The organism is Pantoea graminicola, assembly GCF_048452665.1.
Classification (GTDB): domain Bacteria; phylum Pseudomonadota; class Gammaproteobacteria; order Enterobacterales; family Enterobacteriaceae; genus Pantoea.
On the sequence record NZ_JBLWSJ010000010.1, the window covers coordinates 1 to 57671 of the forward strand.

General features: G+C 53.8%; 51 protein-coding genes (1 of these 51 running past the window's edge). 20 read left to right on the top strand and 31 right to left on the bottom strand.

All coding sequences use genetic code 11. The annotated features are described in order from the left end of the window. Entirely contained in the window at positions 1 to 1074 is a 1074-nt protein-coding gene (locus ACNY69_RS19155) for a RepB family plasmid replication initiator protein (RefSeq protein ID WP_111138340.1), read from the top strand. 1253 nt (positions 1075 to 2327) lie between these two features. Here ACNY69_RS19155 and ACNY69_RS19160 read toward each other — a convergent pair. The 3 genes from ACNY69_RS19160 to ACNY69_RS19170 all read right to left on the bottom strand — a co-directional run bounded on the left by ACNY69_RS19160 (position 2328) and on the right by ACNY69_RS19170 (position 6246). Further along, the gene (locus ACNY69_RS19160) at positions 2328 to 3515 is read right to left on the bottom strand and encodes a diguanylate phosphodiesterase (protein WP_111138339.1); all 1188 of its coding nucleotides are present in this window, start codon (positions 3513 to 3515) and stop codon (positions 2328 to 2330) included. 203 nt (positions 3516 to 3718) lie between these two features. Then, positions 3719 to 5503 carry an EAL domain-containing protein gene (locus ACNY69_RS19165; protein WP_418799590.1) on the bottom strand — a complete coding sequence of 595 codons (1785 nt, stop codon included), beginning with the start codon at positions 5501 to 5503 and terminating at the stop codon, positions 3719 to 3721. A gap of 518 nt (positions 5504 to 6021) precedes the next feature. Next, the gene (locus tag ACNY69_RS19170) at positions 6022 to 6246 is read right to left on the bottom strand and encodes a DUF3606 domain-containing protein (RefSeq protein WP_418799593.1); all 225 of its coding nucleotides are present in this window, start codon (positions 6244 to 6246) and stop codon (positions 6022 to 6024) included. 366 nt (positions 6247 to 6612) lie between these two features. Between ACNY69_RS19170 and ACNY69_RS19175 the strand changes: the two genes are divergently transcribed. Next, a complete protein-coding gene (locus ACNY69_RS19175) occupies positions 6613 to 6852 on the top strand; it encodes a transcriptional regulator (protein ID WP_111138336.1) in 240 nt (79 codons plus the stop codon). Between the two features lie 175 nt (positions 6853 to 7027). Next, positions 7028 to 7516, top strand: a complete 489-nt coding sequence (locus tag ACNY69_RS19180; RefSeq protein WP_111138335.1) for an Hsp20 family protein — start codon at positions 7028 to 7030, stop codon at positions 7514 to 7516. Between the two features lie 73 nt (positions 7517 to 7589). Here the strand turns inward: ACNY69_RS19180 and ACNY69_RS19185 are convergent, their stop codons facing one another. From ACNY69_RS19185 to ACNY69_RS19200, 4 genes are all read right to left on the bottom strand, one after another. Beyond that, positions 7590 to 8354, bottom strand: coding sequence for a MerR family transcriptional regulator (locus tag ACNY69_RS19185; RefSeq protein ID WP_111138334.1), 765 nt, complete (start codon positions 8352 to 8354; stop codon positions 7590 to 7592). A 207-nt stretch (positions 8355 to 8561) separates the two neighbouring features. After that, positions 8562 to 8771 carry a CsbD family protein gene (locus ACNY69_RS19190; RefSeq protein WP_111138333.1) on the bottom strand — a complete coding sequence of 70 codons (210 nt, stop codon included), beginning with the start codon at positions 8769 to 8771 and terminating at the stop codon, positions 8562 to 8564. Between the two features lie 171 nt (positions 8772 to 8942). Next, the gene (locus ACNY69_RS19195; RefSeq protein WP_418799597.1) at positions 8943 to 10160 is read right to left on the bottom strand and encodes a diguanylate phosphodiesterase; all 1218 of its coding nucleotides are present in this window, start codon (positions 10158 to 10160) and stop codon (positions 8943 to 8945) included. Positions 10161 to 11363: 1203 nt separating this feature from the next. Next, complete coding sequence (locus tag ACNY69_RS19200) at positions 11364 to 11648, bottom strand: hypothetical protein (protein ID WP_233498941.1); 285 nt, start codon at positions 11646 to 11648, stop codon at positions 11364 to 11366. A gap of 633 nt (positions 11649 to 12281) precedes the next feature. Here ACNY69_RS19200 and ACNY69_RS19205 point away from each other — a divergent pair. The 3 genes from ACNY69_RS19205 (at position 12282) to ACNY69_RS19215 (ending at position 16474) form a co-directional block, all read left to right on the top strand. Next, on the top strand, positions 12282 to 13940 hold the full coding sequence (locus tag ACNY69_RS19205) for a methyl-accepting chemotaxis protein (RefSeq protein WP_367396358.1): 1659 nt from the start codon (positions 12282 to 12284) through the stop codon (positions 13938 to 13940). 18 nt (positions 13941 to 13958) lie between these two features. Then, complete coding sequence (locus ACNY69_RS19210; RefSeq protein WP_367396357.1) at positions 13959 to 14129, top strand: hypothetical protein; 171 nt, start codon at positions 13959 to 13961, stop codon at positions 14127 to 14129. Between the two features lie 419 nt (positions 14130 to 14548). Further along, the gene (locus ACNY69_RS19215) at positions 14549 to 16474 is read left to right on the top strand and encodes a methyl-accepting chemotaxis protein (protein ID WP_418799601.1); all 1926 of its coding nucleotides are present in this window, start codon (positions 14549 to 14551) and stop codon (positions 16472 to 16474) included. A gap of 54 nt (positions 16475 to 16528) precedes the next feature. On the opposite strand, the gene ACNY69_RS19220 is transcribed toward ACNY69_RS19215, so the two are convergent. The 8 genes from ACNY69_RS19220 to ACNY69_RS19255 all read right to left on the bottom strand — a co-directional run bounded on the left by ACNY69_RS19220 (position 16529) and on the right by ACNY69_RS19255 (position 25393). Beyond that, positions 16529 to 17329: an MBL fold metallo-hydrolase gene (locus ACNY69_RS19220; protein WP_418799603.1), complete on the bottom strand. Its 801-nt coding sequence runs from the start codon at positions 17327 to 17329 to the stop codon at positions 16529 to 16531. Positions 17330 to 17400: 71 nt separating this feature from the next. Further along, positions 17401 to 18519 (bottom strand): metallophosphoesterase, encoded by a 1119-nt coding sequence (locus ACNY69_RS19225; RefSeq protein WP_418799606.1) that lies wholly within the window; start codon positions 18517 to 18519, stop codon positions 17401 to 17403. Between the two features lie 209 nt (positions 18520 to 18728). Next, positions 18729 to 21056 (bottom strand): FdhF/YdeP family oxidoreductase, encoded by a 2328-nt coding sequence (locus tag ACNY69_RS19230; RefSeq protein WP_418799609.1) that lies wholly within the window; start codon positions 21054 to 21056, stop codon positions 18729 to 18731. Between the two features lie 642 nt (positions 21057 to 21698). Continuing rightward, complete coding sequence (locus ACNY69_RS19235; protein ID WP_111138325.1) at positions 21699 to 22037, bottom strand: cupin domain-containing protein; 339 nt, start codon at positions 22035 to 22037, stop codon at positions 21699 to 21701. Positions 22038 to 22229: 192 nt separating this feature from the next. Next, on the bottom strand, positions 22230 to 22577 hold the full coding sequence (gene yajD / locus ACNY69_RS19240) for an HNH nuclease YajD (RefSeq protein ID WP_111138324.1): 348 nt from the start codon (positions 22575 to 22577) through the stop codon (positions 22230 to 22232). Between the two features lie 257 nt (positions 22578 to 22834). Continuing rightward, positions 22835 to 23005 (bottom strand): hypothetical protein, encoded by a 171-nt coding sequence (locus ACNY69_RS19245; protein ID WP_158527479.1) that lies wholly within the window; start codon positions 23003 to 23005, stop codon positions 22835 to 22837. Positions 23006 to 23176: 171 nt separating this feature from the next. Next, on the bottom strand, positions 23177 to 24202 hold the full coding sequence (locus tag ACNY69_RS19250) for an alpha/beta hydrolase (protein WP_418799613.1): 1026 nt from the start codon (positions 24200 to 24202) through the stop codon (positions 23177 to 23179). Positions 24203 to 24268: 66 nt separating this feature from the next. Beyond that, positions 24269 to 25393: an MFS transporter gene (locus ACNY69_RS19255; protein WP_418799727.1), complete on the bottom strand. Its 1125-nt coding sequence runs from the start codon at positions 25391 to 25393 to the stop codon at positions 24269 to 24271. A gap of 199 nt (positions 25394 to 25592) precedes the next feature. Between ACNY69_RS19255 and ACNY69_RS19260 the strand changes: the two genes are divergently transcribed. Next, entirely contained in the window at positions 25593 to 26489 is an 897-nt protein-coding gene (locus ACNY69_RS19260; protein ID WP_418799616.1) for a LysR family transcriptional regulator, read from the top strand. A gap of 54 nt (positions 26490 to 26543) precedes the next feature. Here ACNY69_RS19260 and ACNY69_RS19265 read toward each other — a convergent pair whose 3' ends face one another. After that, complete coding sequence (locus ACNY69_RS19265; RefSeq protein ID WP_111138321.1) at positions 26544 to 26720, bottom strand: con-10 family general stress protein; 177 nt, start codon at positions 26718 to 26720, stop codon at positions 26544 to 26546. Positions 26721 to 26921: 201 nt separating this feature from the next. On the opposite strand from ACNY69_RS19265, the gene ACNY69_RS19270 reads away from it, so the two are divergent. From ACNY69_RS19270 to ahr, 3 genes are all read left to right on the top strand, one after another. Then, on the top strand, positions 26922 to 27218 hold the full coding sequence (locus ACNY69_RS19270; protein ID WP_111138320.1) for a hypothetical protein: 297 nt from the start codon (positions 26922 to 26924) through the stop codon (positions 27216 to 27218). Between the two features lie 502 nt (positions 27219 to 27720). After that, entirely contained in the window at positions 27721 to 29694 is a 1974-nt protein-coding gene (locus ACNY69_RS19275; RefSeq protein WP_111138319.1) for a methyl-accepting chemotaxis protein, read from the top strand. 105 nt (positions 29695 to 29799) lie between these two features. Beyond that, a complete protein-coding gene (gene ahr / locus ACNY69_RS19280; protein WP_111138318.1) occupies positions 29800 to 30816 on the top strand; it encodes an NADPH-dependent aldehyde reductase Ahr in 1017 nt (338 codons plus the stop codon). Positions 30817 to 30930: 114 nt separating this feature from the next. On the opposite strand, the gene ACNY69_RS19285 is transcribed toward ahr, so the two are convergent. Further along, entirely contained in the window at positions 30931 to 31341 is a 411-nt protein-coding gene (locus ACNY69_RS19285; protein WP_111138317.1) for an H-NS family histone-like protein, read from the bottom strand. 273 nt (positions 31342 to 31614) lie between these two features. Here ACNY69_RS19285 and ACNY69_RS19290 point away from each other — a divergent pair, with 273 nt between their 5' ends. After that, entirely contained in the window at positions 31615 to 33177 is a 1563-nt protein-coding gene (locus ACNY69_RS19290) for a sensor domain-containing diguanylate cyclase (RefSeq protein WP_418799623.1), read from the top strand. Positions 33178 to 33302: 125 nt separating this feature from the next. Here ACNY69_RS19290 and ACNY69_RS19295 read toward each other — a convergent pair whose 3' ends face one another. Next, a complete protein-coding gene (locus ACNY69_RS19295; RefSeq protein ID WP_111138315.1) occupies positions 33303 to 33704 on the bottom strand; it encodes an H-NS family histone-like protein in 402 nt (133 codons plus the stop codon). A 1086-nt stretch (positions 33705 to 34790) separates the two neighbouring features. Here ACNY69_RS19295 and ACNY69_RS19300 point away from each other — a divergent pair. Next, a complete protein-coding gene (locus ACNY69_RS19300) occupies positions 34791 to 34979 on the top strand; it encodes a DUF2256 domain-containing protein (RefSeq protein WP_111138314.1) in 189 nt (62 codons plus the stop codon). Positions 34980 to 35024: 45 nt separating this feature from the next. Here ACNY69_RS19300 and ACNY69_RS19305 read toward each other — a convergent pair whose 3' ends face one another. The 3 genes from ACNY69_RS19305 to ACNY69_RS19315 form a co-directional block, all read right to left on the bottom strand. Further along, on the bottom strand, positions 35025 to 35327 hold the full coding sequence (locus tag ACNY69_RS19305) for a hypothetical protein (protein ID WP_111138313.1): 303 nt from the start codon (positions 35325 to 35327) through the stop codon (positions 35025 to 35027). A gap of 111 nt (positions 35328 to 35438) precedes the next feature. Beyond that, positions 35439 to 35981, bottom strand: coding sequence for a YfaZ family outer membrane protein (locus ACNY69_RS19310; protein ID WP_418799626.1), 543 nt, complete (start codon positions 35979 to 35981; stop codon positions 35439 to 35441). Positions 35982 to 36043: 62 nt separating this feature from the next. After that, positions 36044 to 36280: a YgdI/YgdR family lipoprotein gene (locus ACNY69_RS19315; RefSeq protein ID WP_418799629.1), complete on the bottom strand. Its 237-nt coding sequence runs from the start codon at positions 36278 to 36280 to the stop codon at positions 36044 to 36046. Positions 36281 to 36648: 368 nt separating this feature from the next. On the opposite strand from ACNY69_RS19315, the gene ACNY69_RS19320 reads away from it, so the two are divergent. Next, a complete protein-coding gene (locus tag ACNY69_RS19320) occupies positions 36649 to 37068 on the top strand; it encodes a DUF1090 family protein (protein ID WP_418799632.1) in 420 nt (139 codons plus the stop codon). Positions 37069 to 37524: 456 nt separating this feature from the next. Here ACNY69_RS19320 and ACNY69_RS19325 read toward each other — a convergent pair whose 3' ends face one another. The 3 genes from ACNY69_RS19325 to ACNY69_RS19335 all read right to left on the bottom strand — a co-directional run bounded on the left by ACNY69_RS19325 (position 37525) and on the right by ACNY69_RS19335 (position 43231). Then, positions 37525 to 40554, bottom strand: a complete 3030-nt coding sequence (locus tag ACNY69_RS19325; RefSeq protein ID WP_418799635.1) for a Tn3 family transposase — start codon at positions 40552 to 40554, stop codon at positions 37525 to 37527. A gap of 158 nt (positions 40555 to 40712) precedes the next feature. Further along, positions 40713 to 41369: a DUF2931 family protein gene (locus tag ACNY69_RS19330; RefSeq protein ID WP_418799637.1), complete on the bottom strand. Its 657-nt coding sequence runs from the start codon at positions 41367 to 41369 to the stop codon at positions 40713 to 40715. Beyond that, complete coding sequence (locus ACNY69_RS19335) at positions 41366 to 43231, bottom strand: PAAR domain-containing protein (protein ID WP_418799640.1); 1866 nt, start codon at positions 43229 to 43231, stop codon at positions 41366 to 41368. The genes ACNY69_RS19330 and ACNY69_RS19335 overlap by 4 nt, the downstream gene beginning before the upstream one ends. Positions 43232 to 43615: 384 nt before the next feature. Here ACNY69_RS19335 and ACNY69_RS19340 point away from each other — a divergent pair, with 384 nt between their 5' ends. The 5 genes from ACNY69_RS19340 to ACNY69_RS19360 all read left to right on the top strand — a co-directional run bounded on the left by ACNY69_RS19340 (position 43616) and on the right by ACNY69_RS19360 (position 48908). After that, positions 43616 to 44230, top strand: a complete 615-nt coding sequence (locus ACNY69_RS19340; protein ID WP_418799643.1) for a recombinase family protein — start codon at positions 43616 to 43618, stop codon at positions 44228 to 44230. 903 nt (positions 44231 to 45133) lie between these two features. After that, on the top strand, positions 45134 to 45358 hold the full coding sequence (locus ACNY69_RS19345; RefSeq protein ID WP_111138309.1) for a FeoA domain-containing protein: 225 nt from the start codon (positions 45134 to 45136) through the stop codon (positions 45356 to 45358). Next, entirely contained in the window at positions 45358 to 47682 is a 2325-nt protein-coding gene (gene feoB, locus ACNY69_RS19350; protein ID WP_111138308.1) for a Fe(2+) transporter permease subunit FeoB, read from the top strand. Before ACNY69_RS19345 ends, feoB begins: the two co-directional genes overlap by 1 nt. 368 nt (positions 47683 to 48050) lie before the next feature. Further along, positions 48051 to 48431, top strand: coding sequence for a hypothetical protein (locus ACNY69_RS19355; protein WP_146240814.1), 381 nt, complete (start codon positions 48051 to 48053; stop codon positions 48429 to 48431). Positions 48432 to 48602: 171 nt separating this feature from the next. Continuing rightward, positions 48603 to 48908, top strand: a complete 306-nt coding sequence (locus tag ACNY69_RS19360; protein WP_111138307.1) for a membrane lipoprotein lipid attachment site-containing protein — start codon at positions 48603 to 48605, stop codon at positions 48906 to 48908. A 61-nt stretch (positions 48909 to 48969) separates the two neighbouring features. On the opposite strand, the gene ACNY69_RS19365 is transcribed toward ACNY69_RS19360, so the two are convergent. Both ACNY69_RS19365 and ACNY69_RS19370 read right to left on the bottom strand, forming a co-directional pair. Next, positions 48970 to 49191 carry a YgdI/YgdR family lipoprotein gene (locus ACNY69_RS19365; protein WP_111138306.1) on the bottom strand — a complete coding sequence of 74 codons (222 nt, stop codon included), beginning with the start codon at positions 49189 to 49191 and terminating at the stop codon, positions 48970 to 48972. A gap of 565 nt (positions 49192 to 49756) precedes the next feature. Further along, positions 49757 to 50794, bottom strand: a complete 1038-nt coding sequence (locus ACNY69_RS19370) for a tyrosine-type recombinase/integrase (RefSeq protein WP_111138305.1) — start codon at positions 50792 to 50794, stop codon at positions 49757 to 49759. Positions 50795 to 51747: 953 nt separating this feature from the next. Between ACNY69_RS19370 and ACNY69_RS19375 the strand changes: the two genes are divergently transcribed. Beyond that, positions 51748 to 52206, top strand: a complete 459-nt coding sequence (locus ACNY69_RS19375) for an SgcJ/EcaC family oxidoreductase (protein WP_111138304.1) — start codon at positions 51748 to 51750, stop codon at positions 52204 to 52206. A 703-nt stretch (positions 52207 to 52909) separates the two neighbouring features. Here the strand turns inward: ACNY69_RS19375 and ACNY69_RS19380 are convergent. Next, positions 52910 to 53224, bottom strand: coding sequence for a colicin V synthesis protein (locus tag ACNY69_RS19380; RefSeq protein WP_418799650.1), 315 nt, complete (start codon positions 53222 to 53224; stop codon positions 52910 to 52912). A gap of 440 nt (positions 53225 to 53664) precedes the next feature. On the opposite strand from ACNY69_RS19380, the gene ACNY69_RS19385 reads away from it, so the two are divergent. Beyond that, positions 53665 to 54360, top strand: a complete 696-nt coding sequence (locus ACNY69_RS19385; protein ID WP_111138302.1) for a haloacid dehalogenase type II — start codon at positions 53665 to 53667, stop codon at positions 54358 to 54360. Between the two features lie 36 nt (positions 54361 to 54396). Here the strand turns inward: ACNY69_RS19385 and ACNY69_RS19390 are convergent, their stop codons facing one another. The 4 genes from ACNY69_RS19390 to arnT form a co-directional block, all read right to left on the bottom strand. Then, positions 54397 to 55923: a Fic family protein gene (locus ACNY69_RS19390; RefSeq protein WP_111138301.1), complete on the bottom strand. Its 1527-nt coding sequence runs from the start codon at positions 55921 to 55923 to the stop codon at positions 54397 to 54399. Positions 55924 to 56071: 148 nt separating this feature from the next. Continuing rightward, complete coding sequence (arnF, locus tag ACNY69_RS19395; protein WP_111138300.1) at positions 56072 to 56437, bottom strand: 4-amino-4-deoxy-L-arabinose-phosphoundecaprenol flippase subunit ArnF; 366 nt, start codon at positions 56435 to 56437, stop codon at positions 56072 to 56074. Continuing rightward, positions 56434 to 56754, bottom strand: a complete 321-nt coding sequence (arnE, locus tag ACNY69_RS19400; protein ID WP_367396402.1) for a 4-amino-4-deoxy-L-arabinose-phosphoundecaprenol flippase subunit ArnE — start codon at positions 56752 to 56754, stop codon at positions 56434 to 56436. Before arnE ends, arnF begins: the two co-directional genes overlap by 4 nt. Then, positions 56754 to 57671, bottom strand: the 3' portion of a protein-coding gene (arnT, locus tag ACNY69_RS19405) for a lipid IV(A) 4-amino-4-deoxy-L-arabinosyltransferase (protein ID WP_418799655.1). Its footprint extends 750 nt past the window's final position; the window shows 918 of its 1668 coding nt (coding positions 751-1668); its start codon lies beyond the right edge, outside the window; the stop codon is at positions 56754 to 56756. Before arnT ends, arnE begins: the two co-directional genes overlap by 1 nt.

A 57671-nucleotide genomic window follows, 5' to 3' on the forward strand; every position in this document is an offset into this window, starting at 1 on the left:
ATGCCAAGAAAAGAACCAGATATCCTGAACATAGCGGATGCGTTTAGCGAAACTGATAAACGCACGGGGGAGGTTGTTACGCTGACTCCCAACAGTAATAACACCGTGCAGCCGGTTGCATTGATGCGACTCGGCCTGTTTGTTCCTACGCTTAAATCCACCGCTCGCAGTCAGAAAAACCAGATGAACGCCATGGATGTGACCCAGGATCTGAAACAGTTATCCCTGGTCAGGTCTGAAGGCTATGACAACATCAAGATTCTGGGTGCGCGGCTGGATATGGATAACGACTTTAAAACCTGGGTGGGGATCATTCGGGCATTTGCCACGCATGAGTGTCTGGGAGACACGGTAACGCTCTCATTCGTTGAGTTTGCCAAACTCTGCGGTATACCCTCTGCGCGGCTCTCCTCGAAGCTCAGGAGCCGTCTGGATGCGTCGCTGACGCGCATCGCCTCCAATACCCTGACGTTTACCAGCAAAGGCGGCGAAAACTACACCACGCACCTGGTGCAGTCGGCCAAATACAGCATTAAAAAGGATACGGTCACGCTGCAGGCCGATCCCAAGATCTTTGAACTCTATCAGTTCGACAGAAAGGTTCTGCTGCAGCTGAAAGCCATCAATGAGCTGGCACGCAAAGAGTCTGCTCAGGCGCTCTACACCTTTATCGAAAGCCTGCCGCCAAAACCGGCACCGATCTCCATGGCGCGTCTGCGCGCCCGGCTTAATCTGACCTCGCGCGTGATCACCCAGAATGCCACCGTCAGAAAGGCCATGGAGCAGTTAAAAGAGATTGGTTATCTCGACTACACCGAAACGCGTCGCGGCTCGTCAGTTTACTTCTGGGTCCACTATCGCCATCCGAAGCTGCGCCCGGCCGAACTGCCGCTCAGCAAGTCGGGCCTGATCGATGATGAGATGGATGAGTTTGACGATCTGGATATCGATCCCGACGTGATTGACGTCAGCCTGCCTGAACCGCTGCTCGCAGAGGAGAGCAGTGAGCTGGTTATGGTTTCGCGCGAGGAAATAGAGTTACTGAACAAGATCCGTAAGCAAAAGAAGCTGTAATGGCTATGCCCGGCAGGCGGCAGATCTTCCGTTATCTTTCTGCAACCACTGTAGCGAGTCAGGTTACTCGCCACAGTGGTTACCTCTGAAGCGTTGTCTCCTGAGCTTACTGTCGTCGATCTCTGTATCCCCGTCACACTGCGGCTCATCCGTTATCCTGATCGACAGGATGGGGCGAGAATTTTACTCGCTACAGTGGTTACTCACGGCTATCTGCAGGGTTGACGGTCTGGAAACCTCTGCTGTTTACTCGCTACAGTGGTTATTTTCTCTTTTCATGGGATTGCGGCGAGGCTGATGCGGTGCGTTTTGCGGTCCACAGGGGCACAAAGGAGCCTGTGCTCGTCCGGATAAACTCGCTATAGTGGTTATCTGCTCTGTCAGAGCATCTGAAGCCCTCATTCCTGTCCCATGATTAACTCGCTATAGTGGTTACCCGCTCACTTTTCCGACCAATCGCCTGTTTACTGCACGGATTATCGTGCTGGCAGAGTAAACGTTCTCGCTACAGTGGTTATCAGATGAGAACAGAAAAGCGCAGTTTACTCACCATAGTGGTTGTTATCATGCGATCGCTGTGATTGCAGCAGCCTCTTACCTGTAAATGTAAGCACTTACTATCATTTCAGGGCCTGTGTCATCGTTTTTTCACAGACTGTCACCTTCTTTTGCTGATATAGCACTACTCGCTACAGTGGTTAACCGTAACGGGTCTGATGCCAGTCCGGATAATGCCGGACACCCGGAGTGGCTCCGTAATACACGCTTTAATCGCCCGCCGAGGGGACGATGTGCCCGTTACCGCCGCATGTGCCGGTCGTTTCCGGTGTTCTCGCTATAGTGGTTATCAAAACGAGAAGCTTAGCTGACGATCAGTCCTCAGGCTGCCAGAACCGATGCATAGAGGCTGACACGCTGTCGCTCGGTGCTGATATTACGCAATACCTTCCACATGCAGGCTCATATAAAAGGGCACTCGCTACAGTAAATATCTGGTGCATTATGATACCGGCGTCGATGAAAAGGCCCTCGGGGATCCCTTACGCCGCCGGACTGGACTACTCGCTACAGTGGTTATCTAAAGGCATTAAGCCGCAGGGTGGATCCAGCATCAACGGGATCTCGTGACATGGTCACGCAGGAAAAAAGAGGGTGACATCGCAGTGCAGGAGGTGGGCGTGATGCAGTCTCTGGCTGCGGCTAAAAAAAGCGGCACTCTGATGTGCCGCTTTTCATGATGCGCAGAGCGAAGGTTACATCGCTTCCCGGTATTCCGGCCAGGCGACAGACTGCGCCTCGTAGCGACCCGCAGCCGCAAACAGTGTGCCCTGGAAGTTGATAACCCCAGCCGCTTCCAGCCACATCCACTCTTCAGCCTGAACGATGCCCGCCGCGATAACGGTGATCTCCAGCGCTGAACAGCATTTGATAATGGCCTGTACCACTGCCTGTTTAGGTCCGCTGCGATGAACGTCGCGGGTGATCCCGGCATCGATACGGATGCGATCAGGCTGAATATGGGTGAGCAGGGATAATCCTGCTGAACCGTCACCGAAATTGTCGATCGACAGGCTGATGCCGACGGCTTTCAGGGCGCGGACGGCGTCAGAGAAGGCCTCCAGCTGCGAAATCACGGCGGTTTCACTGACGCCGATCACAACCTGTTCAGGCACAAGTCCTGCCTGCTCAATCGCAGCCAGGATCTGCGTGACGGCATCGGGGATAATTACCAGCGTCATCGGCAGCAGACTGACGTAGAGCGTCATATCATCAGGACAGACTCTGCCGGCATGGCTGAAGGTCTGTTTGAGGGTTTCCAGGTCTTCGGCGTAAAGCGCATCGCCAGCGATCTCCCCGGACGTTGCCGGACGAACCGTGGTTGCTTCAATCGCCGTCACCCGACGCGCCAGCGGATCGACGACCGGGCGGAAGGTGACGCCTTCTGTTTCCGGACTCGACGCGGGCGCCTCATCGTGTTCGGAAATAAATTCCCAGTAACCCGGCGGGAGAACCTCGTAATAGTTCTCTTTTTCGCGGGACTCGACGAAGGTACGCAGGAATTGCAGTGCCCGATCATCATAGGTCAGCTGATATTTTGACGTCCCCTTATCCAGAACCGCCTGAAGCAGAGATGAGCGATCATGTTCGCGCAGGTCGAACAGTGACATGCCTGCATTACCGAAGCGGCGGTATGGCGCATAGTCACGCATCAGTTCTACGACATTATGGTGCCGGCGGTCAGCACAGATTCGCTCATAAACTGCGAGAATGCCCGCTTCCGGGCCTTCAAGCAGCTGGAAGAAGTGCGTGCCGTTGAAAAGCAGAATGCCGGTCACGCCGTGAGACGTATTGATTTTACTGGCATTATCGACCATCTCTGGCAGGGTTCTGACCGGAAAATCATCTGAAATATGGCTGCGATAAATTATAGTAGTTAACATGTGCAGCTCCTGTTCATATGGTTGTTGCGCACACGCTAACATTGTTCAAAAAATGTTTCATCCTTCTTTGCCGGATCCCGCACAGTGTGCACCACATAAGGCGGCGGTAAGCAAAGCGGCAAAAAAGGCGAGCCGGAGGAGCAGCAGGCACTATCCGTAACGCTACAAAACGATGCAACCGCAATCCTACGCGCCGTGTTGCATTAAATACACTCCCCCCGCAGCTTCCAGTGAAGCCACTGATCCAGCGCCTCCTCGTCTAACGGTTTCGAATAGAAGAAGCCCTGAGCCTGATCGCAGCCATATTCGGTCAGGGAGGCCACCGTATCCGTACACTCAACCCCCTCTGCCACGACGGTATAGTCCAGCTCTTTCAGCATGGCGATGATGCTGCGGGCGATGATGCGTGAAGCCGTATCGGAGGAAAGCTCACTGATCAGGGAACGGTCCAGCTTGATCACATCCAGCGGCATACGACGCAGATAGCTGATGTTGCTATAGCCGGCACCAAAATCATCGAGTGAAATCGTGAATCCCCGCTCTCTGAGCATCTCCAGCCCGCGCAGGGCGGTCGGGCTTTCCAGAATACGCTCTGTCTCAAGGCATTCGATGCCCAGCAGAGAAGTCGGCAGCTTAGCCTTCTGCATTTTACTTTCCAGCCCGGCGGCAAACCCTTCGCGGGCAAAGTCGCGTACGCTGACGTTAATCGTCAGTGGCAACTGAATGCAGTGATTCCGCAGGCGGCTGAGACGTTCAATGGCTTTATCGATAATCCACTCGGTCAGCACAGAGAGCAGGTCTGTCTGCTCAGCCAGCGGGATAAATGCGCCGGGTGAAAGTTCGCCCCGGCAGGGGTGTTTCCAGCGGATTAACGCCTCCAGTCCGACCGGCTTACCCTTCAGCAAACAGATTTTCGGCTGATAGACCATATAAAGCCCGATATTCTGACGCAGCGCGGTTTTAAGATCGGTCATCAGCAGGAAATCTTCTGAGCGCTGCGTTTCCGCCTCTTCATCAAAGCGCTGAGAGGGTAGCCCGCGGCCTACCGCTTCATTCAGCGCTGTGCTGGCCCGGCGCAGCACGTCAGACGCTGACATGCTGCCTGCCACAAAGCCCGCTTCTCCGGTATGCGGCGTAAGAGCAACAGAGAGCCCCTCATCAATGTCTGCGCTGATCCCTTCCAGACGACCGGCGACCCAGGCTGCGCTGAGCCGGCTATCCGCTCGCGTCAGAATGGCAAACCGGCCCGTTGCCACGGTGTAAATCATCTCGCCCACTGCCGGCCGCAGGCGCAGCGGCAGCAGGGTCGCCATATCTTTCAGCAGGCTCTCAACCGGACTCATGCCCATGGTGCGGGCCATCTCATAAGCGCGCGACATATCAATACAGTCGATCAGAACCAGGCGGCGCGGCGTGATATCCCCGGCAACGGCCATATACTGCAAATCACGGATCAGGCGCTGACGGTTAGGCAATCCGGTGACCGGATCGGTAAACCCTGCCGAATGCCAGGCTTCCAGAAAGGACATCACCAGGGTTGAGAGCAGCGTCAGTGTGGTGACCTGATCGCAGGCAAAGGCATGCGGTTCGGTGTCGGTCACGCAGAGTGTGCCAAGAATCATACCGTCGCGGGTTTTCAGAGGCACACCCGCGTAAAAGCGTATAAAAGGCGCACCGGTGATCAGCGGATGGGTAACAAAACGCGCATCGTGATAGGTATCGGGGACAATCACCGCGCTGTCGCTGTCAACCACATGGCGGCAGAGAGAGTCCGCCCGCGTTGAACGCTGCAGATCAAAATTATGAGATGCGCGGATGGTCTGAAACTCATCATCCAGCACAGAGATAAAGCTGCCCTGGATCCCCAGGGCCTGACTGGCCAGCCTGACAAATTTGCGTAATACGTCATCGCGACTCTCGTCGGGATCACGCAGCGCCTGTAAGGCACGGCTTCGGCGCTCACTGTCGCCGTGTAAATGGTTGAGCATGTGTGTAAAACCCCCGCACCGTCTGATTACGGAGCGAAAAAGAAAACTGCCCGGAGCGAAATTTCATTCGGGCGGCAGGAAATAGTGCGTATTTTTTATTTTCATCAGGATGATAGGTGAGTGCGCGGCGGGTGTCTCTTATTATTTTCTTTAACGCAGAAAAGGGGGATTTACGATTCGAAAATTTAATCGAAGCAGGGTGATACGAATGACCGATGGTGATTTTATATTTGCAGGCTGAGTCTTCAGAAGTGTGAATATCTATTTCCTGTGTATGAACATTTCACATCCGGGCAGGTTAACAATAGCATTAACCCGGTTCCGACAGTAAAAATCCGGCCAGGTCAGACTGAGAATAGCAGGCCATAGGGGGCAGAAAAGGTAACCTGTTAAAACAGCAGGTAAAAGCCGGGAAAGCACTAAGGCCCGCTGAGCGTTTTGCTCCGCGTAAACCCGGCAGAGAGCGGGGCATCCACTCTGAGGCTGGCGTTAACACAGCGTGTCAGTCAGCAGACAGTTTAGCGTTTGATGCCATTCAGCGGCTGGGCCGGACGGCGACGTGGCGGATTCTGCGCCAGCCACGCACGTACCTGTTCTATCTGTGGCCCGTTTTCGCGGATTGCACGCGTCAGCCTCTCCTGTGTCGTGCCCAGTCCCTGTGTCCAGTAGGTGATTTGCCACTGTTCACGAATGTCGACCTGTGACAGATCGTCGGGTGAGCGACGCTGGATAGCGTGTTTCATTTATTTTCCTCCTCGGGTTGCAATGATTCGCCTGAAAAGAGGCTTCAGACGAAGCGCCCATCCTGATGAAGAAAGAAGCAGTGAGATAGCGGATTAATCCCTGAAAAGCGTTCCGGGCGAACAACAGGATAATTCCTGGCCCGCAAATTAAAACACTCAAACAAAATAGAAAAGTCCTCTTTAAGTCAAAATATACCGCTTCGCTTGTGACAGGATGTGGTGAAAATGGCTGACCTGAAATTTGACATTTATTTAAAATAGTCAATTATTCACTGGTCTTTTCTCTGACCGCTTTCGGATCGCTTCGCTTTACGTGATAACGCTGCTGTGATCGCTGGCGGTTCCACCCTATTGAAGGAGCGTTGTTTGGTTAATCGTCCCCCCCAGCCGCCTGTGGTTGTCCAGAGTAATGTGCGTGAACTTCGGCTGGCCGCCGGACTTTCCCAGCAGAGTGCGGCAGAACGTTTCGATCTCAGCCTGCGTGTCTGGCAAACCAAAGAAGCCGCAGTCAATCCGGCCTTGTTGAGTCAGGGCGAATATGAACTGTTGCTGTTGCTGGCCGGGCGTCATCCGCATTACGTTCTGGCACCGCAGAATAAAAAATAGGGGCTGCGTGAAGCTCTGATATTCACGCTCAGGATCAATCTCCGTCGGCAGGCGGAAAAAAAAGTGCGCTTTGCCGACTTGAAAGCTGACCGCTTATCCCTATTCAGGGAGATGACCGGGAGAGTTAAACCGGTCAGATGAACTTTTGGATGAACCTGTTCAGGAGATTATCACTATGTCATTACAACCCTTCTCAGCATTCCCTTCACTGGCGGATTCTGTGTTTTCAGATCGCTTCAACCGCATCGATAAATTATTCAGTCAGCTGACAGGCGACAGTCCCGTTTCTGCAGCGCCCGCTTATGACCTGCAGCGTTTTGAGCATCATCGTTATGCGCTGACCGTGAGCGTACCGGGCTGGAAAGAGCAGGAACTGGAGATCGAGCATCGTGGCGGACGGCTTTCCGTGGCGGGTCACAGAGAAAAAGACAGTCAGGAAACGTCCGGCGAACCCCGTCAGGAGGAGGGCGGCTGGATCCATCGCGGCATCGCCCGACACGATTTTCAGCTGAGCTTTTCGATTCCCGAGCACATGAAGGTCACGGGCGCCACGCTGGCGGAAGGCTTACTGAAGATCGACCTGTATCAGGAAATTCCGGAGAGCGAAAAACCGCGCCGCATCCCGATTGCGACCGACGGTCCGCGCACGCTTGAACATCAGTAATGCTATCCCGGGCGGAAACGGCTCAGGCTGTTCCGCCTTTTTTGATTTATGAGAAGAAAGAGGCGAGTCGTGGTCAGGTGCTGGTGGCTTTTGGCTTAACCGGCGACCGCAGCGCAGTATCGGTGCCCGTAAGCATGACGGGTTCACCTGCCTCAAGACTGGCGTGAAAAGCCGCTTTCATCTGGGCGCAGATACCATCGCCGCACCACATGAGGTGATGCTCAAAACGTTGTTGTGCCACGGCAGGAACGCCGGATGCTTCCGCAGCCACTTCCACCCGGAATCCCTGGCCGTTCAGCCGGATCGCTTCCATCCAGATTTCCGTTTCATCCGTGACGCTGACCGCCTCAAGAAACAGCGGCACGGTACTGCGTCGAAGAGCGCCCCGTGCCAGCTGTTCCCACTGCCTGAGCACCGCTGTATGAAAGCGCATCTGACGCTGCGCCGCACCTTCACTGAGATCACTGCGCAGCCAGAGATTGAGCGGCCGGAGATAGCGATTAACGTAGTCATCGCTACAGTAGTCTGTGCTCATCATCTGCAGTTCACGTTCAATATCGGCGTCCGGATAGGAGGCCAGCAGCTGCAGCATATCCTCTTCGCGGCAGGCCCAGCCGCCAGGCAGCGTCACGCCGGGCCAGTTAAGCGCAGCGTGGATATCAAAAAGCGTATGGCCGCCTGACGTCATTTCGCGAACGCATAGCGCGCGCGTAAGCTGCTGGTCGGAATAGCCCGTTGCTCCTGGTGGTGTTATCAGTCCGGCCCGGCGCCAGCGGCGCAGAGTTTCGGGCAGAACACCGACAAGGCCACAGACGGTGTCGGTAGAGTGATGGGGCATAGTGGATATCCGAAAACTTAACGATCCCCGATTCAGGGAAGATGAGCAGATTATGCGCGTCGGGATTGAATAAAGAAACCATCATTTCCAAATTATTTGTCTTATTTTAAGACAGGACACAACATGACATTCAGCAGGCAGACAGAGAGGGAGAGCGGCGGGCAGGACAGGTGCCGGGCATAGCAATGCCCGGCGGCAGGTAACGCGTTACCACTGGTACTTATTAGAATCTTCCCAGTCTTTGACTTCTTTTTCGGCACGATCTTTTTCGTAGCCGTAGCGTTCCTGAATTTTGCCGACCAGCTGGTCGCGCTTCCCTTCAACAACGGTCATGTCGTCATCCGTGAGATCGCCCCATTTTTCCTTCACCTTACCTTTGAACTGCTTCCAGTTACCGCCAATGCGATCTTCGTTCATGGTGATTCTCCTGATTACGGTTTTTGTCCAGGGACCTGGTGGATATCTGTATTGCCTGATGGCTGTCAGATGGATCAAGCATGGCACAGCTTTTGCTTTTTGCAGCGAAGCGGTGTGAGCGGCATCAAACTCTGAGTAAAAGGGCGACGGACGGGAGAGGCTCTGACGCGATCAGACAGGACGACGGGCTGGCCAGTGCACTTCGGGCAGGGCGTTCAGCGCCGGGCGGGCAAACAGAAAGCCCTGATAGTAGCGAACGCCGGCACTTTCGAGCCAGAGCCACTCTTCTATTTTTTCAACGCCTTCCGCGATGACGGTAATCTCCAGCGCCTGGCAGCATTTCAGGATCGCCAGCACAATGGCCTGACGCGGGCCGCTGCGATGGATATCGGTGATGAGCTTACGATCGATTTTTACTTTGTCAGGCTGAAAATCAGCTAACAGAGATAAACCGGCAAAACCCGCGCCAAAATCGTCGAGCGCCAGACTGATCCCGGCGGCTTTGAGTTGCTTAACCGCCAGATGAAAGGCATCGAAGCGGGAAATAATCTCATCTGCCGTCACTTCAACCACGATCTGCTCCGGCCGCAGGCCCTGCTGTCTGATCTGAGCGATCAGGTACGCTACGGCATCCTCGATCATCACCAGTGACATAGGCAGCAGATTGACGGACAGGGTCTGCTCCTGCAGTCCCAGATGCCGCGCCAGCTGGAAAGCGTAGGTTTTGGAGTCGAGATCGGCCTGATAACGCTCATCTTCAGGCAGCCGGGAAAAATAGTCGGCGGGCGAAGATCCGCGCTGACCGCGAATCAACGCCTCGCAGGAAACAATCTGGCGGTTTGCAGTATCCACGATGGGCTGTAGGGCAAATTCGCAGTGCTGATCCGCTGCCGGCTGAAAGGCGGGTTGTGCCGGGGTGAGAGAGGGCGCGATCAGCGTCCATTCGCTGGCAGGATCGATTTCGATAAACGTCTCTTTGTCCCGCCCTTCAACGAAAGACCGCAGGAACTTCACGACTCTGTCATGCCTGATCCGCTCATCACTCAGCGTGACCCGTTTTAGCAGGGCATCAACTTCGTCGTGTTTCGGATAATCGCGTAGATCGAACAGCGCCATTCCGGTATCACCAAAGCGACGGGCAGGCGCGTAGTCCCGCATCAGTTCAATCAGGTTAAAATGGCGATCGTCCGAACTGATGCGCTGGTAAACCCTGTTGACATTATCAACGCTGCCTTCCAGTACCTGAAAAAAATGCTGACCGTTATAGAGCAGGATCCCGGTGACATTCGCCTCGGCATTTTTAACGCTGGCGCGCTCTACCAGTGCTTTTAACCGCTCTGGCGAGACAGAACCCGCAAGCTGGCTACGGTAGATCAGGGTGGAGAGCATAAGCGGACTCACATGGCAGATAGCGACCGACTAAACATATCACAGAACTATCGCGTCTTAAGGGCAGAGCTGTGGCCATTGTGCGATTCTGCCTGCCGTATCAACAGAAGCGAACAGGCAGGTGATCTGTCAGTCCGGTGTAAAACAGCAGATAAAAAGGTCAGGCAGGGAGAAAAGCCCCTGCAAAAGCGGGGACAAACAGCGGTAAAATCACATTATTATTACGTCACGGCATCCCTGGTGAGGCGCCGGTCAATCGGGCAGGGCCTGATTATGACCCACTTTCTGTTCCCCGCACCATGCTGTTCTGGCTGGCTTTTACAGCCGGTAACGTTCAGTTTTCCGGCAGATTCGGGAAATTCATTGCAATTCAAATAATTACTGACCGGGCGGGACGACGCTGGTTCAGCCTGTGAATCATCAGGTTACAAATCAACCACTTTTCCAAATGGCAACTCTTTTCCAAATGGCAACTCAACCTAACCCACCGGGCAGGGATGGCGACCTGGCGCATTCAGGAGAATTCCTCACCGTAATCGGAAAAAGTGCCCCCTGTTCAGAGGGGGCAAGGGTAGGAGTCAGAACACGCTGTAAAAAATGTGGATTTCTTTACAGCGCCATTTAAAGATAGGGCAAAACCGCCTGAGATGCCGCTGCGGTTAGCCCTTTTTTTCATGAGCGTGCAAATAGTTCAAAATTTAACCATGGTTAAAGTATTTCAAAATCAGTAAGTTAATCTGTTCTGAAAACGATTTCTAAGATTTGGATTAAAGTCTGCCTGACACTGCCGCTTCGGCTATCGCTGGCCACAATCTGCCTTCATTTCCGCATCCATTACCGGTTAAGCGTACAGACCTGATCCCTTCCACTGTTTATCAGCACAGTGACTTCCTGCTTAGAGGATGCCCCTACCCAGGTGTAAGTTTCGGGATCATGAGATCCAGACCGCATTCAGGGAAGCGATACGGCGCGATGACGTGGGCGCGCTGTTCTGTCACTCCCCGCGACTTTGCGACAGCACAACGCGCGTGGCAAATCAGTGAACCCTGTCTCTGCTTTCCGTGACATCTCCGTTGAGGCGGGGAAGTGCCGTCTGTGTCAGGTTGCCGCGATGCGCCTTTCAACGCGCCGCAGCACCAGAACAAAGATAAAGGCAGGCATCCCAGGGCCGGCCGCCGCTGAAAACGCCGGCCTGTTCTCCAGTCAGGCTCTGGAGGCAGACTGACGCTGTGCAGCCCGATCCTGATAGTTTGCACTGGTAACAGCGCTTTTCTCACAGGCGATGCTGGCCCGCTTCATCGCGATTTTGCGTTTTTTGAGCTTTATCTTCGGTAACCCTTCTTTAAACTGCGCTGTCAGCGAGGCGGCCTGCTGCTCATTTGCAACGCGACAGATGAACAGCTTGCTTTTGGTCTGGCGGCTGACATCGATGGCGTAGATCTCCACGCCTCTGCTGCACACTTCATATTCAACGTCCGTAAATTGCATGTGTGGCCAAAGACCGGTTCTGGTTTCAAATTGAGCTAAATTCATGACAACGACCTTTTTTATTGTACGCGTTATTGATTCCTGACAGGCTTAAGCCTGGTCGGGCCAGTGAGCATAGACCAGAATCAGCATTCCGCCAGCCGATTCACTGATTTAATCTGGCCCTGCCACAAATGGCTAAAATCTCAGCCTGTCGCGGTCAGCAGGCTGACCCTGAGTTCGCTGTTAAGTTAAACAACCGCAGGGCAGCCTATTCGCGTCTCTTCTCTTTATGTCTGATCGGGCAGATTACCTGAACGTGCCTGAACCCGGAGGGCCATCTTATAGGTGACGATCCGATCGCCGGCAGCGTATCACTCCGGCAGGGAGACCAGAGCAGGGGCGAAAGGGTGTCGGATGCGCAGGGCTATACAGCAGAGAGAGGTAGCCCGGCATGGCCGGTGGCGTTGCCACCAATACCGCTAACAGTCGCACGCAGCCTGCAAGCGTCGGGCTCTTACTTAGTCCATTTTTTGACAGTCGCAAGATAAAAATAACGGCGCTGTGATCCGTTAAAGCCCCGCACTCGGCCGCCGATAAGAATGATCGGCATGTTGGCCATTTTTAGTTTTATCTTCTACCGGGGATCTCTTCATGACTATTACACAGCGTCTTATGCTAATCTTCTCACTGCTTGCAATGTCGCTGATTGCATTGGTGATTATTTCTTTATCTGTCATTTCGGGCTTTCAGTCGCGTTTCGAATATGTGCAGACAAATGCGGTGCCCAGCATTCGCGACCTGAACAAATCGATCAGCGTCACCAATCAGTTGGGCATCGCGCTTTATCGCCATCACAGCACCCGCGATGCGGAAAAGTTTCCGGCTGCGGAAGAGCGTATCGAGAATCTGCTGCAGCAGATTAAGGCGTTGAATGCCTATTACATGGCGAACGACATCTCGAATGAAGAAGACAGGGCATTAACTGAGCAGGCTGAAAAAGACCTGGATGCCGTGCGCAGCGCATTACCCGCCTTTCTGGCCGCATCGCGCGCCCATGATGACAACGTCACGTTGCCACTGCTACAGGGCGAGAATGGTATAGGTGCCGCAGCCCGCAAGCTGGAGTCCGATTACACCCGTCAGATTCAGTTGAATATCGACATTGGCGAACAGCTCCGCGCTGAGAACAAGCGCATCTACGCCCGGACCCTGTGGGGGATGTCGGGCGGCTCACTGCTGTTGATCCTGATACTGGCTGCCTTCTCCACCAGGGTTATCCTGGGCATCAGAAAAAGTCTGACTGGCATGGTCAATACCATGACGCAGGTGAGTCATACCCTTGACCTGACCCAGACGGCTGAGGTTCGCGGAAAGGATGAAATCAGCAAAACGGCGTCAGCCTTCAACCAGCTGCTGGCCCGGGTATCCGGCACGCTGCTCTCTGTCAGTCACGCAGCACAATCGGTCAGCACCGGTTCGACGCAGATCGCAGCGGGCAATGAAGATCTTTCGGCGCGTACCGAAGAGCAGGCGGCTTCGCTGGAGCAGACGTCCGCCAGTATGGCGACGCTGAGCGAAACGGTGCGGCAGAACGCAGAAGGCGCAAATCAGGCCAGCACACTGGCCAATAGCGCCAATCAGATGTCAATCCAGAATGGCACAGCCGTGAAGCAGATGCTGACAACGATGGATGATATCCGCGCCAGCTCGGCCAAAATCTCTGAAATCACCGGGCTGATCGAGGGTATCGCGTTTCAGACCAATATTCTGGCACTGAATGCGGCGGTTGAAGCGGCGCGTGCCGGTGAACATGGCCGCGGCTTTGCGGTGGTCGCCTCCGAAGTGCGTAACCTTGCACAGCGCTCCTCTTCTGCCGCACGCGAGATTAAGGATCTGATTTCAACGTCCGTTTCACAGGTTGAACAGGGCTTAGAGCAGGCAGGCGGAGTCGGTTCAAACAGTGAAAATGTCCGGCAGGCAATTCAGCAGGTCGCCGATCTGGTCAATGAGATTGCAGCGGCAACGTCTGAGCAGAGCAAAGGCATTGAGCAGGTTCATCAGGCGATTGGCCAGATGGATGAGGTGACACAGCAGAACGCCTCGCTGGTGGAAGAAGCGTCATCCGCCTCGAAATCGCTACAGGAGCAGGCGGAGACGCTGTCAGGCCTGGTCGCCAGCTTTACGCTGGAGAGTAACAGACGTGCCGCGCCGCAGCCGCAGGCGGCGTCTTTGCGTCGACCGGCTTTTCAGCCGCCCTGGCCTGAGCGCCAGCGCATCGATGTGGCGCAGGCAAACTGGGAAAGCTTCTGATTGCTGATGCGTCATATCATGGCCTCCACACTATGGGGGCTTTTTTTATTCCTGCGAAAAGTAAAACAGACGCCTGTGTTAAAAATGGATGAAAACGATTTCATAATAAAAAAGGAAAGAACAGATTACCTCTTCAGAGGTACAGGCGGTGGCGGCGCTATTTCAGTTGAAAGAGGGGATAGTGGTTAATAGCGGAATGATAATTGATAAGACAGACCGCGAAGCGCAGTTATCGGCGACGACCTGTTTATCTTGAATTTATTTTTTTTCATCGCACCCATGCTGAAGTCAGGCTAACGGCTAAAATGATTTAATGCAGTACTATTGATTTATCTCTCTGTTTTATATGTATATTATCGGGTTTGGCTTAAGCGAAAGTTGCAGTAAATATCGTCATTTTATCCACTGTAAAATAACAGAACGCAACCTATACTCCTTTCCGTTGTGATATGTATTTCTGAACGTTTAAAGGAATCCCCTTTGTTCATAGCATTATTTCGCCAGATAGGGCGCGTATGGCTATGGCACAAAAAAGGTAAAAATAAAATTACATCACACATTTTGTGCATGGCTACCCTGCACACCTCACACACATCAGAGCGGAAATAATGAAGAAAATACTCGACCGGATTAATTTACCTGCGAAGTTCCTGTTACTGGGTTCATTTGCGTTAATACTGTTTATTCTCCCTACCTTCCTGTTTATGCAGACGGGCAATGAACTTATTGAAACTAAAAATGTTGAGCTATCGGGTATACCGGTTGAGAAAAAAGTCCTGAAACTTCTCAACCTGTTGCAGCGCCATCGTGCAGAGAGCGCTATCGCCATCTCCCTGAATAAGGCAGATAACGCACCCCGTATGGAACTGGTAACACAAATCAACACGTTAATCCGGACGATTGAGGACGATCTGCGCAAGGATGATGAACAGGCGCCTCCGCTGAAGTTGCTGCAGCAGGTTAATCAGGAGTGGGATCAGTTGCAGAATGATATCAATGCGGGCCAGCTGACGCTGGCAACCAGCCTGACACGCCACGCGCATCTGATTCAGAGTCTGCTTGATACGAATCAGGATGTGCTGGATTTCTATCAGCTCTCGCTGGATGCAGATTTAAATACCTATCAGCTGATCGTCAGTATTTACAGCCGCCTGCCGCTGCTGACTGAAACCCTGGGTCAGATCCGCGCCAATGGCACCTCGCTGATTGCGTCCGGTAACATCTCAGATACCGATCGCAGTCGTCTGGCGTTTCAAATCGACAACGGCAGAACGGCGCTGACGCAGTTCAGCAAAAACATGGACAAAGTTTTTTCCATTGAACCGGCGCTGAAAAGTGCCTTTTCCGGGCTGGCTCAGGACGCCGGTCAGCAGGCACAGGATGCGCTGCAGCTGGCGGATAGCCTTTTTGTCAGCGGGCACGCCAGCGTGGCACCGGTTGAATATGTCCGGGTCTTCACGCAGGCGATCAACCGTTACGCCGAACTGGGCAACCAGAGCAGCATCCGGCTGGAGCAGATGATGGAGGTTCAGATCGAACAGAAACGCCAGTCACAGTATCTGCTGCTGGCAGGCCTGCTGACGGTGGCGCTGCTGGCCATTATTGTGGCTGTCATGATCACCCGCTCGGTAACGCGTCCGGTCAAAGAGGCGGTAGAAGTGGCCAGCCGTGTGGCAGCAGGCGACCTGACGGCACTGATGACCGTTTCCGGCAGCAACGAAATGGCGGAATTGCTGAATGCACTGCTGCGCATGCAGCAGCGTCTTTCCCAGCTGGTGTCCGATATCAAAACCAACGCTGCCACGATTGCAAATTCATCGGAAGAGATCGCGCGCGGCAATGGTGACCTGTCGTCACGCACCGAGGAGCAGGCGGCTTCACTGGCGGAAACGGCGGCCAGTATGGAGCAGCTGGCCGCCATCATTCAGCAGAATGCGGATAACACTCGCTTTGCCTCGGATCGCGCCGAGTCCGCGACCCAGGCGGCACTCTCCAGTGGGGCCGCCATGGATTCCGTGATGGAAACCATGCATAAAATCCGTGGCAGCTCGGGTAAAATTGAAGAGATTACCTCGGTCATCGACAGCATCGCCTTCCAGACCAATATTCTGGCGCTGAATGCGGCGGTGGAAGCGGCGCGTGCCGGTGAGCAGGGCAAAGGGTTTGCGGTGGTGGCCTCCGAAGTCCGGGCGCTGGCACAACGTTCGGCCAGTGCAGCAAAAGAGATCAAGGGCCTGATCGAGCAGTCAGTGGGTCATGCGCAGGAAGGCATTGCGATGGCGCAGAACGCCAGCGACAAGGTGAAGCAGAGCGTCAGCGCCATTGAACAGACCTCTCAGCTGATGCGTGATATCTCCTCCTCATCGGAAGAGCAGAGCAGCGGCATCCTGCAGGTCAATATTGCGGTGAACCAGATGGATCAGGTAACGCAGCAGAACGCCGTGCTGGTGGAAGAGTCAGCCTCGTCAGCCGATGAGCTGGCCGCGCGGGCAGGGCAGCTTCGCACGATGGTGGCCGTGTTCCAGACGGCATAACGGCGCCAGACAGCCACCTGCGGGTGGCTGTCTGCTTTCAGGCATTCCATCCCGCTATGCCTGATGATCCCGCAGACAGGCCAGATAGCGTTTTCCCGACCGCATCACCTTCTCTTTAGCCTGGTAAGGCATATCCTGACCGTCAAAAGCACCATAGAGCCGATCAAACGTCACGCCGGAAAGCCGGTGCAGAATATCGCCTGCCGTTGCGGCCGACAGTGGTAGCATATTGGGATAGCTCCACATAAAGGACGCGCCATGCGCACCCGGCGTAACCTGAATAATGTCACCCGCCAGCACGACGCCGCCATGCTCATCCCAGTGCAGCACGTTGCCGCCGGGAAAATGTCCGCCCAGTCGTATCAGCGTAACGGAGGGCATCAGCGTCAGTGATTCCCCCTCCCAAAAGCGGATATGCGGACTCTCCCGCACAATCCACTGCCGATCGCGGGCGTGCAGATGAATGGGCGCGTCAAAGGCTTCGGCCCACTCCTGCATGGTGGTGTAGTAATGCGGATGCGAAATCGCAATCGCATCAATGCCGCCCAGCGCCGTGATCAGAGTGCAGGTGGCGTCATCCAGATTGGCAATGCAGTCCCAGAGCACATTGCCGTGCGGGGTGCGCAGCAGAAAGGCGCGCTGATTAATGGCAAAGGCCGGCACGGTTTTGATACTCAGCAGCCTGTCGCTGTGCGCCTTCCACTGATTGGCATGGGTCGCGCGCAGCGCGTCCAGCGCGATCCAGTGCTGACCGTCGGCCGGAACAAACTGGCGCTCATCCTCACAGATTTTGCAGTGCGGATAGGTGGCCTGAAGAGGGTAACCGGTGCCGCAGGCGGTACATAACATCGTCATAGTGATCTCCTTTATCTCACTCAAGCTTATGCCGTCCGGCGAAATCCGCCCACTCATCGGCTGGCGAGAGGCTACTGCGGCTGACGACGCAGGGTGATCCGCGTCAGTTCCGAGGGGCGGCCCAGCCGGACCGCCATGCCCGGCCAGAGCGCCGTGCCGTTATTCACATAGAGCTGCATCCCATCGACCTGATAAAGCCCGGAGACGAAGCCAGCGTTGGGCTTCGCAAACAGCCGATCCAGCCCGATAATCAGGCCGCCATGCGTATGACCGGAGAGCTGCACATCCACGCCCCGTGCCGCGTTCTGACGGGCATTGCGGGGCTGATGATCCAGCAGGATCACAGGCGCGTCGTCTGGTGCCTGGTCCAGCGCGCGCGCCAGATCGGGTCCGGTCGCGTTTCTGCCGGGCGCGGAGGCATCCGGCAGACCGGCGATCACCAGCTTCGCGTTGCCGCGCCGGATGACGGTATGACTGTTAAGTAGCGGCTGCAGCCCGAGCGACGCCAGATGGGCTGTCCAGATCGCCTGATGAAAGAAATATTCGTGGTTGCCGGTAATTGCCCAGACGCCGTCAGGAGCGGCAAGCCCGCTCAGCGGCGCAACATCATGCCGCCGGTGCGCCAGGCTGCCATCAATGACATCGCCCGTCACTACGATCAGATCGGCGTTCAGGGACATCGCCCGTTCCACCATCGCGCGGGTCCAGGCGGCATTAAACAGCCGGGTGATGTGCAGGTCCGTCAGTTGCAGAAGCTGATAACCCTCGAACTCCGCGGGCAGGTTGGGTAACACCAGCGTCACCTCTTTCACCGGCGGAACCCGGATAGCCTGCTGCACCCCGACCACCGCCAGCCCCATCGCCAGGCAAACGGCCAGGTAGCGCACGCCGGGAACCAGCTCCAGCGGATGACGCAGCAGCAGGGCGAGCAGCATCACGGCATCCATCAGCATCTGTAACAGCGCCAGCAGCAGAACCGTGCTGTAAGCCCAGTTGAACAGAATGATGATGAGGCGGGGCATTTCAGCGGAGAAGAGGCCGCCCGACGTGAAGCGACTCACCAGCAGATACTGTGAGGCCAGCAGCACCAGAGAGGAGAGCAGGAGCTTCAGGGCCAGAGGCAGAGACAAAGGAATAATAACGCGCGCAATGACATACCAGCTGGGTAAGCTGAAAATCAGGTGAAACATGGCAATTTTCCGGTAGGGCGCTGACCGTCAGCGCAGGCAGTAAAGAGATGGTCGTTCATGAAAGCGGTATACCGCTTTGTAGTGTATACGATGCCGCAACAGATGATGCTTCACGCGCTGTGCTTAACGGGGAAAACCGGCAAGGAAGAGGGGAGAAGCTGAGGAAAACAGCGTGACCAGGCGTCCGGTCACGCTGACAGAACAGGAGGTTAACGTAACATGCCCGAGGTGGTTTCGGTTTCGTCAGTGACACGCGTCATGGCGATGGGGATGCTCTTGTACGCCGGAATGCCGCTTTTGGTATCGTGACTGTCGAGCGGAACCATCACGTTGGCTTCCGGGTAGTAAGCGCCAACTGAACCTGGTGCCATATCGATAATCACGATGGTCAGGTTCTTCATCTGGCGCGACGTGGGATTACCCGCCGGATCCAGCGCCACCAGATCAACACGGTCACCGCTCCGCACCTGCCGTCTTTCCGCCTCTTCGCCGTTGATAAACAGCACATCGCGACGGCCCGTCACGCCACGATAGCGGTCATTAAGCCCGTAGAGGGTGGTGTTGTACTGGTCATGACTGCGCAGCGTGGTCAGCACCAGATCATGGCACTTGAGCGAGCGGGGATCTTCATTGATGCCCTGCATCACCTTAAACTGCGCACGGCCAGAAGGGGTCAGCCAGACGCGCTCTGACGCCGCGTTGTAGAGCCGGAAGCCGCCGGGATGTCTGATACGCTGGTTAAAGTTTTCAAACGCCGGGAAAACCGCCTCGATGGCGTCACGGATGCGGCTGTAGTCGGCAACCATGGCTGACCAGTCCACCACGCTGTCTGGCAGTGTTGCTTTGGCCAGCGAAGCGACCAGCGCCGGTTCAGATTTCAGATGCGGCGACGCCGGATCCAGTGAGCCGCGCGAGGCATGCACCATCGACATTGAATCTTCCACCGTCACGCTCTGTGCGCCGGTTGCCTGCATATCGGTTTCAGTACGGCCCAGCACCGGCAGCAGATAGTTGTGCTTACCCAGTAGCAGATGTGAACGGTTCAGCTTGGTTGCCATATGCACGACCAGATCGAGGTTGCGCATTGCCGGGAAGGTCACCTGAGGATCGGAAATCGCCTCCGCCAGGTTGCCGCCGAGGCAGAGCAGGGCTTTCGCTTTGCCATCGCGCATTGCCTTAATCGCCTCAATCGCGCCATGACCATGCTTCTGTGGCGGACGAAAACCAAACACTTTCTCCAGGTTATCCAGCAGCGATTGCGGCGGGATCTCGGTGATACCTACCGTGCGGTCGCCCTGCACGTTAGAGTGACCGCGTAACGGACAGATGCCCGCACCGGGCTTACCGATATTGCCGCGCATCAGAAGCAGGTTCGCGATTTGCTGAACGTTCTGGGTGCCATACTGATGCTGGGTGATCCCCATGCCGTAACAGATGATGGTGCGTTCGGCGCTGGCGTAAAGACGGGCGATATGCTGGATCTCTTCACGCGCCATGCCGGAGACTTTCAGGATATGCGCCCAGTCGGTGCTCTCCAGGTCCGCTTTCAGCGTCTCAAAGCCTTCTGTGTGTTCACGAATAAACGCTTCATCGATCACGCCGGGTTTGCCCGTGCTCAGCGCCTCTTCATGCATGCTAATCAGGATCTTCATCACTCCTTTCAGCATCGCCGCATCACCGCCAACCCGTACTTTGTAGTAGGTCGAAGCCAGCTCGGTCGAACTCATGGAGAGCATCTCGATCGGGCTCTGCGGCGAGGTGAATCGCTCCAGGCCGCGTTCCCGCAGCGGATTAATTGCGACGATCGTCGCCCCGCGTTTAGAGACTTCCCGCAGCGTGCCCAGCATGCGCGGATGGTTGGTGCCGGGGTTGTGGCCGATGCAGAGCACCAGATCGCAGTGATCGAAATCTTCCAGTTCGACCGTACCCTTTCCGACGCCAATCGACTCCGGCAGTCCGACGCTGGTCGGCTCATGGCACATGTTCGAACAGTCGGGGAAATTGTTGGTGCCATACTCGCGGGCGAAGAGCTGCCACAGAAACGCCGCTTCATTGGAGGCGCGGCCCGAGGTGTAGAACTCCACACTATCCGGGTCATCATAGCTGCGCAGATGCTCACCGATTTCGCGGAAGGCCGTCTCCCATTCGATGGGCTGATAGGTGTCGGTTGCGGCATCATATTTCATCGGATGGGTCAGGCGGCCTTCTCCCTCCAGATGCAGGGCACTGCGCTCCCACAACTCGCTTACCTTGTGTGCGGCAAAAAACTCTGGTGTGGTACGTTTGCTGGTGGCTTCCCATGAAACAGCTTTTGCACCATTTTCACAGAACTCAAAAGAGGACGCGTGCTGCGGATCGGGCCAGGCGCAGCCAGGGCAGTCAAAACCCTGTGGCTGATTGACTTTGAAAAGGGCGATCACATCCTGTTTTACCGCCATCTGGCCGCGGATCGCGTCTGCAACGGCCTTTAAAGCCCCCCAGCCGCCAGCCGCTCCGCTATAGGGTGCGATGCCCTTTGTGCGATTTTGCTCTTTCATAATGCTCCACATTGTCTCTATTTTGTTATGGGTTAATTCTGGTACAGAAAAGCGCATAGCGACGTGGGTTCCGGCTATTATTTACCGAAAATCTTTCTCAAAATGTTTCGATAGACCGCTGCTGGCATAACAGACGCACGAAATAAGAAAAATCGCTTACGGGATTAACGGGGAAATAACCGGAACGGCCTGCCGGAAATTGTTCAAGACGTGGTGAAGGATTATGCTAAGCAACAGGCGGATTAAAGCTAATTGCCTGTTTTAAAAGAGTCATTCCGGGAACCACTTATTTATGGTACGGAAATGCCTTTCTGCCAGGCTTCTGTTATGTGCGCATCGGCGTAAATCGGCGGCCCGGAAAGCGTTATTAGCGTAACGAAGGCAGGATAGTGCAGAAGTTTATGGGTAAATAACGGCGGGTTATTACCGCACGTTCTGTTCAGTGCATTATTTAACTGCAGATGACATACCCGGCTTCGGTTTATTGTTATCCGCGTCAGGGAGGCAAATAACGCTCTGGCCGATCGGCCAGACCCGGTGGCGCTGACCGCCGGGTCAAGCGTTACTGATAAACCGGCCTGAACAGGCAGAAGGCGGGGCGGATGCTGCCGTCATGGCCTGAGCCGTTGTCCGGCTCACCTGTCAGGGAACATCGGTGCGATCTCCCCGCGTAGTAGGATGGGAGATCACCATAAACTCTACCGGTTCATCGCGGTTATTGCGGGCCTGGTGCTTCGACTGTGGCGGGATCTCGATACCCTGCTGCGCAGCGATATCGTGGAGGGTGCCGTCCAGTTCCATTGTCAGCACACCCTGAAGGACAAAAAAGAACTGCCTGGATGAAGCATGAAAATGTCTTTGCTCACAGGTGCCGGGCGGCATTCTCTCGTGAATAATTAACATATCCGGACGGTTCATCAGGTACCAGCCATCGCAACCGTCGCCCCAGTTATAGTGCTCTGCGTTCTCTTTAGCGATCATCCTTCTGCTCCTCGTTTACTTTCGAATAGTGAGTCTGTTATCTCCTGACTGTTCATCCTGTCAGGTGCGCAGACCGCACAAATTTTATGGAACAGCGACACCGCCCCGGGAGAAGTGCGGGATCGCATGTTCAGGACGGAAATGTTCCTGTCAGACCAGACTGACGCGTCTGACAGGCAGCAGGAGCGGATCTTACTTCTTGCTGTTCAGCATCGACTTCAGGTCGGCGAACGGGTTGTAGGTCGCCTCACCCACATCTTTCTGAGCATCTTCGCCAGCCACCACGCGGGTACCATACTGATCGGCCTCGGTGTACTTCGAGTGCTCGTGGTCATGACAATAAAGACAGAGTAACTCCCAGTTACTGCCATCTTCCGGGTTGTTCGTATGGTCGTGATCGATGTGATGTACCGTCAGTTCACGCAGATTAGAGTAGACGAACTCGCGTGAGCAGCGTCCACAGACCCACGGATAGATTTTAAGGGCTTTCTCACGGTAGCCACTTTCCAGCCGCGAATAGTTTTTTGGGATCAGAGCCATTGCCGATGTTACCTGTTATCCAGAGATGTTCACGATAGTGCTGCCACTATATCGCACAAGACCGCCCGGGGAGAACTTCTGCTGCCGTGCGGCAACCGGAAAGATTTTAGCGGCCGCTATTCACCTTCCGTGGCGCAGAGAGCGGATGTCGTCAGGGCAGGGGCCGGATAACGTTAAATTCCAGATTTCCGGACCTGATTTATCATCACGATAGCGCTGATACGGGCGAGTTTTCCCGCTTTGCCGGTCATCCTGCCCTAAATGTAATTCAGAACGCCATAAACCGCCCAGAAGATGGCGTTAGCCCCCAGATAAGTCCAGCAGCCCCAGTAGGCAATAGGTTCGCGCCGGGTGCGAAGTTTGGGCAGAAACACCAGCAAATAGAGCGCAGAGGCGATAAGCGAAACGAAGTAGAAAAATTTCATCATTCTCTCCTGATAGTCATCCTTTCTTTCAGGATAGTCAGGGATCCCAGTTTTGCGTGCCCGGTACGGGAAGTTTCCTTCAGTCTGGCATCGCTGAATGGGAGCGGGGCGATGCTGTCAGCGGTAATGCCCGCCCGCAGATAACCGCAGGCGGGCGTGAAGAAGAGGGCAGCACTACAGATGTTGTTTAAAGAAGCGGGTCAGTTTGTCGAACGGGATCAGGTCAGTGCGATCATAGAGGTCGACATGGCCCGCATCAGGCACGATGTATAACTCTTTGGGCTCTGCCGCACGCTGATAGGCCTCTTCGCTGAACTCGCGTGAATGCGCCTGATCACCGGTAATAAAGAGCACTGGTCGCGGAGAGAGGGTGTCGATGTCATCGAACGGATAGAAGTTCATGAACTTCACGTTGCTGGTAAGCGTCGGATGCGTGGTCAGCGCAGCGGAACTGCCTTTCGGCGTGAACTCCCCACGCGGCGTGCGGTAAAAGTCATAAAACTCTTTTTCGACGGGTGAGGACGCCGCATTGATTTTATGCGGCGTGCCGCCGGTGTACGCCGTTTTACCGCCGGTAAACTCTGCGTAACGCTGCTCTGCCGCCGCCGCAAGGATCTGTTTGCGCTGCGCCAGCGTCTGGCTTTTATTCAGCGCATGGCGATTAGCCGCGCCCATGTCATACATGCTGACGGTTGCAATCGCCTTCATGCGCGGATCAATTTTTGCGGCGCTGATGACGAAACTGCCACTGCCGCAGATCCCCAGCACACCAATCCGGTTGCGATCGACAAAATCGCGGGTGCCCAGATAATCCACAGCGGCACTGAAGTCTTCGGCGTAGATATCCGGCGAGACCGCGTTGCGCGGCTGACCGTCACTTTCGCCCCAGAATGAGAGGTCGATGGCCAGGGTAACAAAGCCCTGTTCGGCCATCTTCTGCGCGTAGAGGCTGGCACTCTGCTCTTTCACGGCCCCCATCGGATGGCCTACCACAATAGCCGGAAGGCGCGCGGTCTGACTGGCCGTTTTTGGCCGGAACAGCGTGCCGGTCACACCCATCTGATACTGATTTTTAAAGCTGACTTTTTCGCGTGTCACCTTATCGCTTTGATAAAAGTTATCGGCTCCGCGCGACATATCGGCCGCGCTGGCCCCAAAAGCACTGATCAACAGGCCAAACAGCAGGGTTAATGCTCTCATAACACGATCCTCAGAGGTTAACGACAGGGGGGCAACGGTGTGCCCGGTTAAACAGCAATCCGGTTATCAGATCCTGCGGGCCTGGCGGGCGGTGATCGTCACCATTCCGGCGGCTGCAATCAGCAGTGTGGCGCTGAGGACAAAGGTGATTTGCCAGCCCGCATGGTCAAAGGCGAGTCCTCCCAGCATTGACCCTGCGGCGATCGACAGCTGGACGATAGCAACCATCAGCCCGCCGCCGGCCTCCGCGTTGTCCGGAAAAGCGCGGGCGACCCAGGCCCACCATCCGGCAGGCGCGGCGGTGGCCACCAGCCCCCAGATCGCGAGCAGCGGCGTCACCTGCCACAGATGATGGCCCGACAGGATCAGCAGCATCGCCACGCCCGCCATCACCAGCGGGATCATCGTCAGGGTGAGATAGAACCCACGCTGTAAAACGCTCCCGACGATCACGGTTCCGGCAAATCCGGCCACGCCCAAAGTCAGCAATACCAGCGACAGCGTCGATACCTCAACCTGCGTAACGGTTTCCAGAAACGGGCGGAGATAGGTAAACAGGGTGAACTGACCCATAAACAGCAGGCCGCAGGCGGTCAGCCCGGATATGACTTGCGGCGAGCGCAGCTGCTGCAGAGGGCTTCTGCTGCGCGGCTGTGCCCGGTCAACCGGCATCGACGGCAGCGCCACTGCCTGCCAGAGCAGCGCGATCAGCGCCACCGGCATCAGGCTGAAAACAGCCCCGCGCCAGCCGATAACCGCGCCAAGATAGCTGCTCAGCGGAGCCGCGATGACCGTCGCCAGCGCATTGCCGCCGTTGAATATGGCCAGCGCGCGAGACACCTGCTCAGCTGGCACCAGCCGGATAGCCACCGCAGCTGACATCGACCAGAATCCGCCGATCACCACGCCTGTTAACGCCCGGCCAGCCATATAGGTCAGATAATCGGATGCCAGTGCCACAATCAGGCCGGACAGGGCCAGTAACAGCGTCAGCGCCAGCAACAGGATTCTGCGATCGAGATGACCGGCGAGCCGGGTAATGGAGAGGCTGGTGATCACCGCCAGCGCGCCAGAGATCGCAATGCCCTGTCCGGCCAGGCCTTCGCTGATCCGCAGATCCTGCGACAGGGGCGACAGCAGGCTGACCGGCATAAACTCCGTGGCGATCAGCGTGAAGACACAGAGTGTCATCGCCCAGACGCCGCTCCAGTGCGCTGCTTGCTGTTGAGGGGAGGCGCTGAAGGTGCCGTCAGACGTCATGAGTTGTCCTGTTTCAGTGGTTGCCGTAATGAATGCAGGCAATCTTACTGTTTCGCTTTATATTGACTAGCTAATGAAACCTTAATGAGGTTATAACCAGAGCTTATTAATCGCAGAGAGAGTGGGCAGCATGAAGCGCAATATGAACGATCTGCAGGCGTTTGTTACCGTGGCGCGAGAGGGCAGCTTTACCCGCGCAGCGGCGCTGCTGGGTGTCACCCAGCCCGCGTTGAGCCAGACGATTACGGCACTGGAAAACCGGATGGCGATCCGCCTGCTGACCCGCACGACCCGCAACGTTTCACCTACCGCGGCGGGTGAGCGGTTGCTTGAGGCTATCGGTAACCGGTTCGATGAGATCGAAGCGGAGCTGGATATGCTGACCGCCTTGCGCGACAAGCCCGCCGGAACGGTCCGCATCACCTGCGGCCCCCATATTCTGAGCACGCTGCTGCTGCCGAAACTGACGCCACTGCTGGCGGCCTACCCTGATATCCGGCTCGAATTCGACGCCAGTCACGGCTTTCGCAATATCGTGGCCGATCGGTTTGATGCGGGCGTCAGAATGGGCGACACCATCGATAAAGATATGGTCGCGATGCCGATCAGCCCGCCGTTACGGATGGCCGCTGTGGCCACGCCCGACTACTTTCGTCGTCATCCTGCCCCCCGGGTGCCGCATGATCTGCTGCAGCACAACTGCATCAATATGCGGCAGGCATCGGCCGGGGGACTCTACGTCTGGGAGTTTGACGGTGAAGAGGGCCCGCTGAATGTGCGGGTGGATGGGCAGCTGACGTTTAATACATCGGCCCACATCGCCGAAGCGGCGCTTGCCGGACAGGGGATCGCTTTCCTGCCGGAACAGGAGTTTGCTGACGGGCTGGAGAAGGGCAAGCTGGTCCGGGTGCTGGAGCGCTGGTGTCAGCCCTTCTCCGGCTATTACCTCTATTATCCCAGTCGCAAACAGCATTCACCGGCCTTTGCGCTGGTCAGGGAGGCACTGCGGCTTAAAGAGGAAGAGTGAAGGCGCGAGATGCCACTCCATGGCGTAAAACGTCCTAAAGCGCTTTATTCAGAATTACTTAGAAGGGCGTCGACTGACCTTGCCTCCTTTCCGGCCGGCTTCCCTGGCTTTTTCATGATCATTTTTGAAATTGCCCCCACTGACTTTGCCTCCTGCACTGCCAGCTTCACTCGCACGTTCCGGATCGTTGGCAAAATTGCCGGCACCACCTCTGTACTTCTGTTGTGTCATAGGAAGACCTCATATCAATGTTCCGTTAGATAAAAAGGACTAGCTAGTCACAGCAGCAAGCATAGCCTTCCGCTTCGGTTATGCCAATTCGTGGCACGACATCGTTGATAAGGCGGCGGTTTATCAGTCGCCCTGGTTTATGTGCAGCAGAGGAGCGATGAATAAACTACGCTTAAAGGCCTGAAGAAAAAGGAGAACGCTATGGCTGACGCGACCTTAATCGACACATTAGAGCTGGGTTCTGACGACCAGAAACAGAAATATGAAATCTACGGTGAGGATGCACAAACGCCCACGCATGCTGTGATCTACCGGCAGCAGGGCAGTGACTGGCAACCACTGGAGGAGACGCTCACCTTCGCCGCGCAGGATGAGCAGCAGGAAGCCACCGGATCGATGGGCTATGGTTCCGGTGATACGCTGCCGGACCTGCGCGATCTGCCTGCCGAAGCGCGCGAGCGTTGCGAACAGCACTTTCACGAGCAGCAGGGAGAGTAATTCCGCCTGTATCGCCTGGACGCACGGATGCGATGTAAACGCCATTCTGATGCGTCCGGCTCCCTTGTCTGCCGCAGGATAGATCGCCGTAAGCGGGAGTCGTCCCGCTTTTGACGCGGTCGTCACCCCCTTCGGGCACGCTCAGGCCACCGACTTCCCCTCTGATTCTGTCCTTTCGAACGCTTCAATTATCGACAGTCTCGCAAGCTGTAAAAAAGTGTGACCTGAACCGCTGGATATCCTCTGCGCAATCGATGTATAAGCCTATCTTCTGCTACAAAAATGCAACAACTTCAGAGATTAAACTGATTGCAGCAATCGCTAAAGGTTTTCTCACTGCTGGCGATAACCCATTGGCGCTGAACACGTTGATCATTGATGAACCCGACCTTCAGCGCCGAGTTCTGAATGCGAACGGACCTGCCTTTAGCCCTCCCTTTACACACACCAGAAAGCGCTGACTCAGGCGCAGATTACTCAAATAAGAAGCGAAAATATTACTATGTCGATCCTGAAGACGATCAAAAGATGCCTGCCTGTTTCCCGTCTCCGGCGGAGCAGTCAGCCAGCCAATGGCACCTGGGATTGTCGTGCATTGCCGGATTCACTGAGCGCGATTGGATTAAGCTCACGCGCCGGCGGGATCCTGATGACCTTTGTGCCGCCTGAGGCAGATTTTCAGCGGGTCAGTCAGGCGTGGCAGCGCTTCAATTCTTCCAGCCTGACGGTGCTGACGCTCTCCTCCAACGGGGCGCTGAGCAGCAGCCGGGCGCAGAGCACCTACTGTGACGGTCATGGCCCGGAGGGAAGCTACCTCTGGCTGCCGGACAGCCTGATTGCCCGTCATGAGACACATATCGTCGATCTGCACGTCAGCGACACGCAGACCGCCACTCAGCGCATCACAGCCATTCAGCAGGAGCTGATGCGACTGCAGGTTCGTATGCCGCTCTCGGCCGAGCACACGTTCGCGATGATTTACTGCGATGGGCTGTCAGCCTCAGAAGGCTTTCTGATGCAGGCCTGGTACAACAGCGGACGCTTTCCCTGCCTGGCGATTGGGGGTTCAGCGGGCGGAAAAGTGACGTTTGAGGGTACCTGGATCGGAGCCGGTGGCCGGGTGTTACAGGGCAAAGCCGTGATTATCTTCTGCCAGATGGCCGCCGGAAAATCCTTTGCGCCTTTCAAAAGCCAGAACTTTACGCCACGCGACCAGAGCTGGCTGATTGCCGAGGCCGATCCGATTGCGCGCAGCGTCACGTCGGTATTTAACAGCCAGGGGCAACAGCAGCCGTTTATTGCAACGCTGTGTGACTATCTCAGCTGCTCCGAAGCGCAACTGACCGACCGGCTGAAGGGATTAACCTTTGGCGTGAAAGTTGGCGGCGAATTTTTTATTCGCTCGATCGCCAGAATTGAGCCGGGCGGCGTAACCTTCTTCTGCGATCTGGAGTTTGGCGACAGGCTTTACCTGATGCAGGAGAAGGATTTCCGCCAGGCAACGCAACAGGAGTGGCAGGCGTTTACCGCTCAGCATGGCAAACCGGCCGCTATTCTGATGAACGACTGTATCCTGCGTCGTGTCGGTAACGCTGAACAGCTGCATAATGCCCATTTCTTCAAGGGGATCGCCGCCGCCGGTTTTTCCAGTTTTGGCGAAATCCTGGGCGTGCCTATTAATCAGACGCTCTCTGCGCTGGTGTTCTTCAACCATGATGTCAAAGCGATGCGTCAGTTTCCGGTCGAGTATGCCGGTTATGCCGCGCACTACGCCCAGCGGGCGTTACGTCGCTGGGAAGCCCTGAACAGTGTTCAGACGCGGGTGCTGGATCGGGTCATCAATTATCAGCAGGCACTGACGCCGCTGATGGAGGCCCTGCCGGTGCTGGAAACGGCGACCCAGAGCCAGGGCGAAACGCTGAGCCTCGCGGAAAGCAGCATCCGTAACATCAGTCATATTGCCACAGAGAGTCAGCAGGCACAGGGGCGGCTGGATAACGGGCTGGACGACCTGGAAAAAATCTCCCACGGCATTAACGAGATTACGCACGGCATCAGCAATATTGCTTTCCAGACAAATATTCTGGCGCTGAACGCTGCCGTGGAAGCGGCCCGCGCCGGGGAAGCGGGCCGGGGATTTGCGGTGGTCGCGGGCGAAGTGCGTCGTCTGGCGCACTCTTCAAAAGAGCAGGCCGAAGCCACAGCCAGTAACATCGGCGAAGCGGTTTCCACTATCTCGCGTATCCGTCTGGTCGCCAGCGACTCTGCGCAGACTGCCGCGCAGATGGCAGAGCGCAGCATCAGCGCGGCCGATACGCTGGCCGCCATGAATCAGCAGACCCGGCATGAGCGCGCCGATATTGCCAGACATCTCGGCAGTCTGCGTGAACTGACGCAGGGAATGGACGCGATGCAGGAGGCGGTCGCGCAGCTTAAAGTGTTACAAACGCTTTCCGGCGCGCAGGTTAAGGCCTGATTTATCTCAACAAAGTGACAATAAAATGCGGTATAAGCGTAACGGCCAGGCAAAGCCGCCGCCAGGTTGTTACACTTGTCGGTGATTAACCACGCAGAGGTAAGAATGAAAATCAAAAGTTATGCAGCCATGCAGGCTGGCCAGGCCCTTGAACTCTACGAATACGATGCCGCTGAACTGGCAGCCGAAGAAGTTGAAGTCCAGGTCGAGTACTGTGGTGTCTGCCACTCGGATTTGTCGATGATCGACAATGAGTGGGGCATCTCGCAGTTCCCGGTGATTGCAGGACATGAAGTGATTGGCCGCGTTTCTGCGCTGGGCGCTGCGGCTAAAAACAAAGGTCTCTCTGTTGGTCAGCGTGTAGGGATTGGCTGGACGGCGAAAAGCTGTCAGCACTGCGATGCCTGTATCAATGGCGAGCACGTTAACTGCCATCAGGGCAGCACGCCTACCATCATGAACAAAGGCGGATTTGCCGAGAAGCTGCGCGCAGACTGGCAGTGGGTGATCCCGCTGCCTGAAAAACTGGATGCCGAAACGGCGGGTCCGCTGCTGTGCGGCGGGATCACCGTCTTCAAACCGCTGCTGATGAGTAACATCTCTGTTTCCAGCCGCGTCGGCGTAATTGGTATCGGTGGCCTGGGCCATATCGCGATCAAAATTCTGCACGCGATGGGCGCGGAAGTGGTTGCATTCAGCTCCACGCCGGATAAGAAGCAGTCGATTCTGGATATGGGGGCGGATGAGGTGGTTAACAGCCGCGATCCTGAAGCCCTGAAGCAGCAGGCGGGCCGTTTTGACCTGATCCTGAGCACCGTTGCCGTCAATCTGGACTGGAAACCTTATTTCGCGGCGCTGGCGCCGCACGGCAGGTTCCATACCGTGGGTGCAGTGCTGAAGCCGATTGAAGTCAGTGCGTTTGAGCTGATCATGGGCGACAAAGCCGTCACCGGTTCGTCAACCGGCTCACCGGGCCAGCTGCGCTCGCTGCTGAAACTCGCTTCGCGTGCGGATATTGCGCCGCAGGTTGAGTTCTTCCCGATGTCAGACATCAATAAAGCGCTGGATCATGTTCGTGCCGGTAAAGCGAATTACCGTGTGGTACTGAAAGCCGATTTCTGATTTTAAAATGCCGCAGCGTACTGCGGCATTTTTTTTGCATTTGTTAGCCATTTGCCTGTCCGGCTTGTGCGTGCAGCTGCACGCTGATACAGCAGGCTACCCGCCGGCCGAAAATTATTGCGCCGGGATCAGGAAATCATCCAGTGAGCCGCCATTATCAATAGCAGCTTTAATCACAGAGGGGGTGCGTCCCTGACCTGTCCAGTAACATTCCTGACCATTTGCATCGCTGTAGCGATATTTTGCCGGACGCTTTGCGCGTTTCTTTTTGCCGGTGTCGGCTGGAGAGAGGCTAATGATGAGTTCGGCAGGATTAATCCCCTCTTCCATTAACAGCTCCTGGTAAAACGCCAGTTTTTCCGCTTTTTCACGCGCTTCTGCTGCCCGCGCACTTTCTTCTTCACGGCGTTCATTTACCACGGTCTCAAATTTCTGGTGTAATTCTTCCAGCACAGCCAGCTCAATATTGCGCGCCCCGGCACGAAGAGTGCGGATATTGTTCAGGCTGTTCAGGTTCTTACTCATAAAATTCCTCAAATACTCAAGTTAATCAATTAAGTGCTAATTGTTCAGCGGGCAAGGGTAACATTACCCTGCCTGGAAATTGAAGCGTCAGTGTAGCTTTATTCGCTACTAAATTTTTATCAGAGATGCTGATTTAGCCGGTCAGGTATAGGATTTAAGCGAAATCTGCTGGATAAATGTAAATCAGCGCGATGGTGGCGTGATTAAAGACGGGGCATTTTTGCTTCTGGTTAACTGTGATTAAATCGTGCAAAAGGTTTATTAAGGACTGGCATGAATTTTCGCCGAAAAAATGATGGCCCGACACCTGAAATCTCGCCGCTGCTGAGAAGCATTATGCTCTCGGGAATATTGCTTACCGCAACCGTGGTTGGAATGGATCTGTGGACGCTGCGCGAAGACTGGTATGAAACCGTTGATAAAGCGGAAGATGCGGCGGTCAATCTGTCGTTATCACAGGCACGTCAGGCGGATGATACGTTTTTGCAGACCGAAATCGCGCTGCGTGAAGTCCAGCGCGAACTGGAAAAGCAGATGGCCACGACCGGTGTGGATGGGGAGGCGCTCAGTCAGACGATGCGGCTGTTACAGAGCCGCCTGCCGCAGCTTCACGGTCTGTTCTACTATGATGCCAAAGGCGCATGGGTTGCGACCTCGATGAGCAGCGTGCCGCCGGGGATTGATAACTCCGATCGCGAATATTTCGATTATCATCGTGCCAGTCCGCGCAATAATCTGCACGTCGGTCCGGTGCTGCGCAGCCGCACCACGCACGAGCTGGTTATTCCGGTTACGCTCCGCGTTAACGACGCTTTCAACAGCTTCCGGGGTGTCTTACTGGCCACCATCAAAGTGGACTATTTCCGTCGGTTCTACAGCTATTATGAGCTCAGCGAAGGGGATGTTCTGGTGCTGATGCTGGCCGACAGCACGGTGCTTTACGCCCGCCCGATGCCGGATAGTTACATCGGTAAAAATCTCTCCGTCAGTCCGCTGTTTCTCAGAATACTGGCGAACTCGGATAAGGGTAGCGGCCAGTGGACGGCCGCGCTGGATGGCAAACAGCGCATCTTCGGTTTTGTCCGCTCACAGCGCTATCCGCTGGTGGTGGCCGCGGGCTATGACAAACATGCGCTTTTCAGTCACTGGCTGAAGAGCTGGGTTCAGGATCTGATTCTGAATGCGGCGCTGCTGGGCGTGATCCTTTTGCTGGGTTCGTTTGTACTGCGTCAGGCCCGGCATACGCTGCGTTATCAGCTGGAGCTGACCCGATTACGTGATGAACTGACCGCGGCTAATCGCACACTGGAAAACCTGGCGCATAATGACGGGCTGACCGGAGTTGCCAACCGGCGTCATTTCAATGAAAAGCTGGCCGAAAGCCTGGAGCGCGCAGCGCGCAGCGGAAAGCCGGTGTCGTTAATCCTGTTCGATATCGATTACTTCAAACGCTATAACGACACCTATGGTCATGTCGCCGGTGACGACTGCCTGAAAAAAGTGGCCACTGTTATGAAAAACGCGGTCCGTCGCAGAGATGAACTTGCAGCCCGTTATGGCGGCGAAGAGTTCGCCATTATTCTGATGGAACAGCCGCTCTCTGCGGCGGTGAGTCTCGCGGAATCCATCACTGCGTCTGTCAGTAAGCTCGCCATACCACATCGGGCCTCTGAATTACCGCAAAAGCATGTCACGCTGAGTGCAGGCTGCGCCGTATATCTGATGTCTGATCCAGAAGGATGGAAAAAAACGCTGATAGAACGGGCAGACGAAGCGCTGTATCGGGCTAAGCGGGCAGGGCGTAATCAGGTTAAAAGCGAAGAACGTCAGGAGTAATCCATTGCCCGGTTTTCACGGGATAGGGTGGTATTAAGAGGAAACGGCAGCGGAGTTCATCAGACAATAGATGTTAAACAAACCGCCTGAGTACTCTCAGACGGTTGTCATTCGGGCAGCCGGTATCAGATGAGGAAATCGTCCAGCGATTTACCCGCATCAATCGCGGTTTTAATAGCAGAAGGCGTACGGCCCTGGCCTGTCCACTGTTTAACTTCGCCATTTTCATCAGTGTACTGATATTTAGCCGGGCGAGGCGCGCGCTTTTTCTTCTCTGTGGGTGCCGCCTGCATGCCGTTTAACAGTTCGTTTGGATCAATACCTTCCTGCAGCAGTAATTCACGATATTTTGCCAGTTTCTCTGCTTTTTCACGGTTAGCCGCTTCAGAAGCCTGCGCTTCTTCACGCCGCTCACTGACGACAACTGACAGTTTTTCAAGCATTTCTTCCAGGGCAGCAAGGTCAAGCTCGCGAGCATTGGCACGAAGGGTGCGGATATTATTCAAGCTGTTGAGAGTGTCACTCATCAAAGTCACCATAGTCATGTTCAGATAATAAAATACAGAAGAGCGGGTTCACGCTGATGCTTTTCGTCAGACCTGCTTTTTTGAGAATGCTTGCCTTCGAATAATCATAATACAGAACCGGGAGTTCAACGCTGACATATTAATCGCTTTCTCTGAGAGTTTAAACTCTAATTAACGTCTTCACCTTAAACAAAAGTAAAGTTACTCTTTTTTTACGATTATCGCTCAAAGTGACAAAAAGACGCATCAACTGATACGCCTGATAATTGAGTTCCGTGAGGGATTGTTCCCCCTTCCGGGGCATTTTTCGCCACCGTCGCTTCGCTAATCCCGAACTGCTGAGTTCTTCGGGTTAAATGGCGTGACCGGTGTAACCTGCTCAGTCTGATATGCGCTGGCGCTGAGCCTAATAGAGGAGAGGGGCGCTGGTAAAACGTCGAAAAATTAATTCATTGTCCGCTCATTAATTACGGTTATCTGTAACCTTATGATAATCAATTATTTTATTATTAACGATTCAGCCCGGCCGCTCTGGCTGCGCCGGGCTGGTGAGTGATTAGTGCTCAGAGAAGAGGAGGGGAAAAAATAAATGGACAGACACGCATCCCTCAGACGATAAACCGCGTTGTTTCTGAATAAACTATTTACGTGCGTAATGATTTCTGAACAGGCATGAGGGTAATGTGGCCGGTTTTATCCGGCAGATTTAATGGCTGCCCCCCATCAGGCCAGATTATTGTCTAAATCCGCTGCGTGTTATGTGTCGGGCTCTCTGGCGACCACGCGATAGTCATTCAGGACAATCTGAGGCTCACTGACGGACGCAAAGGCCAGGAATTATTGGCGCAGGTATCCAGGCAATCTATCAGGGCTTGCGGTTAATTTACTGTCGCCGTTTATTCATCTGATAAACAACGTGACGCAGAGTGTGTCAGAAGCGGTAGAAGATCAGAATCTGGCAGTAACAGAAATGACCTCAGGAAAGCCGCGAACTGACTTTGTGATATTCACCCTCTGGCTTATCGCAGAAGGCGATGGGCTATACTTACAACAGCTGCAGCAAAAGGCTTTATCAGAGGGGCTGACATGTTTAAAGGCAATAAAAAGTCGTTACCGGTTCGCTACTGTAAAACGTGCAAAAAACCGATGACGTGGCGGAAAAAATGGGAAAAGTGCTGGGATGAGGTGATGTACTGTTCAGAACGTTGCCGGCGACAGCGCAATCAACCGTCTGATGAGAATTCAGTGTCCGCCAGACGTGATAGCGGACACTGAATCGAGCGGGCCAGGGCGCAGCCCGCCCCGACCACCCCGCGTATGTTATTGCTGGACCTCTATCTGCTGCCAGCCTTTTCTGAACATACAATCTTTGACCAGAATTTCCCGCTGGCTCTCATTAGCATCGCTGGTTGAGTAGTCCGTGTCTGTGGTTTTGTACTTACTGTCTTTTGAGGTGTATTTACCGCTCACAATATTATCTGGCGGTAAGTCGCGCAGCGCCTGAGCCTGACAGGCCGTTTCTGCCACGGTTTCTTGCTGCTCTGATGCATCGGGTTTGACCCATTTATACTGCACGCAGCCGGTCAGACAGAGAGTAAAGAACATCAGCATAAACGTTTTCATAATCTGCCTCTCAGTAATCCCCGTCTGAGATAAGACGAGAAGAAGAGCAAGGAAACCAGACCCTGTAACGGCAGATTTCCTTGCGGTATCAGGTGGCATTGTTATCCGGCGTCAGAATGTCAGGCCGCCACCAATATAGGGGCCATCGATCAGGGTATGGCCCGGACGCCCGTCTTTGCCATCCACACCCGCATAGCGATAGCCTGCTTTCAGCACCAACGGTCCCAGCGGCGACCAGCTGATCCCGCCATCCGCTTCCACAAAGTTTTTGACGCTGTTGGCCAGCCCTTCAGGAGCGGAGTAGCCTTCGCCATAGATTGCAAAGTCAGCAGGGAGCGAGAGTTTTATGCCTCCCCCGACAGGAAAGGCGACGCCATCATCGCCTTTCTTACCACCGATGTAAGTGGCCTTTACGCCAGCGGTCAGCATCAGCGGACCAAGCTCCAGGTTATAGCCGGTTCCCGCCTGCCCAATCTGCACGCCATCCGAGGTGTTTTTGATCCACTGGCTGTCCAGGTAAATCCCGCCGGACGAACGCCCCATTTCTGCATCAAGCACAGAGTAATTTTTGCCCTGTTCTGCAGTCAGGCCCATCGCCATTGCAGAGGAAGAGACGCACAGCAGTACGCCAAGGCTGATAATTGACATTTTCATTGCTGATTTATTCCATAGGATAAGGTTTCAGGACGGCATAACCGATCGCTGTCTGAAACGAATTACTTTTGAACGATCTCTTTAACATCGTGCTGTTGCATCTGATGCGTATTTCCATCCGTGTCACGGTAGGAGATCATGCCGGTTTCTTTGTCTCTGGCTGGCTTGCCGTGGGTGGTAATCATATGCCCGTCATTGGTGGAGATCACATAATCACTGGAGCAGGCTGAGAGGGTGAGCGCGGACGTCATCATCACAATCGCGAAGGCGATTTTTTTGCCAGAATCTGAAGGTGTCATTTTACTTACCTGTCATTACTTTTTAAGAAGATGCGGCATTATTTGCTCTGATTGTTAAACGCTATGATAACAATACGCCTCTCCGGCTATTAATACGGGAAAGCATGATCTGGATCAATTTCGCAGGTGACGAGTAAAGAAAGTGATATTACAGCGCAGAAAGGGCAGATGCGGGTCATTTTTAAATATCAGTACTATGAAGAGGCAATACCTTTCCGTATTGTTTTTTTATTTTCTCAGCAAGAGGTGGGAATAAGGGTGAAATAAAATAGAAATGTCATGTTTCAGTTAATCTTTGTGGGTTTTTTTTAATTAAATATATTGATGGCAGATAAACTGAATGGTCTGTTTTAAAAGGGATTTAACATATGAGAAAGACAATCATTTTGGCGGCACTTGCCTCATTGCCGTTTGCAGGATTTGCGGCGACAGATACCTGTCGGGTTCAGTTGGCCGATATTTCGACGAAAACGGAACTGGCCAAAAGCCGTGGGGATAGTGCGGCCGTTGCCCGACTCAACATTGCCCGTGATAAAGTACAGACATACTGTTCTGACGACCGCCAGGCAAGACGTGCTTCTCGCGATGTCGGCCAGGGCGTGAGAGAGGTAAAAAAGGCGGAGCTTGAGCTTCAGGAGGCCCAGCTGGAGCTGAAAGAAGCAAAAGCAGAGGGAGGTATCGACAAAATCAGAAAGAAGAGCAGCAGGGTTGAAGAGAAAAAACGCAGACTTGAATCCGCAAAAATGGAATTGCAGGACGCGCAGGCTGACGCACGGCGTCTGAACTAATTTCGTTATATTCTAAGGCTCAAGCAGTGAGCCTTAGATCCTCTACTGCTAATGGGATACAGTCAGCCCTGAGATCATCAGTACCTTTTCCGATTGAAATTCCGCCTATCCCCTCACAGAATTTACGCCTCATGCCGACAACACAGCCTCATGAAAAATCCGATACGCAATCCGGAGCTTTGCCGGTAAACAGCCTATCCAGACAGGCAGTTTTTTTGGCGGCATAGAGTAAAAAAAAACCACTCCGAAGAGTGGTCGTAATCAATAAAAATACTCAACGAGCAAAATTGTCGAATAAAACTTTTAAGACTGGGATGCGTTTATGCAGGAAAATATTAGCGTCGAACGGCCAGATAACCGAAGCTTTTTTTTACTCAATATCAGACCACTGAATTTTAATGATTGTCAAATTCAATAACAGGTTGGGGTTCTACGCCGGAACCCCAGATTTTTCCGTTACCCCAGTTTCAGCCCCGCAATCAGTGTATCCAGGTCAATAATTTCATTGCTGCTCTGGAAGGTATAATGTCCGTTCAGCAAAATGTGTTGCCAGGCCACCGGTGATATCCGGGTCAGTGCCTCAATGCCCCTGTCGTTACCCTCAACTTCCAGTCGCTCCAGCAATCGGGACAGGATCGCCGAGTTGTAATAAACGATCGCGTTGCAGATCAACCGCCCGCACTGGTTGCTGGTTTCCGTTTCAAGGTCATTTTTCCCGGTTAACTCTTTCTTTCCACCGACTTTAGCGACGGCGGCGCGTAGCTGGTGATACGATTCAATCCGGTTCTGGGAGCGACGGATGTTGCGCTCCAGCTGCGGGTCCCGAAGATATTTCAGCGTGTAAATGCTGCGTACCAGCCGGTCATATTCAAATATTGCCTGTCTTGTCGGATTGGCTGTTGTGTACGTGCACAGTTTGCGGATCAATGTTCCCTGTGTCATTTCCTTCAGCCCCAGCGTGGCAACAACACGATTGAGATTGCTTTTTTCACGGGTAATAAGCTCCTGGTCAATCTGCCCGACGGGCTGAATCAGGCACTTTTTATATTCTGATGGATCTCTGGTGCAGTACAGCTCCTGCAGTTGTCTGTTCAGGTCAGTAAAATGAGGTTCAAAGCGCAGGCCAAACCAGTTCAGGAGTGCAAAGTTGGCTTTATTTATACTGTGCATATCTCCAGTGATAGCCATGGGTTTCACTTCTGAGGTATTGCGGTACCAGATATCAAAGACGTGGTGGCCTTCGTAGTCATTTGTACCAATCAGATATCCGTTGATCGGAATGTGGTTGCACAGCAGTGTATAAGCCACCAGGCCTTTACCGCGCCCAAAGTATTTACGCGAATACCTGGCTTTTACTGTCGGGCGCTCAACACCAAATTTCTGCCCGTCAACAGCACCATAAAGCGTCTCCGGATCAAACGAATAGAGCGGAAAAACTGGCAGTGACTCTATGGCGTCGGTAATGCAGTCATTGGCCGTGAGCAATGACGCCAGGCGAAGGTACTGTTCGTACGTGGTTTCCAGAACATGGAACGGAATATCGCTGGTTCGGGCCATGACGTGATTGTCATGATTCATCGCCTGCGCGACGATAACCGCCATCAGGCTGTCTGCATCCGCTTCTTTTTTTGCATAACGGGGCTGCAGCGGCTTCATGGCAGACAGGAACCGGCACTGCCGGTTAACAAAGCGGAAGACGTCGGTCACATCGCAGAATGGCAGTTGCTCATAAAATCGTTTCTCCTGCGCCTTATGGCGACTGACCACCGATTTATGCCAGGTCAGTTTCTGCGTTTCTTTATCGTATTCCAGATGCGCCAGTTTCCCCTGCTTCAGCTCGCGGTTAAACGCTTTCCACTGTCGGTGCAGCTCGGTCGACAGTGCTTTTAGCTGCGTTCTGATGGGCTTCTGCAGAAAGGGAATATTCATTTCTGCCAGCACTGCGACCTGTTCTCCTTCCGGTACCAGCTCATCAGAAAGATGGCGGTGCCGGAGACTGTCATTAAGGTGGAATTCACCCGCCTGAAAACGCTTTCTTATCTGGCGATAGAGCCAGAACTCATAGCGCCCGGCATTCAGGCCTGTGGGCTCACCATCCTCACCGTATTCCAGCAGGTACGGACGTAGCCGCGCTGGTAACGTTTCTGGCGGACATTCCGCCAGCGGCCGCTGCGAAAGTGTCTGCTTTTTGCCGAACACCATTCTGAGCCAGCTCAGCGCCTCTGCCCACGGACTGTCCCGGACCACACTGGTGAGATCGAGTGACAGATATAATGGTCGCAGGTGACGCCGTATTAATGCCGTCATACCGTCCACGGCCTGCCACTGCAACGCCAGCTTACTGATGGGTTTTACACTCATGCGCTGCGCGGTGGTTTTCAGTGCCTCCCGTGGCATGATTTTCCAGGCACGGCGGCGGACTTCACCAAAGGTGGTGGGGTCGGGAACACTGTCATCAACATAAAGCGACAGCAGACGCCCGATTTTAGATGTTTCGCGTCGGTGTTTTTCCTGGACGTCAGCCATAAGCTGTTTAGCCATACTGCGGCTTTCATCCTCAAGCTGTTTCATATGGAAAAACATCGCATCCGCCAGGTTGTCGCTGAACTGGCGATATCGGATCCAGGCATAGCACAGCAGGTAGAGGCGGGTCTGCTCCTGCTTCAGGTTGCGGAGATCGTAAACGGTATAGAAATTTGCCAGACTGGCGTAATACAGCAGATTTTGTTGGGAAATATTCAGTGCCGGCAGGATGCCACAGGCTTTATGATGCAGTGGTTCCAGCAGGGCCCGTTTTTCCCGTTCATGAACCATCTGCCGCCAGCCAAAGTCACGTGCATCCTGCCTGAGGACCGCGAGTCGGGAAAGGGTATCGTCGCGCTCAATCAGCCTGTCCAGGCCAGCAATGGAAGCGTCATCAAGCCACGCCGTCAGAATACGGCCCAGCCGCTGTCTTTCATCAGAGAGAACCCGGCTCACCAGTTCCTGGAGCGTGGTGTACCCTGGGCGGATGATTTTATGCTCGTTAAGCCAGATGATCAGCTCTGTGGTAATAAAACCGGGAGTCACATCGCGTCGAACAATGTGTGCAGCCTGTTGCTCAAGCTGCGAAGACAGCGAAGATGACCACGGCCGGTAACCATACAGCGCGCAGATTTTTTCCCGCTGAGCATAGCGTTCATGCTTAGTGGGAGATTTGTCCGGAAGTGACTCACCAGGAAAATAACGGCTCAGGACAAAATCGCAGTCATCTTTAACCTCATTCCACCCAAAGCGGAAAAACAGGTGCTTGGCTTTAAAGTAAGCGATCTGCAGTATGCAAAAAACCTGAGCATGAATCCCCCTGCGGTTGTTTACCAGCGCCAGTTCGGGTTCATCCAGAGCCAGAAACTCCAGCCGCTGCGCATCATCTAAATCAGGGAGTCCGTACAGCGCTTCCTGCTCGGCGTCCGAAAGAATACTAAGGAGCTTATTTTTATGGGCCATCCCTGATCCTTATGCTTACTGGAGTCTGAGGCGGGCAGGCCCGCGGGTTAAGTTCAGCTTTTGAGCGCACACCGCTCAGTGGAACGAAAACTCACGTTAAGGGCTTTTGGTGAGGTGATTGTTAAAAAGGATCCACAAGGGATCCTTTTCAGGAGCTACTACCAGCTACCATAGGGATAGGCTTTCCCTTTGATAAAATCCTTTATGTCCTGATCATATCCGTAAGAAAAGTCACTCTGCGTAATCCCTTTACAGGCATCCAGCTTATCCCCGGACAGCGTGGTAATTTTTACCGGTTCGACGGGTAAATTGTCCACCGGCGCGCTGTTCTGAAGCCATATTCGGACTTTGCCTTCAGGCGCCAGACCGAACAACAGCGTGTCATACCAGGCCGTATTCCCACGCCAGTCCTTTCCGGTTGGCACCGACATTTTTGCCCACAGAGCTGGTGAGAAGGTGATGCGCGTCTCGTAGGTCTTTTTATCGATGACCGAATCCCAGCAGAACAGCATCTGTGCAGGCGGATGCCGGATCTTGTTAAACTGGGCATGCCTGCTTATCCGGCTGCTCCAGCGTCCCACGCTGTCAGGATTTTCCTGAGTGCTGTCCAGCGTCCGGAAGGTGGAGACCACCTTTTCGTTGTCGATAATCAGCGCTTTCGTCACCACCGCCGGTAATGCCCGGGGAGTGAAAAACGCAAAATCAATCTCACCGTAGGGCATTTCACCGGTGTCTTCCGGCGTCGGCGCTTCGCCTGCCCGGCAGCCGCTGACCATGACCAGCATCAGCAGGGGAAAAAGGGCTTTCAGCTTCATACCTTTTTCCCGTCCATGCTGTAGACCGAGCGTTTCCACTGCTCATCGGGCCGGTTGATAAAGCCAATCAGCTCTGAGGGCGATGCCCCCCCGTGAATGAAGCCGTCCGTATTCACCACGATGGCATTCCAGTTGGCCGAACAGTGAATATACTTCTCCGCAATCACGTCCAGCTCATCCTGACTGAACGCCGGGGGCGTCTGGCCGCTGCGGACAGCTTTCCCCATCATCAGCGCCTTATCACACAGAGAAGACAGCTCATCCGGGAGGTGTAACTCATGATTCGTTGCGCGAATAGGTTCAAACACCACCCCGGCTTCCTGTGCAGCCTCAAGCATCACCCTCAGCACCACGCGGGACCAGTCGTTTCTGACGGTCCGCTCCCGCAGGGTCAGCGCCGCAAAGCTGCGTTTCTGCATCTGGCCGTACCGATCCGGAGGAAGCCTGTCGTCATGCCAGGTTTCTGCCGAAATGTCGTTTGTCCGCAGCAGCGGGGCCAGGCAGGGCGATTTATCCAGCGTCTGCAGCTGCGCCACGGCCTGCCGGTAGGTCTGCGTCTTTTCACCGGGCTGACTGTAAGGGACCGTCTCCGTTGCAGGCCGCGTCAGAAAAAGATGTTCTTTAGTGACCGGCAGGTATCCGCCGCCGATATCGGAATGTGCGCCGGGTAGCGCCAGTTCAGGCCAGGCCGGTTTCACGCTGTTTAGCGCAAAGTTGAACCGACACTCGTTCGCGGCGGTGATATGAAACACCTTTTCTGCCACGCCGGGGCGCAGGGTGAGCTTCACGTCACCGGTATCCGCACTGTGCGGATTCAGACCGTTAACCGGCGTACCTATGGCAGCAACGGTATCGAAAATACCGATGAAACGGGTTTTACCGGAAGGGGAACCATTAAATGCAGTATCCGTCACGCCCTGTCGGATGGCGCTGATAATGGCCGGGTCTTCTGACTGGATGCGGTTGGCAAAATGCCGGGCAGCAGCAGCGCCCCGACTGAAGCCAAAGATGTCAAACTGCAGGGACTTGATGACAAGCTCACTGTCTGCCACCTGCCTTCTGATATCCCTGATGCTCTGATTCAGTACATCATTCAGCCGGGCTACAGCATTATCTGTTTTGGCAATAACACCGGTATCGGATATACCAAAACCCTGCCCCAGCTTGCTGTCAGGTTTACCCGCATCGGTGCCGATACCGTCAATATAAACGGCAGACTGGACGATTCCTTTATCTACAGGTATGTCCTGTTTATATAGCGAACTCAGCCAGTGAATATTGGTGTAGTACCCGGTATAGCTGGTTGCACCGCTGCCTGACACGCCAAAATTTTCTCGGGCGCATTTTGCCAGAATGGACTCGGCTTCCGGGTCATCCAGGTTGTAATGACCGGCAGTATACGCCTTCAGCATGTTCTGCGTGTTAACGGCATTGTTGCCGGTACCGTCGAAGAACACGCCAATAGTCAGCGTAACTTCATGGGATTCAACCGGCAGGGCGCTTTTACGTGCCGACTGTGCATGCTGCTCCGGGTCGGCCTGATGGAGTGGTACCGCTGAACGGGGTGCGGCGTGCCCGCCCGGCGCAATCACGCGGTTCACGCCCGCAGGACATCCGCAGGTAACGTCCGATAAGTGAACCGCCGTAATTCTCCCGTTCAGGGGCCGACTGCTGTCACCGGTTGAGATCACACCGGGCACACCGCACTTCGGGCAGGGTGTGGTTTTGTCACCCACGCAGAGGGTCGCTTTTCCGTTGACGGTCCAGCGGCTACTGGCGATGCAGGTTGCCCCCGTCGTTGTTTTATCGCCATTCAGGGCGATGTTCTTCCCGTGGAGGGTATTTCCCGTACCTGAGGCCATCAGTTGTCTCTCTCAGACATGATATAACTCCCTGTTTTATTGGGTTAACGGATAATTTACAGGCATAAGGGAACATAAAATTTGATTTAAGTCAGTGAACTGGGGTTGCGGTGGTGATAACGCCTGCAAGGCAGTGTTTTTTTGATGAAAGAGGCAGGTCAATGCTCCAGGCCTGGTGAATATATCTGGATACACAGAACTATAAGGAGTCGGGTTCGGTAATTAACCTGGCAGTAGATACCCGGCAGACAAGTGTCACATTATCATTCACAGAAAACCTTTACGTGCCATAATTTAAATGACGGGTAATGTGACTAACATTGACGGTTGCCGATACAAAAATCAGAATGTCACATAATCGAACGTATATGTGACAGGTGTGAAATGTTAATTGGTTATATGCGGGTGTCAAAAGCAGATGGTTCGCAGGCAAATAATTTACAGCGAGATGCAATGATCGCCGCAGGTGTCGATGTTGCCCATCTTTATGAAGACCGGGCATCGGGCAAGCGAGAGGATCGCCCTGGACTTACCGGGTGTCTGAAAGCACTTCGGCCCGGAGACACACTGATTGTATGGAAGCTGGACCGCCTCGGTCGTGATCTTCGCCATCTCATAAATACAGTTCATGACCTGACCGGGAGAGGTATTGGTCTGAAGGTGCTGACCGGTCACGGTGCGACTATCGACACCACAACCGCCGCTGGCAAGCTAGTCTTTGGGATCTTTGCTGCCCTGGCCGAGTTTGAGCGCGAGCTGATTGCTGAACGAACGACTGCAGGTCTGGCATCAGCAAGAGCCCGTGGGCGAAACGGCGGACGCCCTTATAAAATGACGCCAGTCAAGCTGCGACTGGCAATGGCATCAATGGGGAGACCAGAAACAAAGGTCAGTATGCTATGCCAGGAACTTGGGATAACCCGGCAAACGCTGTACAGGCATATTTCCCCTGATGGTCAACTGCGTGCGGACGGGATAAAGCTGCTCAACAGGGGATAATTTAAACGACCGGAAAAGTCTGGGGTTCCGGCGTAGAACCCCAGGTTAAAACTGCACCATAAAAATTAATGACTTGTTTATTGTTTATCCTGGTTGTTAATCCCGACTATTTTATCTTTTTATAGCCAAAGAAGAATCTCACCGCGATGTATTCAGTAATGCTCAGGAATAAATATCGATGACTACCGCCTGCTGGAGCAATCAGGCCCCACCAGGCGACAAGGTTCATCCCGACGGAGAACTGAGAGAAACCGGAAAGGCATAGAGGGAGGTGGAAACTGTCCCTGCCATTACGTGACATTAAAGTACAGCATAATCCTGACCTTCAATCTGGCTGCACTCTTCAGTGAATCCCCTGCAGAGCCGGGCAGCAGAGGAATCACCACAGTAGATCAGAAACCCGGCTGCACAGGGGCTCTGATAGTCAGACACTGGCGGGACCATTACCTGCGAATCTGTGTCATTCACTCAAAGTAGCCGGGAGGGTAAGTGTTATCAGATATCGTCTGAGTTTTGTACAAAAGCAGAGGCGATTAGTTACAACACCCTATTTATTGTGACCTCAACCCTTAATAGTTCTGTAAACCCGTGCCTAAAACCTGAATGGAGCCGATCCGAAAATCCGAGTGCTCTTTGACAAGCCGCCCGCCGCGGCCCGAAGGGCCGTAAGGAAGTTTAAGCGGCTCTGTATGATGTAACTAAATTGATTCTCGTTTCGTCAGGGCCGTGCGTCAGCTCTCCTATGCCACTCCGTTATCGCACCTCTGACTGCCTTTATTCACCGCCTGTTGAGCTGTTATTGACGCTGGCGACAATTTTCTCCGTTGCCAGGATGCCAGATCAAAAATCGAAACGCTTATCATTTATAGAATAAGTGCTTCTTACAGAGAGGCGGGGCGTGAAATGACAGTAAATATGGGCCGTACTTACCGGATTCTTGGCTATCGCTCTTCGGTTAATGCCGCCTGGCGCCAGAAATTGCTGACGATGGGCATCTTACCGGGCGCCACAATCGACATTATTCGTGTGGCACCCCTGGGCGACCCGGTGCAGATTCGTACCCGTCGTGTCAGTCTGGCAGTGCGACAGCGTGATTTGGCCGACATCATCCTGCAGGAGATTGTCTGATGAAAAAGATAACCATTGGGTTAATTGGCAATCCTAACACCGGTAAAACAACGCTCTTCAACCAACTTACCGGGGCCCGTCAACGGGTCGGTAACTGGGCTGGCGTCACGGTTGAGCGCAAAGAGGGTCAATTTTTCACGGCACGTTCCGATGTACGGCTCATTGATTTACCAGGCACCCGTTCGCTGACGACGCTATCCGCTGAAAGCTCAATTGATGAGAGCATCGCCTGTCAGTATCTCTTTCAGGATAACGCCGATCTGGTGATTAATGTTGTCGACGCGTCAAGTCTGGAAAGCAATCTGTTTCTGACTTTGCAGTTACTCGCGCTGGGTGTGCCCTGCATTGTCGCCCTGAATATGCAGGATATCGCTGCCAGCCAGAACATCGTTATCGATGTCGCTGCGCTGTCGGCCCGGCTGGGATGTCCGGTCGTCGCCCTGACCTCGACAAAAGGTGAGGGTATTGCCCGTCTTAAAGCGATGATCGATCAGCCTCATATTTATCAGGCTCCGCAACCGATCTCTTATCCGCCAGCGATTAAAAGAGCAGTTGAGCAACTCTGCCAGCTGATGCCTGCTGAGATCGCTTCCCGGAAAGGTTACTGGCTGGCGCTACAGCTGCTGGAGGGCGATATTAATAGCCAGAAACTCTGTCCGGCACTGCTGCCGCATCTGCCCGAAGTCATGGCGCAGGCGGGGGGCGACCCGGGCGTGGAGATTGCCGATTACCGTTTTCGTGCCATCAGTGCCATCTGCACCGCCGTCAGTAACATCGATCAGGCTCTGCCGGCCACGCTGACCCAACAGATTGATAAAGTCGTTCTGAGCCGCTGGCTCGGCATTCCGATATTCCTGGCCGTGATGTACGTGATGTTCGTGCTTTCCATCAATATCGGGGCCGCACTGCAGCCCCTGTTTGACAGCAGCTCGGTAGCGATATTTATTCACGGTGCGCAGTGGCTGGGCTATACCTGCCATTTCCCGGACTGGCTGACGGTTTTTCTGGCACAAGGTATTGGGGCCGGGATCAATACGGTGCTGCCGATCATTCCGCAGATTGGCCTGATGTTCCTGTTCCTCGCGTTTCTGGAGGACTCCGGGTATATGGCGCGTGCCGCCTTTGTTATGGACCGTCTGATGCTGTCGCTGGGGCTACCGGGCAAATCCTTCGTGCCGCTGATTGTCGGTTTCGGCTGTAACGTTCCTGCCGTGATGGGGACGCGCACGCTGGACACGCCGCGTGAGCGACTGCTGACCATCCTGATCGCGCCTTTCATGTCATGTGGCGCACGGCTGGCCATCTTTGCAGTTTTCGCCGCCACCTTCTTTCACGTTCATAGCTCCAGCGTGGTTTTCTCGCTCTATCTGCTGGGTATCGTCGTCGCAGTCGTGACCGGCCTGATCCTTAAACACACCCTGCTGGATGGAGAAGCCACGCCGTTCATCATGGAAATGCCGGTTTATCACCGGCCTCATCTTAAAAGCCTTCTGCTGCAGACCTGGCAGCGACTAAAGATGTTCGTGATACGTGCGGGACAGGTCATCATTCTGGTGAGTATGCTGATTGGCCTGCTGAGCAGCTTTGCCTTTAATGGCCGGCTTGTGGATGACATCAACCATTCGGCGCTGGCAACAACCAGTAAAATGATCACTCCCGCACTCTTACCTATCGGGGTGACTGAGGATAACTGGCAGGCTACCGTGGGCCTGGTCAGTGGCATCATGGCGAAAGAAGTTGTGGTCGGTACCCTTAACAGCCTTTATACCACGGAGGCGCTTCAGAGCAGCGCGTTTGATCCACAAACGTTTAATCTGCCCGGTGAGCTGAAAGCCGCACTGGCAGAGACCCGGGCGGGGTTGTCTGCTGCGTTCAGCATTGATGCGCTGTCTCACCCCCTTGATGCCAGCAAAGGCGACGGCGAAATGGCATCCGGTCCGATGCGTGTGATGTCGGCTAAATTTGGCAGTGGTTTTGCGGCCTATAGCTACCTGATCTTCGTGCTGCTCTATGTTCCCTGTGTATCGGTGATGGGTGCCATCGCACGCGAAGCGGGTAAGACGTGGATGACCTTCTCCTTTTTCTGGGGGCTGAATATTGCCTACACCACGGCCACGCTGTTCTATCAGACGGTGACGTTTGCGAAACATCCCGCGTACAGTGCGATCTGTCTGCTGAGCGTGCTGGCAGTAAACGGCATCATCCTGCTGGCAATGCGCCATGCGGGTCGCCATTTTACGCTGCCGATAATACTCAAAAATGAGAAAGGTGGGTGTTCTGGCTGTCACGGCGGTTGTGAGAAGCAGGAAGGTCTTGCGCAGTGAGTTAAGAAAAAAAGAGTGTTCAGCGCTGTTGAAGAGCGAGTGAGACGCAAAAACGGCCCCCGTCTCAGGTTTATCTGTTATTACCTGTCGTCGGTTCAGAGACTTCTGTGCCAGCGACAGGCTGCCGAAGTTAAACGAACCGTTATCTTCTTTTGCCGTCCCCGGGCAGAGTAAATATACTGCCGACTGATTAGCAGAAAATGAAACGCCTTATTTACCATAAATTCCAGGAATAAACAGGTATGGTTTGTTAAAAATCGGTTATTTTAACCAGCCAGATGAAAATGCAGGGTAGCGTATAAGTAAACGGGCTACCGCTGATCGCAATATAGAGTGTCATTAAGATGTCGTAGCAGAAAAGGGCGATAATGAAATTCAGGTTTATTATTTTTACAGGCGTCATGCTGCTGGCTGTTGTTTCAGTCATGGTACTTTCAGATATCATTTCTGGCCTGAAAAATTCACCCGAGATCGTTTTTTACAAAAGCCATCCGGAGCGGGCTTATGCCGTTTTCACTGTTTGCAAAAATCATCCTGATCCCATTGATGACTGCTATGCCGCCTACAGCGCCGCCGTTTCTCTGGCCGATTCAGAAGATTGCAGCGTAACGGGTAAAGAAACTAAACGACGATTCAAGCGGCTTGTCGAACATGCAAAGGAAGAGACGATTACTGAGGAAATAGACTCAGATTGCAATTCAGTTAAAGAACCCTCGTTTTTTGAGAAATGGAGCCGGAAAAAGGGATAGCGTCGTTAACGAAAAAGAGGTAGTGCTGCCGTCATCCGTCTGAAACAGCCCGAAATAAGTGACTGTTCTCACGATTGCAGCGGCTACCCAGTCGCACCAGTTGTGTTAACATTCTGCCAATGGGAACTCTATTAATTAGAGCTTATGTTAATCTGACTTTGGGTGGGTGCTATGAAAAAGACGCTTGTGATAACGCTAATCCTGACAGCGCTGACGGGTTGCGTTGACTATCAGTGGGTTAAACCGGGCATGGACAAACGGCAGGAAGAGATTGCGGAAACGCAGTGTAAAGCGCAGGCACTCAGAGACTTACCGCCTGACAACGAGATCACAGGTAAGTACACCTCCAGAGATGAAAAGCATAAAACCACGGACACCAGTTACTCATCAACCGATGAGAACGAGAGTAACCGTGATATTCTGGTGAAAGATTGCATGTACAGGAAAGGCTGGACGCAGATTGAAGTCCAGCAATAATCAACTTCACATCCTGATGCAGAAAACCCCACACCGGAATACGCTGTGGGGTGTGCTGGATTTATTTCTCAACCATATTACTGATCTGGTCGCGGTTAATTTCGTGTTTGTAGCCACCCGCGTCTTTGTAGGTTACGAGTCCGGTCGATTTATCGATTTCCGGCTTCCCTTTAGTAACAATCATTTCACCTGATTTGGTCTGCATAACATAGTCACTGGAACAACCCGCCAGCATGGTAACTGCTGCTGCAACAAAAGCGGCCATCACAAAAAATTTGCCCATCACTCGTTCCTTCTTATTGAGAAGATTATCAACATATTGCGCTATAATTTTATTAAAATCGCTGATATAAAGCCAGCATAGTCAAGCCTGCGCTTCTGGAATAGCACGTTCTGCCGATAGATCCTCAGAGTAATCATTCCGTCAGTTTTAAGTTAATACCTGTTAAAGTTTAGCGAAATTGTAGTCATTCGTGCACGATTAAATTCGTGCATTGCGTTGATGACAAATGGATAGATAGATTTCCGCCTGCGAAAAAATCCTCAGTGAATAACATCCTGAGGAAGCATTTCCACTCACAGTAGCTTATTAACTGAAGAGCATACATTGAACCCTATAATGCAGGCTTAATACGACTTAGCGCCACACGGACTTCCTTGCGGTAAAGGGAGCGACATCAAAAACGCTGGAGCAGCCTGAGTCGCGCTGGCACCTGGTCCTGTAAACGCTCTGAAATATCAGCTATGTGTGGCATGCTCAGCAGACGGCGGTACGCCTCTGTACCGGTTTACTCACAGCCTGTCCACTTTTTCTGTGGATAACTTCAGCCTGAAACGGGGCTGTCGTATCAGCCGGGGACGTCGGAGTCGGCGATCTGCTCCATAAATTCTACCATCGCCCCTTTATGCGCATCGACATGCCGGATATAGCGCATCAGGGTTTCCGGTTTTTTCCAGGTGCCTTCCTGCATAATCCGCGCAATCGGATAGCCTTTATCCGCCATATCCTGGGCTGCGCCGACCCTGGCACTGTGGCCACTCCAGCCGGTGTAGCGATTTTTATTGGCTTTGATCGCTCCACATTTTCCGGCGATGTCCCATGCCCGGCTGAAAATCTGCTCCAGTGCCCGCGTGCTCATTGGTTTTTCCATAATCTGAGCCCGCCCGGATCGATGCACGGCACAAAACAGATAGGCATCAGGATGGGCGGCCAGCCCGGAGACCTCCATCCACTCCTCCAGACGCTGAGTTGAACGACTGCTGAGTGCCTTAATCAGTCCACCGGTCTGCACAACCGTTTTTGTCCACGCAACGTCCAGGATGATTCGTCCATCAGCGGCACGCATGACATCGCGTACCCGTAATCGCGACAGCTCACTGATACGTAACAAAGTGGCATAGGCGACATGCAGGAAAGCCAGGTCGCGAAGCCACTGCGGGTTATCAGAACCTGACCACCGCTGATCAAGCAGCAGCAGATCGCCTAGTCTGAACGGAACCGCCTGGCCCGCCCGTTCGCCGTTTATCACTGCCACCCGGTTTATTTTCTTCATCGCACGAAAAACCAGTGGTGAGGCGTTGGGAACAGCAAGACCTGCGTTACGGTGTAACATCGAGATCAGTGCAGCGTGGGACGTGACGGTTGAAGAAGCCCGACCGCTCTCTGCCAGAAAGGCGAGATAGTCGCGAAGATCCTCTGCGCTCATCGGCAGAAAAGTGCGCTGATTATCTTCTGACCATTGATGACAGATCCGCATAACGCTGATCAGTTGTCGCCAGGTATTGGGAGAGAAAGCCTCTTTATCCTGAACGAACTGTCTGAGCCGTTCAGCGATATCACTATTCCGGGTCACCGTCAGGTTCGTTAGTGGTGCTGATTTACGCATTTTTGCTCACTTATTAACCTGCAATGCCAGCGATCGCGCTACATGAATTCTGAGAAGTTTGCAGGGCCGTAACCCGGCAGAATTTACGTAGCGTTGCCATTTTCGGGTACGCTTTTGAGGCGCTGTTTATGATAACCCGATGTCTGGTTGCTGTCATGACTTCGTATAAGAACAATTATACGAAGTCAGCTTTCGGGCTCTTAAAACTATCCTGCTGAACGTGTGGAGGAGGGAAGGTGAGGGATCGTGCATCTGCGCACATTTCAGTGAACAAACTATAAACAGCGAGATGGTAAAATTGGGGTTTTATACAAAACCGTATTCACGCTTTTAATAAAGATGATTAATTATCTGCGGAAATAATCGCTTAATTCTTTCATCCCTGCAGATGCGACAGGAGCATATGTTTATCACATTCAGGTGCAAAACGTGCTTACGCATCACCCCTTAAATTAAAGGTCGCTATCTGCATTCTGAAGCTATCACTGCTTTTAATACTTAACATGTCGCACACCATGCCAGTATAAAAAACTAACTTAATGAAAAAGGCGGGGCTTATAACTAAATCAAGCATACATCCAGATTTAAGTTTCAGGATTAGCATTTAATGCGCTACTTTCTCATTCGTGTTCGGGTGGTTTTTTTATATTTCCTTCTTAATTAGTGCAGAACCGGAGCGTTTACGTAAAAAATTTCTGTTATTTCGTGGCCAGACTGACGGACTCGTCATTTGCTGCCACCCAGGTTCATCGTGCCGATCCTGGTGATTATCTTATCCAGGACCGTATATCACTTCCTGGCGTAAAGGGATAAATCCGATGCGGTGAATACCCTGAGTGACGAAGCGGAAAAAAGGCGCGTAATATTTCTTTATAACGTCGTTAAGCACTGGTTGTAAGTCAGGTCACTGGTGGACCACGACAATCACTCTTGACAAAAATCAGGAAAAAATAATGAAAGCAAAATTTCTGGCCTTGTGCCTTATAGGTTTATCCTGTGCGCCTGCTGCTGCACTGGCAAAAAATTCAGTCACCTGTGTTAAAACGACTGAGCAGGATATTGCTACTCTTTTTGATAAATGGAATGATTCTTTGTCAACCGGAGACGCGACGAAAGTGTCGGAGCTGTATCTCAGCGATGCGGTTCTGCTGCCGACTATCTCGAACAAAGTGCGTCTGACTGATGAGGAGCGTGTTGACTATTTCAGGGCGTTCCTTAAAAAGGGGCCGACCGGTAAAATTAATTCACGCACAATCAGGATTGGATGTAATAAAGCGATCGATACCGGTGTTTATACCTTTAGTTTTAAAGATAATTCACACGTCACCGCGCGTTATACATTTACCTATGTCTGGGATGGACAAGAGTGGAAAATTTCTACGCACCACTCTTCAGCTATGCCAGAAAAATAAATATCCGTCTGGTGTGACAAAAAGCCCCTGAGCACTAAGCTGCAGGGGCTTTTTTTATCGGTCAGAAATAACCTGAGAAAAATAAAGAGTGACGCTGCACAGAACAAAAGGCCCCGGTGTCAACTATCCGCTGACCGCCGCACTTAGCCCGGCAGGGCGGTGCCTGAAAGAGATAACGCGTCATTGATTTTCCGTTAGCGCCGGGCAAATTTTCTGTGCTGTGAGGCGTCGATGTCTGAATTATCTGAACGGACTGCCTGCAGAAGGTGTTACGAGATTCGGCATCCGGCGCATACCGGCGGCATAAACGGGTTACTCTGCACCATATTTAACATAATTAGCATTGTGCGATTTAATTTGTCATCAGGTTAACTGGTTTCTTTCTCTAGTCTGATAACGTCAGCGTTTATGCCAGCCTTCGTAAACAGTTGCTCAGATTAACAGATACTGTTATTCAGCTTATGACAGGCAATTTAATTCTGTTTCTCTGCGTTAAATCTGCTGACATTTAAGCTTATCTCTTCACTGACTGAATAGATTTCTGGCGCGGTCTGTCCCGCGATCGCAATAGCTCAGATGCGGCTCATTCAGGCAAATCAGAAATTTCTCTGGAAAAGGAATCATCAGTGCAATAGACCCATGACTGCCAAATAAAAATGCCTCACTTTAATGTGAGGCATTTTCTTGTTGCTGAACAGAATACTTATTTGAAATTGCCGTTCACAAAGTTGTTCAGGAACTGGGTGGCGATAGCATTGACAGAATCAGGATCATTCCAGCCCAATACTGCACCCAGGATAGAGCCACCGATAATCCCGATAATCGGACCAACGATAACGCCAACAAGCTGGCCGACGACGCCTACACCCAGCAAACCACCCTGATCGCCACCGTGGATACCGCCATAGGCTGCACCTGCCGCGAAACCGGTAGCGCCCAGAAGAATCGCGCTGCTCACTGCACTCCAGAAGCCCGCACCCGAAACCTCATTAATTTCCATCACATTCAATTCACGCATTTTATTATACCTTAAATAAATTTATTCCTGAAGACGGAGAAAATGTCAGGTTAATGAGCATTTTGACTTCCGACGCGGAGAATAATGCATTTTTAGAGGAACAATTAATATAGAATTAATTCTAAATGTGCCGGGTAATTAACACACTACCCTGGAGAGGGTGTTATAAGTGTGTCAGCTTACAACAAGCTGAATTTTTTATTAGTTAAAGATTTAAGGCACGCTGTATTGCAGCCTGGATTAGCCTCATTTGGTGACTACCTGATTAATGAGACAACCTCAAATTTCAGGTGAAGCGATCGGCAGGTTATCCGCTTTTGATACTGCTTGCGGCCATTCTCCGCTTTAGCTCTCCTTGAGGAATCCCTCAGGATAACCTACCTTCTGTCATTATTCCTGACGCCGCACCCTTCAGATGCGGCAACGCAACCGGAGGTCAGATGACCCACAGCCATCCTTCTACCCCCTGCAGCGGCACGCTGTTTTTTGATGTTAATGAAACTCTGCTGGATACGTCAGGACTGAATCAGGCGGTGGCGCAGCGGCTTGGTAACAGGCCTGAGCGCGCCGAAGCCTGGTTCACCTCGGTGTTACATCATTCGCTGGTCGGGACCGTAACCGGCAGCTTCCACAATTTTGGTGATATCGCCGAAGCCGTACTGGAGATGACCGCCGCGCGATACGGTATCACCCTGCCGGAGGAGGCAACGCCGCTGGCCGAAATCATCGCCGCGATGCCTGCTTATCCGGATGTGGCCAGAGGGCTGACCGCTCTGCAGCAGCAGGGATATACGCTGGTCGCGCTTACCAACTCCTCTGCCGCGCTGGCGGAAAAGCAGCTGAGTTCCGCCGGGCTGGCCCCCCTGTTCACCCGTATTCTCAGCGTGGAACAGGTTCAGGTTTATAAACCCGATCTTAGGGTCTATCAGTGGGCGATGAAGGAGATGGGCCAGTCCGCGTCTGCCTGCATGATGGTGGCGGCGCATGGCTGGGATGTCGGCGGGGCAAAATGTGCTGGGATGAAAACGGCCTTTGTCGCCCGCCAGGGCCAGGCGCTCTATCCGCTGGCGCCCTCACCGGATCGCGTCGTCGATGATATCGTTGCGCTGGCTGCAGAGATCACCCCGCTCTGCTGAGCCGCATCAATGGATGTGCAGCGGTGTAGTGCACACTCACTGTTCTGTTTCAAACGCCGATCTGACCGCCTCGACGATACGCTGGGAGGTGGCATCATCCTCAAACAGCGGGAAGTTTTTTTTCAGCTTGCCGGAGACCTGCCAGCCATTCTCCTTCAGCGACCGGATGATGCGGCTGGCATCCTGATCGGGCATCTCAACGACCTCCTTCAGCTGCTGCTGAGCACGCTGAAACAGAACGAGCACCCGCGCTTCGTCGGCCATTTCGGTTCGCACGGTATGCTCGATCACTCTGCCCGTATAGAGGACATGCTCGGTCAGATCGGGGTAGCGCCAGGCAAAGCGGGCATCCTCATAGTCGCTGAAAATAAAGTTGCTTCGCGTGCCGTCCTGATAGGTTTTCAGCTCGCCAAAACGGTAGCAGCCCGCATAGCGTCGCATCAGCTTCTTAGAAAAGAGATCCAGCGTACGATCGTAGCCGACCCGGAAATCCATTGAGCTGGTGATGGTGGCGGAGACCGGCAGGATCACGCCATCCGGTATTGCGCCATCCCGGTTCAGCGTGTCATTGATGAGAAATCGATGGATACGCCCATTACCGTCGCGCATCGGATGGATATAGACGAAACCAAACGCGATAACGCCCGCCCGGGCCAGCGGCGCGGCACCCTGCGTCGCCTCTTCAAAGGCTTTCAGGCCCCGCATAAAGCGCGGGACATCCTCATAGTGTGGCGCAATATAGTGGACGATATCTTCGCGCATCGTCGACTGTCCGACAAACACCGGTGAACGTCGCAGCCCCAGGCCCAGCGCATCCTGCCCGAGGATCCCCTGCTGTATGGTGTGCAGACTCTCTTCGCTGAGCGGATCGTCAAGCTGACCGCAATACTGTGCAATGACATGCGCAAAGCGCTGAATGCGATCACCCTGATCAGACTCTTTTTCAATCAGAAAACTGGCGCGCGACTCTTTAAACGTCAGCCAGCTGGCGGTGCGCATCAGGACATCTGTACCAAAGGCATTGTCCAGGTCTCTGAGTGCCTCGTTCAGATCGAAGGCGAGCGCCTGTTCCACGGCAGGCGTCCTGCGCACCAGCGGACAGAAATCTGCCGATCCCGGCAGGTTATCGTTTATGCGCCAGCGTCGGTTACGCTTCAGCGTGGTACGGGTGAGATAAGCGCCGGATGAAATCGCCTCGACATAACCCCCATTGCTCACATCAGGCACCTCCAGCAGGTTACCGGTCAGCCATTCATAGAGAAATCCGGCCCGGCGCGCATACTGGCCAAACGGCTCCTGACGGCACCACTGTTCCAGTGGTTCAGGTCCGATGGCCGTAAACAGCCGGGCAAAGAACTCAAGATGGATCTCTTCATATTTGAGGCCAAAGGCGAAGTGACCGGCAAAGGAATCTTCCGGCTGGTAGCCAGGCGGATAGTGATTTTCTACCCGCCCCTGACTTTCATGGCGGGATCGTACCGTGCCGATGGCAGACTGCACGCGCAAAGGCTGCGCCAGTTCAATAGCATAACGTTCGCGCAGCGCGCTGAAGCCGACCAGCATGAGGGATCCTTTATCAATCTATTTAAAACGATAATAAAAAGGATATTTATCATGAAAACGCTAATTACTCTATCAGAAAAGCGTTAATGACCGATCGGAAACGATAACAGAAAGTGAAAACAGTGCGAAAATATTAACCCGTCCTCCGTCAGGGTTTAATTACGATGCAGAGCAGGCCAGCGACAATCATCACCACACCGGCCAGACTCTGCCAGCTGAAAGCCTCCTGAAACACCGGCAGGCTGACAGCCACCAGCCACACCAGTACGTAGCTGAGACTCAGCAGCGGATAGACCCGGTTGAGGGGGAAAAAGTGCAGCGCCCGGATCCAGCAGAGCATCGAGACACCATAAGCCCCCAGCCCGGCCAGCAGCATCAGGGCGGGCAGGATAGCCACCGCAGGCAGCGACAGGAGGCTGCTGACATCGGGCAGCCGCGGCATCGCCCAGCGCATCATTAACTGCGCGGCGGAAACCAGCAACACGCTACAGGCCACCCATCCATACCCTTTCATAGCTGACTCGCCATCAGTGCCACTCCGGTAACCACCAGCAACGTGCCCGCGATCTGGCGCAGCGTCAGCCGCTCGCGCCAGATAAAGCGTCCGGCCAGCGCGACGAAAATGAAATTGAGGCTCAGCATCGGATAGGCCTGGCTGACCGGCACCTGCTGCAGCACCCGCAGCCAGAGAAGCATGGCAACACCTAACAGCAGCACGCTGAGGGCAATCCAGCTTAAGCGCCCCTGGCGTGACAGCATATGGGTCGCCTGCTTCTGGCAGAGCTGGGCGCTGCAACTGAGCAGGCTGACCAGCACAATCAGCAGCAGCATCATTTCATCTGGCTATAGTAGAGGCCAACCAGCCTGCCCTGACGATACACCGCATCCGGCACCGGGACCTCCTCGCCGATATCGCTGTGAACTGAATCGACCAGCAGCAGCAGTGACACGCTGCCCAGACGGCGATGCTCGTCCAGCCAGTGGCTGAAGTCCGCCGCAGAAACGAAGCGGGATTGCGCATCAGGATAGCTCAGCCCATATTCCAGCTCGCCTCTGGCGTCATAGAAACCGATATCGCTGCGGTGCAGATGCCACGCTGCGGCTGAGGCCACACCGGGGTTATCCGCGAGGATAAAGCGGCTGGCCGCCAGGCGATCACTCATAGCTGAGACAAAGCTCTGCGGTTGCTTAGCGTCGCGGATTTTTGCCGGGATAGCAGAGCCGATTAACAGCGCCACACCCAGCGGGCAAAGCGCCGACGCCAGCCAGCGGTGCCGGGAAGATCGGCAGCTGTACGCGCCCGCCGCGCCCCAGACCAGAAACGCCAGTGCCGCCAGTCCCAGCTTGAGTTTCTCCTGCGGGTCGAACAGCGGATGATGTGTCAGACTCCAGGGGGCCAGCACCAGCAGGACCGTCGCCACGGTCAGAATGCCAAAAATCAGGTTAATCCAGCCGTTGACGGTTAATGCCCGTCCTGCCCGTTGTGCCGTGTTCAGACCATAGTGCGCCATCAGCAGCGACAGCGGCACAAAACAGGGCAGGATATAGGTCGGCAGCTTGCCTTTTGCCACGCTGAAGAAGAGCAGCGGCATCACCGTCCAGCTCAGCAGATAGAGCGCGCCAGGGTGCTGCTGACGCTGACGCCAGCCGATCATTAACGCACCAGGCAGCAGGGCCAGCCACGGCAGCGTGCCGAGCAGCAGAATCGGCAGGTAATACCAGAAAGGCGCTTTATGCTGCGCATTCTC

Coding starts and splice junctions, on each gene's coding strand:
- ACNY69_RS19180 (WP_111138335.1), top strand. CDS start 7,028: ATGTCATTACAACCCTTCTCAGCATTCCCTTCACTGGCGGATTCTGTG.
- ACNY69_RS19165 (WP_418799590.1), bottom strand. CDS start 5,503: ATGCTCAACCATTTACACGGCGACAGTGAGCGCCGAAGCCGTGCCTTA.
- ACNY69_RS19230 (WP_418799609.1), bottom strand. CDS start 21,056: ATGAAAGAGCAAAATCGCACAAAGGGCATCGCACCCTATAGCGGAGCG.
- ACNY69_RS19335 (WP_418799640.1), bottom strand. CDS start 43,231: ATGGCCTCAGGTACGGGAAATACCCTCCACGGGAAGAACATCGCCCTG.
- ACNY69_RS19345 (WP_111138309.1), top strand. CDS start 45,134: ATGACAGTAAATATGGGCCGTACTTACCGGATTCTTGGCTATCGCTCT.
- ACNY69_RS19210 (WP_367396357.1), top strand. CDS start 13,959: ATGGCCTCCACACTATGGGGGCTTTTTTTATTCCTGCGAAAAGTAAAA.
- arnE (WP_367396402.1), bottom strand. CDS start 56,754: ATGCTGCTGCTGATTGTGCTGGTCAGCCTGCTCAGTTGCAGCGCCCAG.
- ACNY69_RS19195 (WP_418799597.1), bottom strand. CDS start 10,160: ATGCTCTCCACCCTGATCTACCGTAGCCAGCTTGCGGGTTCTGTCTCG.
- ACNY69_RS19250 (WP_418799613.1), bottom strand. CDS start 24,202: ATGAGAGCATTAACCCTGCTGTTTGGCCTGTTGATCAGTGCTTTTGGG.
- ACNY69_RS19305 (WP_111138313.1), bottom strand. CDS start 35,327: ATGAAAACGTTTATGCTGATGTTCTTTACTCTCTGTCTGACCGGCTGC.
- ACNY69_RS19380 (WP_418799650.1), bottom strand. CDS start 53,224: ATGCGTGAATTGAATGTGATGGAAATTAATGAGGTTTCGGGTGCGGGC.
- ahr (WP_111138318.1), top strand. CDS start 29,800: ATGAAAATCAAAAGTTATGCAGCCATGCAGGCTGGCCAGGCCCTTGAA.
- ACNY69_RS19300 (WP_111138314.1), top strand. CDS start 34,791: ATGTTTAAAGGCAATAAAAAGTCGTTACCGGTTCGCTACTGTAAAACG.
- ACNY69_RS19245 (WP_158527479.1), bottom strand. CDS start 23,005: ATGATGAAATTTTTCTACTTCGTTTCGCTTATCGCCTCTGCGCTCTAT.
- ACNY69_RS19170 (WP_418799593.1), bottom strand. CDS start 6,246: ATGAAACACGCTATCCAGCGTCGCTCACCCGACGATCTGTCACAGGTC.
- ACNY69_RS19260 (WP_418799616.1), top strand. CDS start 25,593: ATGAAGCGCAATATGAACGATCTGCAGGCGTTTGTTACCGTGGCGCGA.
- ACNY69_RS19390 (WP_111138301.1), bottom strand. CDS start 55,923: ATGCTGGTCGGCTTCAGCGCGCTGCGCGAACGTTATGCTATTGAACTG.
- feoB (WP_111138308.1), top strand. CDS start 45,358: ATGAAAAAGATAACCATTGGGTTAATTGGCAATCCTAACACCGGTAAA.
- ACNY69_RS19225 (WP_418799606.1), bottom strand. CDS start 18,519: ATGTTTCACCTGATTTTCAGCTTACCCAGCTGGTATGTCATTGCGCGC.
- ACNY69_RS19185 (WP_111138334.1), bottom strand. CDS start 8,354: ATGCCCCATCACTCTACCGACACCGTCTGTGGCCTTGTCGGTGTTCTG.
- ACNY69_RS19200 (WP_233498941.1), bottom strand. CDS start 11,648: ATGCAATTTACGGACGTTGAATATGAAGTGTGCAGCAGAGGCGTGGAG.
- ACNY69_RS19355 (WP_146240814.1), top strand. CDS start 48,051: ATGAAATTCAGGTTTATTATTTTTACAGGCGTCATGCTGCTGGCTGTT.
- ACNY69_RS19325 (WP_418799635.1), bottom strand. CDS start 40,554: ATGGCCCATAAAAATAAGCTCCTTAGTATTCTTTCGGACGCCGAGCAG.
- ACNY69_RS19375 (WP_111138304.1), top strand. CDS start 51,748: ATGAAAGCAAAATTTCTGGCCTTGTGCCTTATAGGTTTATCCTGTGCG.
- ACNY69_RS19270 (WP_111138320.1), top strand. CDS start 26,922: ATGGCTGACGCGACCTTAATCGACACATTAGAGCTGGGTTCTGACGAC.
- ACNY69_RS19370 (WP_111138305.1), bottom strand. CDS start 50,794: ATGCGTAAATCAGCACCACTAACGAACCTGACGGTGACCCGGAATAGT.
- ACNY69_RS19330 (WP_418799637.1), bottom strand. CDS start 41,369: ATGAAGCTGAAAGCCCTTTTTCCCCTGCTGATGCTGGTCATGGTCAGC.
- yajD (WP_111138324.1), bottom strand. CDS start 22,577: ATGGCTCTGATCCCAAAAAACTATTCGCGGCTGGAAAGTGGCTACCGT.
- ACNY69_RS19235 (WP_111138325.1), bottom strand. CDS start 22,037: ATGATCGCTAAAGAGAACGCAGAGCACTATAACTGGGGCGACGGTTGC.
- ACNY69_RS19385 (WP_111138302.1), top strand. CDS start 53,665: ATGACCCACAGCCATCCTTCTACCCCCTGCAGCGGCACGCTGTTTTTT.
- ACNY69_RS19360 (WP_111138307.1), top strand. CDS start 48,603: ATGAAAAAGACGCTTGTGATAACGCTAATCCTGACAGCGCTGACGGGT.
- ACNY69_RS19220 (WP_418799603.1), bottom strand. CDS start 17,329: ATGACGATGTTATGTACCGCCTGCGGCACCGGTTACCCTCTTCAGGCC.
- ACNY69_RS19295 (WP_111138315.1), bottom strand. CDS start 33,704: ATGAGTGACACTCTCAACAGCTTGAATAATATCCGCACCCTTCGTGCC.
- ACNY69_RS19340 (WP_418799643.1), top strand. CDS start 43,616: ATGTTAATTGGTTATATGCGGGTGTCAAAAGCAGATGGTTCGCAGGCA.
- ACNY69_RS19275 (WP_111138319.1), top strand. CDS start 27,721: ATGTCGATCCTGAAGACGATCAAAAGATGCCTGCCTGTTTCCCGTCTC.
- ACNY69_RS19190 (WP_111138333.1), bottom strand. CDS start 8,771: ATGAACGAAGATCGCATTGGCGGTAACTGGAAGCAGTTCAAAGGTAAG.
- ACNY69_RS19365 (WP_111138306.1), bottom strand. CDS start 49,191: ATGGGCAAATTTTTTGTGATGGCCGCTTTTGTTGCAGCAGCAGTTACC.
- arnF (WP_111138300.1), bottom strand. CDS start 56,437: ATGAAAGGGTATGGATGGGTGGCCTGTAGCGTGTTGCTGGTTTCCGCC.
- ACNY69_RS19320 (WP_418799632.1), top strand. CDS start 36,649: ATGAGAAAGACAATCATTTTGGCGGCACTTGCCTCATTGCCGTTTGCA.
- ACNY69_RS19160 (WP_111138339.1), bottom strand. CDS start 3,515: ATGTTAACTACTATAATTTATCGCAGCCATATTTCAGATGATTTTCCG.
- ACNY69_RS19285 (WP_111138317.1), bottom strand. CDS start 31,341: ATGAGTAAGAACCTGAACAGCCTGAACAATATCCGCACTCTTCGTGCC.
- ACNY69_RS19205 (WP_367396358.1), top strand. CDS start 12,282: ATGACTATTACACAGCGTCTTATGCTAATCTTCTCACTGCTTGCAATG.
- ACNY69_RS19290 (WP_418799623.1), top strand. CDS start 31,615: ATGAATTTTCGCCGAAAAAATGATGGCCCGACACCTGAAATCTCGCCG.
- ACNY69_RS19255 (WP_418799727.1), bottom strand. CDS start 25,393: ATGACACTCTGTGTCTTCACGCTGATCGCCACGGAGTTTATGCCGGTC.
- ACNY69_RS19215 (WP_418799601.1), top strand. CDS start 14,549: ATGAAGAAAATACTCGACCGGATTAATTTACCTGCGAAGTTCCTGTTA.
- ACNY69_RS19310 (WP_418799626.1), bottom strand. CDS start 35,981: ATGAAAATGTCAATTATCAGCCTTGGCGTACTGCTGTGCGTCTCTTCC.
- ACNY69_RS19155 (WP_111138340.1), top strand. CDS start 1: ATGCCAAGAAAAGAACCAGATATCCTGAACATAGCGGATGCGTTTAGC.
- ACNY69_RS19315 (WP_418799629.1), bottom strand. CDS start 36,280: ATGACACCTTCAGATTCTGGCAAAAAAATCGCCTTCGCGATTGTGATG.
- ACNY69_RS19265 (WP_111138321.1), bottom strand. CDS start 26,720: ATGACACAACAGAAGTACAGAGGTGGTGCCGGCAATTTTGCCAACGAT.